This window comes from Marinobacter manganoxydans MnI7-9, assembly GCF_000235625.1.
Classification (GTDB): Bacteria; Pseudomonadota; Gammaproteobacteria; order Pseudomonadales; family Oleiphilaceae; genus Marinobacter; species Marinobacter manganoxydans.
In genome coordinates, this window is sequence record NZ_AGTR01000034.1 from 57,672 (window position 1) to 115,342 (window position 57,671).

Annotated in this window: 49 protein-coding genes (2 of these 49 cut by a window edge); 29 read left to right on the plus strand and 20 right to left on the minus strand. The window is 58.9% G+C overall.

Going from position 1 to position 57,671, the window contains the following annotated elements; genetic code table 11:
• The 4 genes from betB to ahpC form a co-directional block, all read left to right on the plus strand.
• A protein-coding gene (betB, locus tag KYE_RS09170) for a betaine-aldehyde dehydrogenase (protein ID WP_008172627.1) crosses the window boundary here: on the plus strand, positions 1-1,424 show its 3' portion. The gene continues 46 nt to the left of window position 1, outside the view; the window shows 1,424 of its 1,470 coding nt (coding positions 47-1,470); its start codon lies beyond the left edge, outside the window; it ends in the stop codon at positions 1,422-1,424.
• A 25-nt stretch (positions 1,425-1,449) separates the two neighbouring features.
• Positions 1,450-3,135 carry a choline dehydrogenase gene (gene betA, locus KYE_RS09175; RefSeq protein WP_008172628.1) on the plus strand — a complete coding sequence of 562 codons (1,686 nt, stop codon included), beginning with the start codon at positions 1,450-1,452 and terminating at the stop codon, positions 3,133-3,135.
• A gap of 210 nt (positions 3,136-3,345) precedes the next feature.
• On the plus strand, positions 3,346-4,563 hold the full coding sequence (locus KYE_RS09180; RefSeq protein ID WP_008172629.1) for a hypothetical protein: 1,218 nt from the start codon (positions 3,346-3,348) through the stop codon (positions 4,561-4,563).
• A 162-nt stretch (positions 4,564-4,725) separates the two neighbouring features.
• The gene (gene ahpC / locus KYE_RS09185; RefSeq protein ID WP_008172630.1) at positions 4,726-5,289 is read left to right on the plus strand and encodes an alkyl hydroperoxide reductase subunit C; all 564 of its coding nucleotides are present in this window, start codon (positions 4,726-4,728) and stop codon (positions 5,287-5,289) included.
• Positions 5,290-5,366: 77 nt separating this feature from the next.
• Here ahpC and KYE_RS09190 read toward each other — a convergent pair whose 3' ends face one another.
• Complete coding sequence (locus tag KYE_RS09190) at positions 5,367-5,843, minus strand: peroxiredoxin (protein WP_008172631.1); 477 nt, start codon at positions 5,841-5,843, stop codon at positions 5,367-5,369.
• Positions 5,824-6,579 carry a DUF3581 domain-containing protein gene (locus KYE_RS09195; RefSeq protein ID WP_008172632.1) on the minus strand — a complete coding sequence of 252 codons (756 nt, stop codon included), beginning with the start codon at positions 6,577-6,579 and terminating at the stop codon, positions 5,824-5,826. The genes KYE_RS09190 and KYE_RS09195 overlap by 20 nt, the downstream gene beginning before the upstream one ends.
• A 259-nt stretch (positions 6,580-6,838) precedes the next feature.
• Here KYE_RS09195 and ahpF point away from each other — a divergent pair, with 259 nt between their 5' ends.
• The 3 genes from ahpF (at position 6,839) to KYE_RS09210 (ending at position 10,626) form a co-directional block, all read left to right on the plus strand.
• The gene (ahpF, locus tag KYE_RS09200; protein WP_008172633.1) at positions 6,839-8,425 is read left to right on the plus strand and encodes an alkyl hydroperoxide reductase subunit F; all 1,587 of its coding nucleotides are present in this window, start codon (positions 6,839-6,841) and stop codon (positions 8,423-8,425) included.
• Between the two features lie 173 nt (positions 8,426-8,598).
• Entirely contained in the window at positions 8,599-9,369 is a 771-nt protein-coding gene (locus KYE_RS09205; RefSeq protein ID WP_008172634.1) for an ABC transporter substrate-binding protein, read from the plus strand.
• Between the two features lie 102 nt (positions 9,370-9,471).
• The gene (locus KYE_RS09210; RefSeq protein WP_008172635.1) at positions 9,472-10,626 is read left to right on the plus strand and encodes an ABC transporter substrate-binding protein; all 1,155 of its coding nucleotides are present in this window, start codon (positions 9,472-9,474) and stop codon (positions 10,624-10,626) included.
• Between the two features lie 24 nt (positions 10,627-10,650).
• On the opposite strand, the gene KYE_RS09215 is transcribed toward KYE_RS09210, so the two are convergent.
• Together KYE_RS09215 and KYE_RS09220 are read right to left on the minus strand one after the other, a co-directional pair.
• Positions 10,651-11,319 (minus strand): transglutaminase-like domain-containing protein, encoded by a 669-nt coding sequence (locus KYE_RS09215; RefSeq protein ID WP_008172637.1) that lies wholly within the window; start codon positions 11,317-11,319, stop codon positions 10,651-10,653.
• A gap of 116 nt (positions 11,320-11,435) precedes the next feature.
• Positions 11,436-12,164, minus strand: a complete 729-nt coding sequence (locus KYE_RS09220; protein ID WP_008172638.1) for a TrmH family RNA methyltransferase — start codon at positions 12,162-12,164, stop codon at positions 11,436-11,438.
• Positions 12,165-12,320: 156 nt separating this feature from the next.
• Between KYE_RS09220 and rlmE the strand changes: the two genes are divergently transcribed.
• The gene (gene rlmE, locus KYE_RS09225; RefSeq protein WP_008172640.1) at positions 12,321-12,941 is read left to right on the plus strand and encodes a 23S rRNA (uridine(2552)-2'-O)-methyltransferase RlmE; all 621 of its coding nucleotides are present in this window, start codon (positions 12,321-12,323) and stop codon (positions 12,939-12,941) included.
• A 1-nt stretch (position 12,942) separates the two neighbouring features.
• Here the strand turns inward: rlmE and KYE_RS09230 are convergent, their stop codons facing one another.
• Complete coding sequence (locus tag KYE_RS09230) at positions 12,943-13,977, minus strand: histone deacetylase family protein (protein WP_008172642.1); 1,035 nt, start codon at positions 13,975-13,977, stop codon at positions 12,943-12,945.
• A 143-nt stretch (positions 13,978-14,120) separates the two neighbouring features.
• Here KYE_RS09230 and KYE_RS09235 point away from each other — a divergent pair, with 143 nt between their 5' ends.
• Positions 14,121-14,669, plus strand: coding sequence for a YgjV family protein (locus KYE_RS09235; RefSeq protein WP_008172644.1), 549 nt, complete (start codon positions 14,121-14,123; stop codon positions 14,667-14,669).
• 155 nt (positions 14,670-14,824) lie between these two features.
• Positions 14,825-16,351, plus strand: a complete 1,527-nt coding sequence (locus tag KYE_RS09240; protein ID WP_008172647.1) for a flavin-containing monooxygenase — start codon at positions 14,825-14,827, stop codon at positions 16,349-16,351.
• Here the strand turns inward: KYE_RS09240 and mltF are convergent, their stop codons facing one another.
• Positions 16,352-17,728, minus strand: coding sequence for a membrane-bound lytic murein transglycosylase MltF (mltF, locus tag KYE_RS09245; protein ID WP_008172649.1), 1,377 nt, complete (start codon positions 17,726-17,728; stop codon positions 16,352-16,354).
• 194 nt (positions 17,729-17,922) lie between these two features.
• Here mltF and KYE_RS09250 point away from each other — a divergent pair, with 194 nt between their 5' ends.
• Positions 17,923-18,843, plus strand: a complete 921-nt coding sequence (locus tag KYE_RS09250) for a lysophospholipid acyltransferase family protein (RefSeq protein ID WP_008172651.1) — start codon at positions 17,923-17,925, stop codon at positions 18,841-18,843.
• A 69-nt stretch (positions 18,844-18,912) separates the two neighbouring features.
• The gene (locus tag KYE_RS09255; protein ID WP_008172654.1) at positions 18,913-19,368 is read left to right on the plus strand and encodes a DUF302 domain-containing protein; all 456 of its coding nucleotides are present in this window, start codon (positions 18,913-18,915) and stop codon (positions 19,366-19,368) included.
• 37 nt (positions 19,369-19,405) lie between these two features.
• Here the strand turns inward: KYE_RS09255 and KYE_RS09260 are convergent, their stop codons facing one another.
• Positions 19,406-20,221, minus strand: coding sequence for a TlpA disulfide reductase family protein (locus KYE_RS09260; protein WP_008172657.1), 816 nt, complete (start codon positions 20,219-20,221; stop codon positions 19,406-19,408).
• Between the two features lie 320 nt (positions 20,222-20,541).
• Between KYE_RS09260 and KYE_RS09265 the strand changes: the two genes are divergently transcribed.
• Positions 20,542-21,864 carry a DEAD/DEAH box helicase gene (locus KYE_RS09265; RefSeq protein WP_008172658.1) on the plus strand — a complete coding sequence of 441 codons (1,323 nt, stop codon included), beginning with the start codon at positions 20,542-20,544 and terminating at the stop codon, positions 21,862-21,864.
• Between the two features lie 149 nt (positions 21,865-22,013).
• Here the strand turns inward: KYE_RS09265 and KYE_RS09270 are convergent, their stop codons facing one another.
• Positions 22,014-22,730, minus strand: coding sequence for an OmpW/AlkL family protein (locus KYE_RS09270; RefSeq protein WP_008172661.1), 717 nt, complete (start codon positions 22,728-22,730; stop codon positions 22,014-22,016).
• A gap of 145 nt (positions 22,731-22,875) precedes the next feature.
• Positions 22,876-23,358 carry a winged helix-turn-helix transcriptional regulator gene (locus KYE_RS09275; protein ID WP_008172663.1) on the minus strand — a complete coding sequence of 161 codons (483 nt, stop codon included), beginning with the start codon at positions 23,356-23,358 and terminating at the stop codon, positions 22,876-22,878.
• 89 nt (positions 23,359-23,447) lie between these two features.
• On the opposite strand from KYE_RS09275, the gene KYE_RS09280 reads away from it, so the two are divergent.
• Complete coding sequence (locus KYE_RS09280) at positions 23,448-24,560, plus strand: NADH:flavin oxidoreductase (RefSeq protein ID WP_008172665.1); 1,113 nt, start codon at positions 23,448-23,450, stop codon at positions 24,558-24,560.
• A 152-nt stretch (positions 24,561-24,712) separates the two neighbouring features.
• Complete coding sequence (bamE, locus tag KYE_RS09285; protein ID WP_008172667.1) at positions 24,713-25,018, plus strand: outer membrane protein assembly factor BamE; 306 nt, start codon at positions 24,713-24,715, stop codon at positions 25,016-25,018.
• Positions 25,019-25,048: 30 nt separating this feature from the next.
• Here the strand turns inward: bamE and pntB are convergent, their stop codons facing one another.
• The 3 genes from pntB to KYE_RS09300 form a co-directional block, all read right to left on the minus strand.
• Positions 25,049-26,440, minus strand: a complete 1,392-nt coding sequence (gene pntB / locus KYE_RS09290) for a Re/Si-specific NAD(P)(+) transhydrogenase subunit beta (protein ID WP_008172670.1) — start codon at positions 26,438-26,440, stop codon at positions 25,049-25,051.
• A 12-nt stretch (positions 26,441-26,452) separates the two neighbouring features.
• Positions 26,453-28,030, minus strand: coding sequence for a Re/Si-specific NAD(P)(+) transhydrogenase subunit alpha (locus tag KYE_RS09295; protein WP_008172671.1), 1,578 nt, complete (start codon positions 28,028-28,030; stop codon positions 26,453-26,455).
• Between the two features lie 104 nt (positions 28,031-28,134).
• Complete coding sequence (locus KYE_RS09300) at positions 28,135-28,767, minus strand: TetR family transcriptional regulator (RefSeq protein ID WP_039881970.1); 633 nt, start codon at positions 28,765-28,767, stop codon at positions 28,135-28,137.
• 505 nt (positions 28,768-29,272) lie between these two features.
• Between KYE_RS09300 and KYE_RS09305 the strand changes: the two genes are divergently transcribed.
• The 11 genes from KYE_RS09305 (at position 29,273) to KYE_RS09355 (ending at position 45,122) form a co-directional block, all read left to right on the plus strand.
• Positions 29,273-30,856: a flavin-containing monooxygenase gene (locus KYE_RS09305; protein ID WP_008172673.1), complete on the plus strand. Its 1,584-nt coding sequence runs from the start codon at positions 29,273-29,275 to the stop codon at positions 30,854-30,856.
• A gap of 115 nt (positions 30,857-30,971) precedes the next feature.
• Positions 30,972-32,033, plus strand: a complete 1,062-nt coding sequence (locus KYE_RS09310; RefSeq protein ID WP_008172674.1) for a putative zinc-binding metallopeptidase — start codon at positions 30,972-30,974, stop codon at positions 32,031-32,033.
• A gap of 14 nt (positions 32,034-32,047) precedes the next feature.
• Positions 32,048-33,508 carry a circularly permuted type 2 ATP-grasp protein gene (locus KYE_RS09315; protein WP_008172675.1) on the plus strand — a complete coding sequence of 487 codons (1,461 nt, stop codon included), beginning with the start codon at positions 32,048-32,050 and terminating at the stop codon, positions 33,506-33,508.
• Between the two features lies 1 nt (position 33,509).
• On the plus strand, positions 33,510-34,448 hold the full coding sequence (locus KYE_RS09320) for an alpha-E domain-containing protein (protein ID WP_008172676.1): 939 nt from the start codon (positions 33,510-33,512) through the stop codon (positions 34,446-34,448).
• Positions 34,449-34,483: 35 nt separating this feature from the next.
• Positions 34,484-37,786, plus strand: coding sequence for a DUF2126 domain-containing protein (locus KYE_RS09325; RefSeq protein WP_008172677.1), 3,303 nt, complete (start codon positions 34,484-34,486; stop codon positions 37,784-37,786).
• 89 nt (positions 37,787-37,875) lie between these two features.
• Positions 37,876-40,380 carry a circularly permuted type 2 ATP-grasp protein gene (locus KYE_RS09330; RefSeq protein ID WP_008172679.1) on the plus strand — a complete coding sequence of 835 codons (2,505 nt, stop codon included), beginning with the start codon at positions 37,876-37,878 and terminating at the stop codon, positions 40,378-40,380.
• A gap of 10 nt (positions 40,381-40,390) precedes the next feature.
• Positions 40,391-41,344, plus strand: a complete 954-nt coding sequence (locus KYE_RS09335; protein ID WP_008172681.1) for a transglutaminase family protein — start codon at positions 40,391-40,393, stop codon at positions 41,342-41,344.
• Positions 41,345-41,459: 115 nt separating this feature from the next.
• Positions 41,460-42,083: a MarC family protein gene (locus tag KYE_RS09340; RefSeq protein ID WP_008172684.1), complete on the plus strand. Its 624-nt coding sequence runs from the start codon at positions 41,460-41,462 to the stop codon at positions 42,081-42,083.
• A 36-nt stretch (positions 42,084-42,119) separates the two neighbouring features.
• Positions 42,120-42,686 carry a gamma-glutamylcyclotransferase gene (locus tag KYE_RS09345; protein WP_008172686.1) on the plus strand — a complete coding sequence of 189 codons (567 nt, stop codon included), beginning with the start codon at positions 42,120-42,122 and terminating at the stop codon, positions 42,684-42,686.
• A gap of 75 nt (positions 42,687-42,761) precedes the next feature.
• Positions 42,762-44,450: a phosphoethanolamine transferase gene (locus tag KYE_RS09350; RefSeq protein WP_008172688.1), complete on the plus strand. Its 1,689-nt coding sequence runs from the start codon at positions 42,762-42,764 to the stop codon at positions 44,448-44,450.
• Positions 44,451-44,657: 207 nt separating this feature from the next.
• Positions 44,658-45,122, plus strand: coding sequence for a hypothetical protein (locus tag KYE_RS09355; RefSeq protein ID WP_008172690.1), 465 nt, complete (start codon positions 44,658-44,660; stop codon positions 45,120-45,122).
• Here KYE_RS09355 and KYE_RS09360 read toward each other — a convergent pair.
• Positions 45,079-46,029: a DMT family transporter gene (locus tag KYE_RS09360; RefSeq protein WP_008172692.1), complete on the minus strand. Its 951-nt coding sequence runs from the start codon at positions 46,027-46,029 to the stop codon at positions 45,079-45,081. The genes KYE_RS09355 and KYE_RS09360 overlap by 44 nt on opposite strands.
• Positions 46,030-46,254: 225 nt before the next feature.
• Between KYE_RS09360 and KYE_RS09365 the strand changes: the two genes are divergently transcribed.
• Positions 46,255-47,214, plus strand: coding sequence for a LysR family transcriptional regulator (locus KYE_RS09365; protein ID WP_008172694.1), 960 nt, complete (start codon positions 46,255-46,257; stop codon positions 47,212-47,214).
• On the opposite strand, the gene tsaA is transcribed toward KYE_RS09365, so the two are convergent.
• Together tsaA and KYE_RS09375 are read right to left on the minus strand one after the other, a co-directional pair.
• Positions 47,208-47,690, minus strand: coding sequence for a tRNA (N6-threonylcarbamoyladenosine(37)-N6)-methyltransferase TrmO (gene tsaA / locus KYE_RS09370; RefSeq protein ID WP_008172696.1), 483 nt, complete (start codon positions 47,688-47,690; stop codon positions 47,208-47,210). The genes KYE_RS09365 and tsaA overlap by 7 nt on opposite strands.
• A gap of 15 nt (positions 47,691-47,705) precedes the next feature.
• Positions 47,706-50,213: an acyl-CoA dehydrogenase gene (locus tag KYE_RS09375; RefSeq protein WP_008172698.1), complete on the minus strand. Its 2,508-nt coding sequence runs from the start codon at positions 50,211-50,213 to the stop codon at positions 47,706-47,708.
• 222 nt (positions 50,214-50,435) lie between these two features.
• On the opposite strand from KYE_RS09375, the gene KYE_RS09380 reads away from it, so the two are divergent.
• Positions 50,436-52,079 (plus strand): methyl-accepting chemotaxis protein, encoded by a 1,644-nt coding sequence (locus KYE_RS09380; RefSeq protein WP_008172700.1) that lies wholly within the window; start codon positions 50,436-50,438, stop codon positions 52,077-52,079.
• Here the strand turns inward: KYE_RS09380 and KYE_RS09385 are convergent.
• Both KYE_RS09385 and KYE_RS09390 read right to left on the minus strand, forming a co-directional pair.
• Positions 52,069-52,959 (minus strand): prenyltransferase, encoded by an 891-nt coding sequence (locus KYE_RS09385; RefSeq protein WP_008172702.1) that lies wholly within the window; start codon positions 52,957-52,959, stop codon positions 52,069-52,071. The genes KYE_RS09380 and KYE_RS09385 overlap by 11 nt on opposite strands.
• A gap of 43 nt (positions 52,960-53,002) precedes the next feature.
• Positions 53,003-53,890: an AEC family transporter gene (locus tag KYE_RS09390; RefSeq protein ID WP_008172703.1), complete on the minus strand. Its 888-nt coding sequence runs from the start codon at positions 53,888-53,890 to the stop codon at positions 53,003-53,005.
• A gap of 211 nt (positions 53,891-54,101) precedes the next feature.
• Here KYE_RS09390 and KYE_RS09395 point away from each other — a divergent pair, with 211 nt between their 5' ends.
• Positions 54,102-55,286 (plus strand): MalY/PatB family protein, encoded by a 1,185-nt coding sequence (locus KYE_RS09395; protein WP_008172705.1) that lies wholly within the window; start codon positions 54,102-54,104, stop codon positions 55,284-55,286.
• Positions 55,287-55,304: 18 nt separating this feature from the next.
• On the opposite strand, the gene KYE_RS09400 is transcribed toward KYE_RS09395, so the two are convergent.
• The 3 genes in view from KYE_RS09400 to KYE_RS09410 are tightly spaced (at most 45 nt apart) and all read right to left on the minus strand, a layout consistent with a single transcriptional unit that may run on beyond the window.
• A complete protein-coding gene (locus KYE_RS09400) occupies positions 55,305-55,847 on the minus strand; it encodes a carbohydrate-binding protein (protein ID WP_008172708.1) in 543 nt (180 codons plus the stop codon).
• Positions 55,840-56,808, minus strand: coding sequence for a DMT family transporter (locus KYE_RS09405; protein WP_008172711.1), 969 nt, complete (start codon positions 56,806-56,808; stop codon positions 55,840-55,842). Before KYE_RS09405 ends, KYE_RS09400 begins: the two co-directional genes overlap by 8 nt.
• Positions 56,809-56,853: 45 nt before the next feature.
• Positions 56,854-57,671 carry the 3' portion of a succinylglutamate desuccinylase/aspartoacylase family protein gene (locus KYE_RS09410; RefSeq protein WP_008172714.1) on the minus strand. 586 nt of this gene lie beyond the right edge of the window, so the window shows 818 of its 1,404 coding nt (coding positions 587-1,404); its start codon lies beyond the right edge, outside the window; it ends in the stop codon at positions 56,854-56,856.

Sequence of the window (57,671 nt, forward strand, 5' to 3'; positions counted from 1 at the left end):
TCCTGGCCAACAGCACCGGCGAAACCTTCCCTGTGGTGAATCCGGCCACGGGTCAGGTTATCTACGAAGTGGAAGTGGCGGATGAATCCGTGCAGCAGGCCGCCGTTGAAAGTGCCCGCGCCGGTTTTGCCGAGTGGTCTGCCATGACTGCCATTGAGCGCAGCCGGATTCTGCTGCGGGCGGTTGCGCTTCTGAGAGAGCGTAATGATGAATTGGCTGCCGCAGAGGTGCGCGATACTGGCAAGCCCTGGCAGGAAGCAGAAGCCGTGGATGTGGTCACCGGTGCCGATGCGGTTGAGTTCTTTGCCGGCCTGGCACCCTCCATCGAAGGTAACCAACAGGACCTGGGCGGTGATTTTTACTACACCCGCCGGGAGCCCCTGGGCATCTGCGCCGGCATTGGCGCCTGGAACTACCCGATCCAGATCGCCTGCTGGAAATCCGCGCCGGCTCTGGCCTGCGGTAACGCCATGATTTTCAAGCCATCCGAGGAAACCCCCATGGGTGCGGTGAAGCTGGCGGAAATCTTTACCGAAGCGGGTGTGCCGGCGGGCGTATTCAACGTGGTGCAGGGCGCCGCCGAAGTGGGCCAGTGGCTGACCCACCACCCCGAGATTGCCAAGGTCTCCTTCACCGGCGAAGTGGCCACCGGGAAGAAAGTTATGGCCGCGGCATCTTCCACCCTGAAAGACGTCACCATGGAACTCGGCGGAAAATCCCCGCTGATCATCTTTGACGATGCGGATCTTGAGAACGCCATTTCCGCCGCCATGGTCGGCAACTTCTACACCCAGGGTGAGATCTGCACCAACGGCACCCGGGTGTTTGTTCATGAAGATCTGTACCCGCGCTTTATCGAACGTCTGCTGGAACGCACCCGCAACAATATCAAGCCCGGCGACCCGATGAATCCGGACACCAATTTCGGCGCGCTCATCTCCGCAAAACACCGGGATCTGGTGCTCGATTACATCGCCAAAGGTCTGTCCGAAGGCGCGACTCTCAGCCACGGCGGTCGGGCCTTCGAGCCGGAGGATTCCAAAGGCGGCTATTTTGTGGAACCCACCATCTTCACCGACTGCACCGATGATATGACCATCGTAAAGGAAGAGATTTTCGGGCCGGTGATGTCGGTCCTCACTTTCCGCGATGAGGACGAGGTGATTGCCCGCGCGAATAACACGGATACGGGTCTGGCCGCTGGCGTGTTCACCAACGATATCCGTCGGGCCCACCGGGTGATTCACCAGATCCAGGCCGGCATCTGCTGGATCAATAGCTACGGTGCCTCCCCGGCGGAAATGCCGGTGGGTGGTTACAAACTCTCCGGCATCGGCCGGGAAAACGGGCGCGAGACCATTGCGCACTACACCCAGATCAAATCGGTGTATGTGGGCATGGAAGATTTGGACGCACCCTTTTAGTCGCAGGCCACACAGGAGAACGCGTATGACAGAAAATCGATACGACTACATCATTGTGGGTGCGGGTTCCGCCGGTTGTGTACTGGCCAACCGCCTGACCGAGGACGCGCGCCACCGGGTGCTGCTGCTGGAAACCGGCGGCAGCGACAAGAGCATCTTCATCCAGATGCCCACCGCCCTTTCCATTCCCATGAACACCAAGAAATACGCCTGGCAGTTCGAGACCGAGCCGGAGCCGTTCCTGGACAACCGTCGCATGCACTGCCCACGGGGCAAGGTGCTGGGGGGGTCTTCCTCCATCAATGGCATGGTCTATGTCCGTGGCCACGCCCGGGATTTTGACGAATGGGATTCCGAGGGCGCTACTGGCTGGCATTACCGCAACGTCCTGCCCTATTTCAGGAAGGCCGAAACCTGGGCCTTTGGCGGCAACGACTACCGGGGCGATAAGGGCCCGCTCGGTGTCAATAACGGCAATAACATGCAGAATCCGCTCTACAAGGCCTTTATCAGGGCGGGTTCCGATGCCGGTTACTTTGAGACCGATGATTACAACGGTACCCAGCAGGAAGGCTTCGGCGCCATGCACATGACCGTGAAGAACGGTCGTCGCTGGTCCACTGCGAACGCCTATCTGCGTCCGGCCATGGAGCGCGATAACCTGACTGTGGTCACCCATGCCCTGGTGCATAAGGTGTTGCTCGATGGCAAAACCGCCACCGGTGTCCGTTACGAGCAGGGCGGCAAGGTGCACGAGGCGAAAGCCGCCGAGGAAGTCATCCTGTCAGCGGGCTCTATCGGTTCACCCCACCTGCTCCAGCTGTCTGGTATTGGCAAGCGTGAGGTACTGGAAAAGGCTGGTATCGAGGTAAAGCACGAGCTACCGGGCGTTGGTGAGAACCTGCAGGACCACCTGGAGTTTTACTTTCAGTACCGCTGCAAGCAGCCGGTGTCGCTCAACGGCAAGCTGGACTGGTGGAACAAGCTGAAGATCGGTGTTCGCTGGATTCTCCGCAAGGATGGTCTGGGCGCCACCAATCACTTCGAGTCCTGTGGCTTCATCCGGTCCAAGGCCGGCGTCGAGTGGCCCGACCTGCAATATCACTTCTTACCGGCAGCCATGCGCTATGACGGTAAAGAAGCCTTCAACGGAGACGGATTCCAGCTGCACATTGGTCACAACAAGCCGAAAAGTCGGGGCTTTGTGCATGTGCAATCGGCCGACCCGAAACAGGCACCGACCATCCGCTTCAATTATCTGCAGCACGAGGCAGACCGGGAGGGCTTCCGGGACTGTGTGCGCCTGACCCGGGAAATCATCAACCAGCCGGCCATGGACGAGTACCGCGGAGCGGAGATCCAGCCCGGTGCCGAGGTCCAGACCGACGAGGAAATTGATGCGTTTGTCCGCCAGGCGGTGGAGAGCGCCTACCACCCGTCCTGCTCCTGCAAGATGGGCACCGACGAGCTGGCGGTGGTGGACCCGGAGACGCGGGTTCACGGTATCCGGAATCTCAGGGTGGTGGATTCGTCCATCTTCCCGACCATACCCAATGGCAACCTGAATTCGCCCACCATCATGGTGGCCGAGCGGGCAGCCGATCTGATCCGGGGCAGGGAGCCCCTGCAACCTTCTGACGCGCCTGTGGTGATGGACGACCAGTGGCAGACACGTCAGCGACCGGGACAGGCAAAGCGCGCGCTCGCATAGCGCGTCGTCATCCCACCCGGGCGTGCAACGCGCCCGGGGTTTTGCAAGCCCTCAGGATTTCCCTATCAGCGCGACGGTGTTCTGCCGTTTTCGGGCGCCCGATAGGCAAGTCCTGGGTTTGTGTCCGATTCGAAAGAAGCAGCGCTTACAAAGTAGAGGAGGAACACCCATGCTGTTCATTGCAAAGAAACAAAGTAACCGGAGGACCTTATGACACTCTGGTTATCCGCAGGTCTGATCTTCACCTTCGCCGCCATTGTGCTGATCCTGTACAAATGGTGGGACATCCAGTGCATCGGCGTGACGCCCGTCCGCACCTTCACCTTTATCGCCATCCTGTTCACCTCCGGTCTGGATGTGGGGCTGATCATGTTCCCGCTGACCGAGTTCGGTGGCTATGGCGATCTGTCTGCGAACCCTGAGTACGGCTTTGCCAACCCCCTGGCTATCGAGTTCGGGTTCTGGGCGTTCCTGATCTGGGGCTTCTATTTCCTGACCTGTTTTTACTTCGCGATCATTGAGCCGCGGGTGCAGTTCTTTGAGATTCCGTTGGTGAAGGTCGTAAACAACGTGGTGATCATCGGCACCTGTGCGTTTACCGCCTATCTGCTGCTGGTGAATCTGCCCTGGTACCTGCCCATGCTCGGTGATGGCGAATCGGTGGTGCCAGCGTTCTACTTCATTGTATTTGCCTCGATTGCGCTGGCGGTCTATTCCAGCTCCAAGATCAAATATGTGCGCATCCTCAGTCTGGGCTCGAGCCTGTTGTTTATTGCCCTGATCGTGGGCATGTGGTTCCGGGCGTTCGTTATGGGTGCGGGCTCACCGGCAGACTTCTTTGGCACCGCCGGATTGATCGGCGAGTACTTCGCCAACATCCACCAGTTTGCCCTGCCGATCAACGACTACCACGAGTTCTACCTGTTCTGGTGGTTTGCCTGGAGCATCATGATTGGCCAGTTTACCGCGCGTTTTGTGAGCGGTATCCGTACCTGGCAGCTGTTGATTGCCATGCTGGTGGTACCGTCCATCGCCATTGGTGTCTGGTTTACCGTGCTTTACCACTACCACGCGGAAGGCCTGCAGATTGCGGCATTCACCAATCTCGCCATGATTTCGGTGGGTGTGTTGATGGTGGTGAACTCGCTGGATTCATTGATCCGGCTCTATACCGACAACCTCAATCTCACTGCTCAGCGCCTCGGGCGGGTGAACTATGTGGTGTTCAATTTCCTGGCGATGGTTGGTCTGACCATGCTGTTCCAGCTGGATTTCTTGCGGATTCAGTGGGTTGGCGCCCTGGTGATTGCGCTGTATTTTGGCTGCCTCGTCTATATCCTGGCGAACAAGCGAGCAGAAGTGGCTGCCATTAAAGCGTCACCGAAAGAAAATATTCTGGACTTTGGAAAGATTGAACTGGCTGGCTAAGACCCCATAAACGGGGTGGCGGAAAAATTCCCTTCAGAAGCCAGGGATAGGTTTTTTCTATCCCTGGCTTGGGAATTATCAATTTTATCCGCACCGCCGATATCCGTACTGTAGGCGCCACAAAGTCATTAACTCATGAATCCATCAACAAGGAGTTCTTTAATGGGCATCATTAACAGCGAGATCAAACCGTTCAACGCTACCGCCTTCAAAAACGGCGAGTTCGTTGAAATCAGCGAAGCAGACGTGAAAGGCAAGTGGGCGGTATTTTTCTTCTACCCGGCCGACTTTACCTTCGTGTGCCCGACCGAGCTGGGCGACGTGGCTGACAAGTACGAAGAGCTGCAAAAGCTGGGCGTTGAAGTATTCTCCGTGTCTACCGACACGCACTTCACCCACAAGGCATGGCACAGCAGCTCCGAGACCATCGGTAAGATTAACTACTACATGGTTGGCGACCAGAACGGCACCATCACCAACAACTTTGGTGTGATGCGCGAAGGTCAGGGCCTGGCAGACCGCGCTACCTTCCTGATCGATCCGGACGGCGTTATCCAGGCCATGGAAATCACTGCTGAAGGTATCGGCCGTGACGCAGACGACCTGATGCGCAAAGTGAAAGCCGCTCAGTACGTTCGCAAGAACCCTGGCGAAGTATGCCCGGCCAAGTGGAAGGAAGGCGAAGAAACGCTGACTCCGTCACTGGACCTGGTTGGCAAGATCTAAGCTCTCCTGACGGAAAGCTTGGTTACAAAAAACCCCGGAAAATCCGGGGTTTTTTATGTCTGATGAAAAAGTGAGGTTCAAAGAGCCTCTAGGATGGTTTCGGCGCTGGTCTGGTCCAATCCCTGGGCGTCGATATTCAGCAGCTCGACCTTGCCGTCGTTCACGATCATGGCGTAGCGCTGGCTACGAATGCCCATGCCGTTCGCAGTCCGATCCTGGGTCAGATCCAGAGCCTTGGCGAACTCTGCCACGCCATCGGCCAGCATGACGATTTCTTCGGCGTTGTGGGCCTTGCCCCAGGCGTCCATTACAAACGCGTCGTTTACTGACGTGCAAACGATGCTGTCGATGCCCTTGGCCCGCAGTTTGTCCGCATTTACCACAAAACCGGGTAAATGGGCGGCTGAACAGGTGGGGGTAAACGCGCCGGGTACAGCAAACAGAACGGCTTTCTTGCCGGCAAAGAGTTCACTGGTACGGACTTTCTCAGGGCCTTTTTCGCCCATTACCTGAAGTTCGATGTCTGGCAGGGTATCACCCGGCTGAATTGGCATTGCTATGGTCTCCGCTGTTGTCCTTGTTGAAATAGTCGGCACCCCGGGCCTTGAGGCGATAGAACTCTTCAATTACGCCGGCCATCGCCTCGGCACAGTAGGGCCGCAGACCACTTAATACGAGCCGTTTGGTCACTTCGCCCACTGGTTTGTGATCGGCGGTCAGACGGTATTCCAGAAGAACGTTACCCCGTTTACCGGCTGCCTCCAGGGTGGCGTTGTGCAATTCCAGCCCGGGCGAGGGCAGATCCAGATTCTCCAGGGCCAGGCTCATGCTCTCGTACATCACCATGGGGCGATCAGGATTGAACATCACCCCGTTAGACTCCATCAAAGGTTTCAGGGTATGGGGGAAGTTCTTGCCGGAGGCCGCCACATAGGCACGGGTGATGGTCTCGATCAACTCCTCATCCCGGGTTGTCGCGCCGCTGCGGGCCACCTCGATATAGACTTTGCCGGCGTCGTCACAGACGTCAATGGTGTTTTCGGTTTCAACGAACTTGAGCGGCACATTCTCTCCAAGCAGGCTGCGGAACCGGAAGGTCATGTTCTCCGACAGCCCGAACCGGGCGAGCACAATGGCGAAAAGCAGGTCTCCTGGAACGCAGAAACGGCGGGCATCCGGGTCGTGGATGGGATTGAAATCCCCCGCGATTTCCTTGGCGAACTGGCTTGCCTGCAGGGCGGAAATTACGACGTGTCCGTCCTGGACGGAGTGGAAACGGTCTAGAAACATGCTTTGCCTATTCTGGATACCAGAGAATGATGTTGCGACGATATGACAACATCATACTGCGGCAGGCTTTCGGTGGATATGCGCTATTGGTCAAGCCCCGAGCAGCGGTGAATCTGGAGGTATAGCAAAGCCCTATCAAACAGTTTGGGTCAATTAATTTGAGCATTGAGTGGCGGGGCCGTATTGTTGCACCAACTCAACTTAACCACCGTATTTGATTCAAATACTTAGTTCCGAAATTTAAAGGAGAAGTCAGACTATGTTGGATGCCAATATCAAGGAACAGCTCAAGGCCTACATGGACAAGCTGCAGCAGCCGATTGAGCTGGTTGCGGCCTATGACGACAGCAAGAAGTCCCAGGAACTCCGGGAGCTGCTGGAAGAGCTGGAGCCGATGTCTTCCAAGATCAGTCTCCGCACTGAAGAATCGAATGACGTGCGTCGTCCGTCCTTCGCCATCAACCGAGTAGGCACCGATACTGGCGTTCGCTTTGCGGGCATCCCCATGGGCCACGAGTTTACTTCCCTGGTGCTGGCCCTGCTGCAGGTGGGTGGTCATCCCTCCAAGGCGTCCCAGGATGTGATCGAGCAGATCCAGTCTCTGGAAGGCCGGTTCGAGTTTGAAACCTACTTCTCCCTGTCGTGCCAGAACTGCCCGGACGTGGTTCAGGCCCTGAACCTGATGAGCGTGTTGAACCCGAACATCACGAACACCTCGATCGATGGGGCCCTGTTCCAGGATGAAGTGGAGCAGCGCGAAGTCATGGCGGTTCCCAGCGTTTACATGAACGGTGAGCCCTGGGGCCAGGGCCGTATGACCCTGGAAGAAATTGTTGCCAAGCTGGACACCAGCTCCAGCGAGAAAGACGCCGAGAAAATCAATCAGAAAGACGCCTTTGAGGTCCTGATCATTGGTGGCGGCCCGGCTGGCGCTTCTGCTGCTATCTACGCTGCGCGGAAGGGCATTTCCACCGGCATCGCGGCCGAGCGTTTCGGTGGCCAGGTAGCTGACACCATGGGCATTGAGAACCTGATTTCCGTACCCTACACCGAGGGTCCGAAACTGGTGGCGGCCATGGAGCAAAACGTCAAGGAATACGACGTGGATATCATGAACATGCAGCGCGCCGAGAAGCTGATCCCGGCGTCACGCCCTGGCATGCTCCACCAGGTAAGGCTCGAAAACGGTGCCACTCTCAAAGCTCGCAGCCTGGTGCTGTCCACCGGTGCCCGCTGGCGCCAGATGGGCGTTCCGGGAGAGGAAGAGTACCGCAACAAGGGTGTGGCCTACTGCCCGCACTGCGACGGCCCCCTGTTCAAGGGCAAGCGCGTGGCGGTAATCGGTGGCGGTAACTCCGGTGTCGAAGCAGCCATCGATCTGGCCGGTATCGTGGGCCATGTAACCCTGATCGAATTCGGTGCCGAGATGCGCGCTGATGAGGTGTTGCAGAAGAAACTGCGGAGTCTGAAGAACGTGGAGATCATCACGTCCGGACAGACCACCGAGATTACCGGGGAGAATGGCAAGGTCAACGGTCTGAATTACACCGACCGCACCTCTGGTGAGCAGCACCACATCTCCCTGGAAGGTGTGTTTGTACAGATCGGCCTGGTGCCCAACACCGAATGGCTGAAGGGTGACATCGAACTGAGCCAGCACGGCGAGATCATCGTCAACGACCGCAACGAAACCTCCATTCCGGGCGTTTTTGCAGCGGGTGATGCGACGACCGTGCCTTACAAGCAGATCGTGATCTCCATGGGCGAAGGTTCCAAAGCCGCTCTCAGCGCCTTTGACTTCCTGATCCGCAATTCTGTGGACGAGAGCGAAGACGAAGCGGCGTAATCGACTCAATGCCGCCTGATGAGAGAGAAAGGCACCGGAGCAATCCGGTGCCTTTTTTTCAAATCCCCATATTTAACAAGGTTTTTCTGGCGTATAGAAAACGACATTGCCATACTGCGGAACCTGTATGAAAAATAGTCATTTATTTGTCGTCATGGACTGATGCGCGAGTCATGAAACGCTACCTCTCTGGATTTCGGGTACTCCTGTTTGCCGCAGTCATACTGAGTACGCCTGCTGTGGCCGATCCGGTGATCCGGATCGCGGTTCCAGATATCACCAGCCTGCTGACCGAAAACCGGGATGGTGTTTACCAGAGAATCCTGCACAGGGCCCTGGAAGGCCTTGATGTGCCTGTGACCGAGCAGTTCTTTCCCTACAAACGGGCCATGATGGTATTCGAGCAGCATGGCGCAGACTGCATCTATTCCTTCACCGAGGTCCTGGAGCGTCGACTGGGCGACGACGCGGTTATTGCCAGTTTTCCACTCGGCAAATTCACCTATTACCTGTTCACCCCGCAGGACGCAGATCCCATCAGTTCCCTGTCGCAAGTGGAGGGGAAAACCGTGGGTGCGGTTATTGGTCATGAGACCTATCTGGACGGAGTGCTGGAGGGCCACGACGTTAATGTGATCTGGTCGAAGAGCGATGCCCAGAACCTGGCCATGCTCGAGCACCAGAGATTCGGCGCCATGATTGCTGCGGTTCCGGATGTCAGGCCTTTCATGGACGAGCTCAGCTACGATCCGAAGACGCCCCTTCTTGAAAGTTACGATCGGCTTACCTGCCACAACACCGAAGCCAACCGGCAGTTCCTGGGCAAGCTCTCGGCTCGGATGAAGAGCCTCAAAGAAGCCGGGCTCTACGAACAATTGGCCGGTCAGCTCTACGTTGAGTTTGAAGACCCCGCTCCGGCCGCTGAACATTCCCCTCTGAACTGAGACATTGGTTACGGATCTCCGCTTGTGTGTTACACGACAGGTCGGTAGCTTAGGCCCCTTAAAAGCCAACTCTGCCAGGTCGTCCAGAGGGTGATTCGTTCCATGAGGTCTTATCCAGCCCGCTTTCTGATCAGTTTCCTGCTCCTGCTTTCAGTTCCTATGGCGAACGCCGGCCCAAGGCCCAGCGTTGTTTTTCTGTCGCCGGATGATTCCCGTTTCTGGCAACTGGTGGCCGGTTTCATGGAAGCGGTGGCGGAGGATCTCGAGGTTGACCTGGAGGTTCAATACGATCGGGAGAGTCATCGATTCAGCTACCTTCGCATGGCGAAGGACGTGCTGAGCCGTGAAGATAAGCCGGACTACCTGCTGTTCATGTGCAAGGAGCATGTTACCGAATCCATGCTCAGGCTCGCGGATGGGGCCGGTGTAAAGACGTTTACCTTCAATACCGATGTGCCTGACGCTGCTCGAGCCAGCATCGGTATGCCCCGAAGCGTCTTGTCGGGCTGGCTCGGCCATCTTTCGCCGGACAATATTGCCGCCGGCCGTTCTCTGGTAACGCTGCTGGGCAAACAGGCCGAACAATTGGGGCTGGCCTCCGGCCCCAGTATTCCCATGGTCGCCCTCTCGGGAACCCTTGATTCGTCTGCCACCAAGGACAGGAATGGAGGGCTGCTGGCGGCTGCGGTCCAGCAGCGCAGCGAGCTTATGCAACTGGTGTACGCCAACTGGAGCGGCACGCTGGCCCGTGAAAAAACGGAGGTCCTGCTGAAGCGCTATCCGAATACTGTCTCAATCTGGAGCGCGAGTGATGGCATGGCACTGGGCGCGATTGAAGCCGCTCGAAATGCCGGCCGGACGCCGGGCAAAGATCTGTTGGTGGGCGGCGTAGACTGGGAACCTGAGGCCCTGGAAAGTATCCGGCAGGGGGAGTTGCTGGTCAGCCTGGGCCGGCATTTCATGGGTGGTGGGCTTGCCTTGCTCCTGCTGCATGATTATCACCATGGCCGGGATTTCGGGGATATGTCACCGGACTATGTTTTCCGCTACAAGCTGGAACCTGCAACCCGTGACAATGTTGAGCGGGTGCAGCGCATTATGGACTCGAAGAATTGGAGCGCCATTGATTTTAGGCGCTTCAGCCGCGTTGGTGAGACTGATACCGGGAAAACAGTGCCCGATTCTGATGCCGTGCTGGATGCGATAACTGGGGCGCTGGCAGGGCAGAGAGCAGACACGGTAGCGAGGAGAGAATAAGGTCCTCCTGGATTCGAGCAGGCTTTAGGGGCTCGATATGTCCTGCACCAGACTGCCTTTCGGAGCTTCAGGCTCCTCTTCCTCGGCAAAGAGATGACTGTAGGCCGCCCGGACACCAGAGACGATAAACTCATGAGGCACGTCGTCGAACAGGCCATGGTCGTTCACATACTCCATGTGCGCGTGGCCATCCTCGGTGTACTCCTGGAACATGGAATCGTGCACCCCATCGAATTCCAGCGGCTCCACCTTCATCAGCTCGCACAGTTGCCGATTGAACGCCGGCGTCGCCTTGACCCATTGGCCGTTCAGGAACAGCTCGATATACCCGTGCATACGGAAAATGTCCGACCGCAGCCATTCGATCAGTTTCGGGCTTGAGAGATGGTTGCGTACATCGGCCAGGCCGAGGCGGCTGGGAACGCCAATCGAGCGAGCTGCCGCGCCCAGGAGAACCGCCTTGGGAATGCAGTAGGTTTCGCCGCTTTCCAGAGCGTAGCTGGCACTGAACGTGTTGGCATCGGTCCGGAACACGTAGGGGTTGTAGCTGATGCTGTCACGAACAGCGAGATAGAGCGCCTTGATCTGCTCCACCGGCTCATCAGGAACTCCCTCCAGCTCTGACTCGATCCAGGCCTGCAGCCGGGGATGGTCATAGTCAAAAAAGGCGGTGGGCTGGAGATAGCGTTCCATAGTCATCAGTCCGGTCTCGGGATCAGACTCTGATCGTGCTCAATTGGCAAGGCACAGGCAATGGCGGTTTCCGCCAGAACGATTGGGGAAAGTGCTCAGAGCATGGGGTTTGCAGTCTAAAGGTCCCGCATTAATTCGTAGGTGCACATATTCACCGCCGAGGCCAGGTTCAGGGACTCGATCTGCCCCTGGCCTTGAATGCTGTACGGCACCGCCTTCAATTGATCGAGGGCCTCCCGCGGCACACCCCGGGCTTCGTTGCCGAACAGATAACAGTCGTGTTCCCTGAAGCCACGGGATGCCATCGAACCGCCATTGAGGTCGAGGCAGGCAAGGCTCTGGTATCGGTCGACAAGGCTTGTCAGAGCAACGTCGGTTTCGAGAGGGACGTGAAAGAGCGCCCCCATGCTGGCACGCACCACCTTCGGGTTGAAGGGGTCGACACTGCCCGGGCTTAGCAGGCACCGGAAACCGCCGAACCAGGCCAGAGTGCGCAGTATGGTTCCCAGGTTACCGGGGTCCTGAACCTCGTGCAGATAAATCGCTTTCTCGCCGGGCACAGGTTCCGCCGGGCGCTTCGGCATGGGCACCACCGCCAGAATCCCCTGGGGTGTTCGGGTGTCGGCGAGCTGTGCCATCTGGCGATCGCTGATGACATGGGTTCTGAACGGGCTCTGCCAGTGCTCATAGGCCCCGGTGACGTAAAGTTCCGAAGCCTTCAGAGCAGGTTGGCCGTCGGTGGCTTTCTGCAGCTCAAGAACCAGGTGTTCGCCCTCAACCAGATAGTGGCCAAACGACTGCCGGTACTTTTTCTGGTGCAGCTTTTTGATGTCGGCCAGATTCACGAAGGCGGTCTCCCGTCAGGTGGGCGTGGTGGGTTCTGAAAAATCACAGAATTCAGGCAGGATTGTACGTGTGGCCGTCCCGGTTGTCAGGATTTTGCCGCCGCCCGGCGCGGCACGTACAATTGGCGCCTGGCTTTCCCGTTGTGAAGAGACCCCATGGCCCGATCCAAAAGCAGTAACCGCTGGCTTGAAGAGCACGTCAACGACCCCTTCGTGAAACAGGCGCAGGTAGATGGCTACCGCTCCCGCGCCAGTTACAAGCTTCTTGAAATCAACAAGAAGGACCGTTTGATCCATCCCAACATGGTGGTTGTGGATCTGGGCTCGGCGCCCGGTGGCTGGTCCCAGGTGGCGGCCAAACTGGTGGGCCACAAAGGCCGCGTGATTGCCTCCGACATCCTGCCCATGGATGCCATTGCCGGCGTGGATTTCATCCAGGGTGATTTCACCGAAAACGACGTATTCGAGTCGATCATGGCCACCCTGGGTGGTGACCCGGTGGACGTGGTGATTTCCGACATGGCGCCGAACATCAGCGGCGTGACCGTTGCCGACCAGGCCGCCTCCATGTACCTGGTGGAACTGGCCCTGGACATGGCAAGCCAGGTACTCAAGCCCAAAGGCAGCTTCCTGGCCAAGGTTTTTCAGGGCGAAGGGTACGACGAGTACCTGAAATCGGTACGTGCTGTCTTCGACAAGGTTGTGGTGCGCAAGCCGGATTCCTCCCGCTCACGCTCCCGGGAAGTCTACATCCTCGGCAAGGGCTTCAAGGGCTGATTCAGCCCGCAGTCCGGTCGAATCCCTGCATCACATTCACCGCATTGACGCCGATGGCATCGACGTCATACCCGCCCTCCATGGTAAAGACCGTTGGTAGTCCAAGCCGGGCAAGACGTGCGCCCAGTGTCAGATAGTCGCTGGAGATCAGCTTGAAGAACGAGATCGGGTCCTCTTCGAAGGTATCGACACCGAGGGCAACCACCAGAGCGTCCGGTTTGAATGTCTGGATTCGCTCGCAGGCGTTTTCCAGTCCCTGACTCCAGACGCTGTAGGGGGTGTTGGGCGGGTAGACCATATTCAGGTTGTAGCCTTCGCCGGCGCCCTCGCCGGTCTCATCTTCAAAACCGAGAAAATGCGGGAAAACCAGGTCGGGATCGCCATGCAGGCTGATGGTCAGAACGTCGTTGCGATCGTAGAAAATCGCCTGGGTGCCGTTGCCGTGGTGGAAGTCCACATCCAGCACGGCGACCTTGCCATAGCCCTGGTCACGAAAGGCCTGGGCCACGATGGCGGCATTGTTGAAAAAGCAGTAGCCTCCGAACACATCGGCATGGGCGTGATGACCGGGTGGCCGGCACAGGCCGAAGGCGGCGCGCTCGCCTTTGGCCACCAGTTTCTGGGCGGTCAGAGCCACATTGGCGGATGCCCGGGCGGCTTCCCAGGTACCATCCGAGATCGACGTCTCCGCCGCGAAGCTGTAATAGCCCAGCCGGCCGTCGATGTCCCTGGGCAGCCGATGGCGCATGCCGCGACCCGCCCAGACCGCCGGGATGGCTTCACCCGGTTTGCCGGCAGCCAACCATTCCTGCCAGCAGGTTTTCAGGAACGCCACGTAATCGGCGGTGTGTACCCGTTTGACGGGCTCCAGGCCATATTCTTCCGGTTCCAGAATCTCTCCCAGCGCCTGTTCTTTCACTCGTGCCAGGATGGTTTCGGCACGGGAAGGCTTCTCGTGGGGCTCGATCAGCAGTCCGCCGTCCAGTTCGGTTTTGACATCTCGGCGGCTGTGCAGGGGAGAGAATACGGTTTTCATGGTCTTGGGTGGTCCTTGCTGAATGACGTGAGCACTTTGGCACAGGGAGCTTGATGGCTCAAAGGCCCTGATTGTGGCAGGCTGAAACCTTTTGCGGGCAGAGGGGATTACCGATATGGCGACGAGCAACAGGCCGGTAAAGGATGATTGATCTGATCGCAGACATGACCCTCGCCGAGGTTCTGGGCCAGGTGTGCGGTCTTGTAGCCCTGGGTTTCTGCATTGCCGGCTTCGCGAACAAGAATGACGACCGGTTGATGGTGCTGCTGATCTCCGCCAACGTTGCGTTTGCCTTGATGTTCGCGTTCTTCGAGAGCTGGACCGCCTCGGCACTGACCGTTCTGGTGATTGTGCGCATTACTTTGGCGCGCAAGTACCAGGGCAACTGGCCTATTATGCTGGGCATGCTGGCGGTAAACCTGGTCGTTGCCTGGGCGACCTGGAAATCCATCACCGATGTATTCCCCCTCGCCGCCGCCGTTTTCGGCACCGTGGGCATGTTCATGCTCAGGGGTATTCCCCTGCGAATCGTGCTCGGGTTTGCTGCCCTGGCCTGGATGCTCAACAACATCGTTATCGGTTCCGTGGGTGGAACCCTGGCAGAAGGCATGGTGCTGGTCACCAACATCATCACCATCATCCGGCTCTATCGGCTGCAGAAGAAATACCCCGATTTCACGCCCGGAAGTTGAACGGCGTTGCGGGTCGGCGGTTTCGCATCTCGAGACTGACTGAAACAACCAGGGGCAGGGACCACTTTGGCCAATTCCCGACCAGCGCAGCCTGAGCTATCTTGATTGCAGGCCATTGATTATAAAAAGCGGACTGGAATCCGAGAGGACAGGCAATGAGTAACCAGCATTTCGATGTACTGATCATCGGTGCCGGCGTTTCCGGCATTGGCATGGCATGCCATCTTAAGCGTGAATGCCCCGGCAAGTCGTTTGCCATCCTCGAACGTCGGCAGTCCCTGGGTGGCACCTGGGATCTGTTCCGTTACCCGGGAATCCGCTCGGATTCGGACATGTTTACCTTCGGCTACAATTTCCGCCCCTGGACAGGCGGCAAGGTGCTGGCCGACGGCGCATCGATCAAGAATTATGTGGCGGAGACCGCGAGGGAACACGACGTTGAGCGCCACATTCGCTTTGGCCTGGCCGTCAAAACGGCGGACTGGTCGGGCGTCGACAAATGCTGGAAGCTCTCGGCCCTGAACGAAGCCACCGGCGAAACAGAATACTACACCGCCAACTTCATGGTCGGCTGTACCGGCTACTACAATTATGATCAGGGCTACAAGCCGGACTTCCTGGGTGAAAATGATTTCCGCGGCCAGATCGTACACCCGCAGCACTGGCCGGAAGATCTCGACTACGCGGGCAAGAAGGTGGTGGTTATTGGCAGCGGCGCAACTGCCATTACCCTGGTGCCGACGATGGCAGAGCAGGCCGCTCATGTCACCATGCTGCAGCGCTCACCCACCTATCTGATGCCTCTGCCTTCAACCGACAAGGTGTCTCTGGCCCTGCAGAAAATTCTGCCCGAGAGAACCGCCTATCGGCTGACCCGGGCCCGGAATATTTCCATTTCCCGTTTTCTTTACTTGCGCTCCAGAAGGAGCCCGAAGTTCATGCGCCGGCTGTTCCTGGGCATTATCAAACGCAAGGTTGGGGACACCGCCGATATGCGGCACTTCACGCCGGATTACAATCCCTGGGACCAGCGCCTGTGTGTGGTAAAAGACGGGGACCTTTTCCAGGCCATGAAAGCGGGCAAGGCGTCCATTGCCACCGATCATATTGACCGCTTCACGGAAACCGGCATCCGCCTGAAATCGGGCGAGGAACTGGAAGCAGATATCATCATCCCGGCAACAGGTCTGGATATCCAGATGCTGGGTGGAATCCGGCCGACCGTGGACGGCCAGGAAGTCGTGATGAAAGACAAGATTATCTACAAGAACGTGATGGTGGAGGGCGTGCCCAACGCCGGCATGATCTTCGGTTACACCAACATTTCCTGGACCCTGAAGGTGGACATTGCCGCCGAGTACCTGTGCCGGCTGATGAACCTGATGGACAAGCGTGGCTATCGTACCGTGGTGGCCCGGGACACTGAGAACAGTCGCGGCGACGACACCGTCCTGGGGTCCCTCAATGCCGGCTATATCAATCGTGCGGCTGATCGTCTCCCCCGCCAGGGTACCCATGGGCCCTGGAAGTCGTCCCAGAATTACCTGGAAGATGTGAAAATCCTGCGCTTTGAGCCAATTGAGGATGGCTACCTGGAATTCGACGGCAAGCGGACCCACGCCAGTCAGAAAGAATCCGGTGGTTTCCTGCGGCCTTTGCGCTCGGCCCTGTTTGGGACCTGATCATTCAAAGGCCGAACGTATGACGTCCCGGTAGTTGCGGATGCGCTGCACGTAGTGCACGGGCTCGTAGCCACGGGCGTACCCGTAACGGGTGCTGGGGTAGTATCGCTTGTCAGCCTTGAGGGGTAAAACCTCGGTCATTTCCTGCCAGGAGTCCGGATTCTTGTTCAGGGTCCGGGCCAGCGCACGGGCATCCAGCAGATGGCCCCGGCCGATGTTGTAGCTTGCCAGCGCCAGGAAGGTGCGGTCCGGCTCAGGAATAGTCTCTGGCAGGCGGCGGTGCCGGTCGGCCAGGTAACGTGCTCCGCCATCAATGGCAGCCTCCGGGTCCAGCCGGTTGGTCACACCCAGTGATTCGGCGGTTCGTCGGGTCAGCATCATGATGCCCCGGACGCCGGTGGGAGATTTTGCTGCCGGGTCCCAATGGGACTCCTGGTAAGACAGGGCGGCCAGAAGGTCTGCGGGCATCCCGGTTTTGGCCTCGGCTTCCCGGAATTCATCAATGAACTCGGGTAGCCGATCCTCAATCCGACGGTTCAGTGCCCGCAGATCGACAAAATCGAAATCACCGATGTAGGAATAGTAGCGGTTTTCCATCAGGCCGATGGCCTCATCGCCATCCACGCTGTTCATCCACTCGTGGGCATCCGAGCCAAGATCTTCCGAGCCCATGGGCAGGTACCAGCCCAGATTCCGGCCTTCTGTGAGCGTCATTGCCACTTCCAGATGCGGGAAGTGCCGGCGCATTACCTGAACAATGTTGGAATCGGCCACGGTGCAGCCGACGTCCTGTTCCGCGACATCCGAGAGAATCACTTCTGTGGTGCGGTCTGCATCTTCCCGAAACCCGATGCCCGGGTGTTGCTCATTGAGCTTGTTCAGGGTTTCAACGTAGCTGGAGCCGGCGGTTACGACAATATCAGTGCCGGGAATGTCCTCAGGTTTGCGGGGCATGGGCCGAGCGTCGCGATGGCAGACGAGTTGTTCGGTAATCTCGGTGTGAGCCGGGCCTCTTACAAAGCGCTCATCGCGGGAGGCGAGGTGCGTCAGTCCCGCTGCGGCCAGATGGGTGTTGCCAGATTCCAACGCCGCCAGAACGTCGCTGGTGGAATCAAGCATGGTCCATTCTACCTGCCAGCCCCGACTCTCGGCGTAGGCGCTGATCAGCGCATGCTCGGGACCGACAGGATTTTCGTGGCGATCCAGGTAATAGGTGGTGGAGCCATTGCGGGTGGCGACTTTGAGTGTCCCGGTTTCCGACGGTGGTTTGAGCTCTGCTGTCGGCTGTGTTGTCGTCTGTTGGCTGCTATTTTCACTGCAGCCGGCGAATACGAGCGGCAGGATAAGAATGCCGGGGGCGAACTTCCATCGGGACATAGCGAGGAATTTCCTGTCTTTTAGGATGATTTCTACGTATAAACGCGTATCTCCTGTAAACCATACTCCTGAATTCCGGAATTGGATCCCCTTTTGGGCCAACAAGGCCCATGAGGATCTCAAGTATCCCGCCAGCGGAGAATGTGTCAGGCTGAGCGTCCCCTTCCTTACTACAGATCACAGGCGATCGTTGTATGGCCTCCGGTAGAAAAAGTAGAAAACGCGCTCTCTGGCATCCCGCTTTTTGGGGGGCCTGGGCTCTGGTCTTCCTGCTCTGGCTTTTCTCATTTCTTCCCATGGGACTGAAGCAGCGCTTTGGTCGCTGGCTGGGGAGGCTGCTTTCCAGAAAAATGCGATCCCGGGCCAGGGTTGCGGACGCCAATCTCGCCGCCTGCATGCCGGATCTGGATGAAGCAACCCGTCGCCAACTGGTTGAGGATGCCTTTGTGGCCTCGGCGCGTGGCGTTCTGGAAAGCGTTCATGCCTGGTGGCGGGATATGACTCCCTATTGCGAAAGCGCCTCGGTATATGGCACCGAGCACCTCGAAGAAGCGAAACGACGCGGTAAGGGTGTGTTGCTGATCGGTGGTCACTACAGTATTTTTGATTTTGCACTGCCCTTGATTGCCTGCAAGCTCGAGAAGCCGGGTTACATGTATCGCCCCAACAACAACCCGGTGATCGACCGTATGATCGAACGCGGCCGCCGACGCCATTTTGGTATCCGGCCCTTCACCAAGCGTCAGATCAGACCCATGTTGTCGTTTCTTAAGGAAGGGGGGCAGGTCTGGTTCGCCTGTGATCAGGATTTCGGCAACAAGTCGGAGGTGTTTGTGCCCTTTTTCGGGGTCAGTGCCGGCTGTATTACGTCGCCGAGCTACATTGCCCGGGAATCCGGCGCCGCCGTTATCTGTGTGAGTCACCTGCGAATGCCCGATGGCAGTTACCGGGTGGTGTTCTCTCCGATTCAGGAGTCCTTCGGCGAACATCCGGAACAGGACGCCAAAGTCTGGAACCGGTTTATTGAGGCCACCGTTCGTGAGCAGCCCGATCAGTATCTGTGGCTGCACAAGCGCTTCAAGAGCAGGCCAGAAGGTGCGGCAGCGATCTACTGAAGCGTTTGCATGCGTGAGGCCCGCTGCTGTTCTATCCTGAAATCTTCAGCAAAGGCTCAGGAGGATACTATGCGCTGCACTCTCAGACTGGTTCTCGTGGCATCAACCCTGTTGTTCGCCACGCTCACTCATGCCGCAGATGGACTGATCGCGGTGAAAAGCAGTCACGATGTCAAAGCGACGGCGGACAAACTCGAGTCTGTGCTGAAGGAGAAAGGCATGACGGTCATGGCCCGGGTTAATCATCAGCAGGGCGCGGAAAAAGCCGGGCTGGCGTTGCGTCCGACCGAAGTGGTTATTTTCGGCAACCCCAAAGTCGGCACGCCACTGATGCAGTGCGCTCAGAGTGTGGCCATTGACCTGCCCCAGAAAGCCCTGATCTGGGAGGATGCCAACGGTGAGGTATGGCTGGGGTACAACGATCCGCAATACCTGAAGGGCCGCCATGACATCGAAGGATGCGATGAGGTGCTCGATAAAGTGAGTGGCGCATTGGGGAATTTTGCCAAAGCGGCCACTCAATAGATAAAACTCAGGCCACTATCGGGAAATCGAGCCAGGTTCATTCCTCGGGTGTACGGATCTGTTCCAGGCCTCTTGCCAGTGTTGCCCGTGACAGTTCGCCCATGTGGGAATCGATTAATTGGCCCTGGGCATTGTAGAAAAGCGTGGTTGGTAAGCCATTGCTGCCCACCGCCCGGGCCAGCTGAGCCTGATCGTCCCGGTACAGATTGTTCAGGTTCAGACGGTTTTCCTCAAGAAAGGAACGGATGGTTTCCGGCTGTTCCCTCTGGTTGGCAAACACAAAGGCGACATCCTGGTAGATATGCTGGGCCTCCTCCAGCACCGGCATTTCGCGAATACAGGGCGGGCACCAGGTGGCCCAGAGGTTCACGACCAGGGGTTGGCCGGGAGCCAGCCGGGACAGGTTGATCACTTCACCATTGAGCGAGCGCAGGGCCACGTCCGGCATACTGCGGGCCTGCTGTTCGATCAGTGTAATGGTGCCTGCGGTACCGGCCCAGAACAGGGCGCCCGTTAACGCGGCGGTAGCCAGCGGCTTGCGTTGTGCTCTCCTGCGCCACATCAGAAAGCCGGTGAAGATGATGGCGCCTATGACACCCCAGAGCACATCGAAACCGCCGTCACGGATATCAATGATGCCCAGCAGGTCGTTCTGGTAATGCTCGAAATAGCTGATTACGAAACCGATCCGGGCGCTCAGCATCGCGACTACAAAGATATCGGCCACCGATCCGGCTACCGGCACCCGATATTTGCGGCCCAGCACCCCTCCAACCAGCAGAGCCAGGCCGAAGGCGATAACCAGGAGAAGATGGCCGATGGACAGGCTCACTGGGCCGATACTGACGCTCATTCTGACAAATCCCTGTGTGGTTCGGTTTCGTAAAGGCAGTCTGACTCGAAGATGCAATCCAGGTTCCTTCGGATGCTTATTATAATCACCTATGGCTAATTGCCCGGGCCTCTGTTAATGTGCCCGCATCCTGCCTCTAGGGATTCCGCAGTTTAAGGCTTTAAGCCCGTGCGACCTTTCCATACGACCTGTCAGAGGACGTCACCCCGATAACGGCGCGTGACCGTAGTCGTCTTTTATTCCATGAATGTTCATGGCATCTGCCCGCATTCACCGAGAACGGTGGTCGTGGAGGCAGAATAATCAAGAGTTGATCCAATATGAGTTTTTCTTCACTCGGTTTGTCCGAGCAGCTGGTCCGTGCCACGTCTGACCAGGGTTATGAAACCCCGTCTCCCATTCAGGCCCAGGCCATTCCCGCCGTGCTTTCTGGCCGGGACGTTATGGCTGCTGCCCAGACCGGTACCGGCAAAACCGCCGGTTTTACCTTGCCCTTGCTGCAGCGTCTGGGTGAAAACCCGCGCACCGGCAAAGGCCCCCGCGCGCTGATCCTGACGCCCACCCGTGAACTGGCGGCACAGGTTCACGACAGCGTGAATCTTTACAGCAAATACGTTCCTACCAAGGCCGCGGTGGTTTTCGGTGGTGTGAAAATCAATCCGCAGATGATGAAGCTGCGCAAAGGCCTGGACGTGCTGGTGGCAACACCGGGCCGCCTGATGGACCTGTATCAGCAGAACGCTGTGCGCTTCAACGAAGTGGAAATCCTGGTGCTGGACGAAGCCGACCGCATGCTGGATATGGGCTTTATTCGCGACATCCGCAAGATTCTTGCGCTGCTGCCAGCCAAGCGCCAGAACCTGTTGTTCTCCGCCACCTTCTCGAACGAGATCCGGACTCTGGCCGAAGGTCTGCTGGATAACCCGGTTCAGGTTGAAGTGGCGGCTCGAAACACCTCTGCCGAAAACATCAAGCAGTCTGTCTACCCGGTGGATCAGAGCCAGAAAACCGCCCTGCTGAGCAAGCTGGTGCGTGACAACAGCTGGGACCAGGTGCTGGTGTTTACCCGCACCAAGCACGGTGCCAACCGTCTGACCCAGAAACTGGAGAAGGACGGTATTACCGCTGCTGCCATTCACGGCAACAAGTCGCAGGGTGCCCGCACCCGCGCGCTGGCGGACTTCAAGGCTGGCGAAGTGCGTGTGCTGGTGGCAACGGATATCGCTGCTCGTGGTCTGGACATCAAGCAGCTGCCCCAGGTGGTGAACTTCGAACTGCCCAACGTGCCGGAAGACTATGTGCATCGTATTGGTCGCACCGGCCGTGCCGGTGAAAGTGGTCACGCCCTGTCACTGGTCAGTGCCGATGAAGGCAAAATGCTCGCCGGTATCGAAAGACTGATTAAGAAGCAGCTGCCGCGCACGGAAGTGGAAGGCTTTGAGCCTACCAACAACCTGCCGCTGAAACCGAAAGCCAAGGCCGATCCCAGCCGCGCCCGTACCCGCAGTAGTAACGGTGGTGGCAATGGCCGGCCCGGAGGCAAGCCGAAAAGCTTTGGGGACAAGCCAGGTGGCCGCAGTGGTGGCCGGAGCCAGAATGGCGGTGGTCAGCGAAGCCGCTCAGCCCAGCGCCAGAGTGCCTGAGGCAGGTCAGGACAGTTCAGGAAGGCGGGGCAGGTGCTCCGCCTTCCTGTTTCTGGCGGACAAAAAAAAGGCGGGGCCGGAGGGCCCCGCACAGGAGAACGCACCTTCCGCCAGCCAACAGACCGTGGCGACTGACGGAGGCACGGGGATCAAAACTTGTAGGACAGGCCTACCATGTAGACCCAGGGGTCGATATCAACGTCAATGGTGCTGGTGTCTGCTTTAGTGTTGCCAGCGTAGGCGTTGATGGTGGCCTCGGTATCGATGTCTGCGTACCAGATAGCGGCGTTTACACCGATGTTGTCTGTGACCATGTAATCCAGGCCAATCTCAGCTGCCAAGCCAAAGCTGTCATCCAGTTCGATGTCGGTGCGGTCCACGCCTGAGGCGAGTGTTGCATAGGTATCGGTCAGAGTCTGGGTGGTTTTCTCTTCAAAGAAGTTGGTGTAGTTCACGCCAACGCCAACATAAGGCTGGAACTTGCTGCCACTTGGCATCGGGAAGTATTGCAGCGTGATGGTTGGCGGCAGTTGCTTGGTTTCGGCCAGTTTGCCGGCGCCACCCAGAATGGATCCATCACCTTCAATGTTGTGCTTGAACGGCGTCGCGCCCAGAATACCCAGAGCAATCTGATCAGTGAACATATAGCTCACGGTCAGGCCCAACTGAGTGTTGGAATCAACGCTAACCTTGGCGCCGTCAAGCTCACCAAGAGCATTGGAGTTCAAATTGCTGCTGGAGGAATCCGGATCAACAGTCACCACGCCAACGCGGCCAATAAAATCACCAGCTTCGTACGCTTGAACAGCCGGCGCCGCAGCCATAACCGCTGCAGCCAGAACACCAAGTTTAAATGTGCGGGACATATCCATCTCCTTAACCTGAATCGTTGATGGCTTCAGATTAGTGGCAGCGGAGAAAGGAAACTTGATTTAGCGCAAGATTGGCCGGGCAGGGGGGCTGGTTTGATCGCAAGATTGACGTAGCTCAAGAAATCGGGCGGTGCCGCGATTACTGCGGAGAGTCAGGCGGAGGTCTTTTGCCTTCGGGCAGACTCTCGTCCGGTACGAACACATCCCGGATGCTCAGGGGGTTGCCATCGGCATTCTGGACTTCCACCGTGTGAATAGGGCGGCCGGTGGCACGGTCGCGCAGGTCCAGGGGTGTCTGGTCCGGGGCGGGATTCCACTTGTCGCCCCACTGGCGCAGGGCAATCACCACCGGGAACAGATCCCGGCCTTTCTCAGTCAAGCGGTATTCAAAGCGGGAGCCGTGTTCGCCCACATCCACCTTGCGCAACACCTCGTTATCCACCAGCCGGGCCAGACGATCGCAGAGGATATTCTTGGCAATGCCCAGTTCCTGCTGGAAGTCCACGAACCGGCGGGTGCCATACATGGCGTGTAGTACGATCAGCAGGGACCACCAGTCACCCACTTCATTGAGGGCACGGGCGACGGAGCAACTGGAGTCATCAAAACGTTTTCTGGCCATGGTGGGAGTGTACTGAATAGGGTTGCATTTTAAAACCAGATTCAATATGGTTGCTTAACGAAACCAAACTAGTAAGGTTGCACATTACCATGAGCATGAATCTTGGCCCGCTTTTCGAACCGTTTGAACTTCACAACCTCAAGCTGCGTAACCGGGTGGCGATGGCACCGATGACCCGCAACTTCTCGCCTGATGGTGTGCCGGGTGAGGATGTTGTGGCCTATTATCAGCGCCGCGCCGAAGCCGGCGTTGGTCTGATCATTACCGAAGGCACTACAGTAAATCACCCCGCCGCCAGTGGTTATCCCAATGTGCCGGCATTTCATGGTTCCGACGCCCTTCAAGGCTGGAAAAACGTTGTTGATGCCGTGCACGAAGCCGGTGGAGCCATTTTCCCGCAACTCTGGCACGTTGGCGCCGTACGCAAGGAAGGCACACCTCCGGATCCTTCGGTGCCCGGTTACAGCCCATCCGGTCTGTTTGGCCCTGGCAAGCCCAACGGCAAAGCCATGACCAAAGAGGATATTGAGGACGTGGTCACCGCCTTTGCCGATGCCGCCCAGGATGCCAAAGCCCTCGGTTTTGATGGTGTCGAGATCCACGGTGCCCATGGCTACCTGCTGGACCAGTTCCTGTGGGAAGGCACCAACCAGCGGGACGATGAATACGGCGGCTCTATGGAAAACCGCCTGCGCTTTGTGGTCGAAATCGTTGAGGCGGTGCGCCATCGCGTCGGGCCTGATTTCCCGATCATGCTGCGGTTCTCCCAGTGGAAGCAGCAGGATTACGAAGCCAAACTGGTGAACAGCCCTGAGGAACTCGAACGGTTCCTGAAGCCACTGGTGGAAGCCGGTGTGGACATTTTCCACGCATCTACCCGCCGGTTCTGGGAGCCGGAGTTTGAAGGCTCGGATCTGAACCTCGCAGGCTGGACCCAGAAGCTTTCCGGCAAGCCGACCATGTCCGTGGGCAGTGTCGGGCTGACCGAAGATTTCATCAGCGGCACCTTTGCCAGCAAGCAGGAAGCGGTTGAGAAAGCCGGGATCGATGAGCTGGTGGAGCGGATGAATAACCACGAGTTCGAGCTGATTGCCGTTGGTCGGGCACTTCTGCAGGATCCCGAATGGCTGATCAAGGTGAAAGAAGGCCGGTTGAACGAAGTCGAATCCTTCGCCAAGAAGTCCCTCGCCAAACTGTATTGATTATCCCCTTCGATCGGACGATCGACCTGCCGCAGCGCCTCCCGGCCTGCGGCTTTTTTGTTCCCGGAAACCTGTCGTCTTGGTAATCGCGTCTGAACAGAGACACGTTATGATGGGTGAAACTCACCCGAAAATGAGGGATTGGTATGTCGATGATTGGTTCGGTTAAAACGCTGTGTGTGGCTCTGGTGATGGTAGCCATGGTGGGCTGTGCGACTGTCGGCAAAGACTTCGCCACCCACAATGTGGACCAGATCCAGATTGGTGAAACCACGCGGGCCGATATCCAGGAGATGTTCGGCGAGCCGTGGCGCACCGGGATCGAAGACGGCAAACGCACCTGGACCTATGGCAAGTACAAGTGGTCTGCCTTCGGTGATGCAGAAACCACCGACCTGGTTGTTCGATTCAACCAGGACGGCACAGTCTCGTCTTACGTCTACAACACCACGGAATAAACTGGCAACAGATCAGGCGCGGGGCTGCCTTCAGCCCCGCAAACCTCCTACCAGCTTGTCGATGCTGTCCTTGGCATCGCCGAACAACATGCGCGTGTTGTCCTTGAAGAACAGCGGGTTCTCTACGCCGGAATAGCCGGTGGCCATGCCTCGCTTGAGCACGACAACCTGTCCAGCCTTCCAGACCTCCAGCACCGGCATGCCGGCAATCGGACTGCCCGGGTCTTCGGCGGCGGCCGGGTTCACGGTGTCGTTGGCGCCGATGACCAGCACCACGTCGGTATCCGGGAAGTCATCGTTGATTTCGTCCATTTCCAGCACGATGTCATAAGGGACATGGGCTTCCGCCAATAGTACGTTCATGTGTCCTGGCAGACGACCAGCCACCGGATGGATGCCAAAGCGCACGTTTACGCCACGGTCCCGAAGGATCTTGGTCATTTCGCTGACGCCGTTCTGGGCCTGGGCCACCGCCATGCCGTAACCGGGCACAATGATCACCGACTGGGCGTTGCGCAACTCCTCGCAGACATCATCGGCACTGGATTCGTGCACCGTTTGATCGGCATCCGCGGCCGCCGAACTGCTGCTGGTCTGGCCGAAGCCACCGAGGATCACGCTGATGAACGAGCGGTTCATGGCCTTGCACATGATGTAGCTGAGGATGGCACCGCTGCTGCCCACCAGGGCACCAACGACAATCAGCAGATCATTGCCCAACATGAAACCGATGGAAGCGGCGGCCCACCCGGAGTAACTGTTAAGCATCGAAACCACCACCGGCATGTCGGCGCCGCCAATAGCCATGATCAGGTGAATGCCGAGGACCGAGGCAATGGCGGTCATCAGGATCAGGGCAACGATCCCCAGTGCCATGCTCTCGGTGCCCAGGAACCAGGCCCCGAGCAAGACGCAGACAATGATCGCTGTCAGGTTCATCAGGTGCCGTCCGGGCAGGGTCAGCGCCTTGCTGTCGATTCGGCCGTCCAGTTTGCCGCAGGCCACCAGTGAACCGGTGAAGGTAATGGCACCTATAAAAATGCCGACAAACACCTCCACCAGTTTGATGGTGTGCTCGGTACCGGAGGTGGCAATCAACGGCTCGATATAACCGGAAAAACCTACCAATACCGCCGCCAGACCCACGAAACTGTGGAGCAGGGCGACCAGTTGTGGCATCTGGGTCATTTCCACCTTGTTGGCGATAGCAATGCCGATGCCGGCACCCAGCAACACGGCCACCAGGATCGAGACGATGCCGCCGTCAACGCTGGCCAGAGTTGCTCCCACGGCGATGATAATACCGGCGACGCCGTAGAGATTGCCCCGTCGTGCCGATGTCTGGTGGCTAAGGCCACCAAGGCTGAGAATAAACAAGATACTTGCGACCACGTAGGCCACGCTCACCAGTCCTGTGCTCATATCGGGCGTCTCCTACTTGCGGAACATTTTGAGCATGCGATGGGTGACCCGGAAGCCACCGCCCACGTTGATGCTGGCAATCAGCACCGCCACAAACGCCATGATGCCAACGGCAATATTCTCCGCCTGGGCCAGATGCAGAATGGCGCCGATAACGATGATGCCGCTGATGGCGTTGGTAACGCTCATCAGGGGGGTATGCAGGGAAGGGGTTACGTTCCAGATCACCTGCCAGCCAATAAAGCAGGCCAGTACGAACACAGTGAAGTGTTGCAGGAAGCTTTCCGGCGCGTGGGCGCCCACTCCGTAGAGCGCCAGGGCCGTCACCACCAGAAGAACGCCTTTGCCGATCAGGCTGCGACGGTCCGCGTCCTTCTTGGCGGCCGCTTTTGCTTCGGCTGAAGGCTCCTCGGTGCCCGGTGCGGGCTTGGGGCTGACCGGCGATTCCGGTTGTGGCGGCGGCCAGGTTATTTCGTCCTCGTGAACCACCGTCAGGCCGCGGATGACTTCGTCTTCCATGTTCACCAGCGGCGTGCCGTCTTTCTCGGGTGTCAGCTCGGTGAGCAGATGCACCAGGTTGGTGGCGTACAGATCACTGGCCACCTTGGCCATCCGGCTGGGCAGGTCGGTGTAGCCGATCAGGGTAACGCCGTGTTGATGGGCGACTTTGCCCGGTTCGGTCAGTTCGCAGTTACCCCCTCGCTCTGAGGCCAGATCCACGATCACGCTGCCGGGCTTCATGGATTTTACCATGTCGGCGGTGATCAGTTTCGGTGCCGGTTTGCCGGGAATCAGGGCGGTGGTGATGATGATATCCACCTCTTCCGCCTGCTCTGCAAACAGCGCCATCTCCGCCTTGATGAACTCGTCACTCATCTGCTTGGCGTAACCACCGCTGCCGCTGCCTTCCTCGTCACCGAAATCCAGTTCCAGGAACTCGGCGCCCATGCTCTCGACCTGTTCCTTTACTTCCAGCCGGGTATCAAAGGCCCGCACGATAGCGCCCATGCTGTTGGCCGCGCCAATGGCTGCCAGGCCAGCCACCCCGGCACCGATGACCATGATTTTCGCGGGTGGCACCTTGCCAGCAGCGGTAACCTGCCCGGTAAAGAAACGCCCGAAGTGGTTCGCCGCCTCGATCACCGCCCGATAGCCGGCGATGTTGGCCATGGCGCTGAGTGCGTCCATCTTCTGGGCGCGGCTGATGCGGGGCAGGCTGTCGATGGCGAAAGACGTGATCTTTCTGGCGGCCAGCTTTTCCAGCAATTCCGGGTTCTGGGCTGGCCAGATGTAGCTGACCAGAAACGCGCCCTCCTTCATCAGATCCGCTTCGTGTTTGCCCAGTGCCGGATTTTCCATGGGCGCGCGGACCTTGAGGATAAAGTCGGCTTCTTTCCACAGTGAGCTGGTATCGGCTGCGATGGCTGCGCCCACTTTTTCATAGGCGGCATCGGAGTAGTTCGCCGCCTCGCCGGCGCCGCCTTCCACGATCACGTCATAACCAAGTCCGATTAACTTGTGAACAGAAGGTGGCGTGGCGGCCACTCGCCGCTCGTCCTCAAAGATTTCCTTGGGGATACCGATTTTCATTATTGGTTTGCCTCCGGATTTCCCGATTGATCACTTGTTCTGGTTATCTACATACTAGTGCAGGTTGCCAGATCTGCCCGGAAAGCGGATTTATCGGAGGTATATCAGCCCTGCCTCAGGGCGAGGCGTTCGACTTCCGTTTGCGACAGGTGATCAAGCATCGCACCCCGGAACTGCCGGTTGATGAAATGTTCGGTTTCGGTCTGGATGGTTTCGCGCTGGGCGGGTTTCTCGATGTAATCCATGGCCCGGAACAGGATGTAGCGGATGGTCATGCGGGAGACTTCATGAATGGTCTCGGACGGCACGGCGCTCACCAGTTGCCGCTCGATAATGTCTTCGGCCATTTCCCGGGCGCTGGCTTCAAGCTGTGATTCAAGGGCCCGTCGCAGTATCGGGGAGGGGCCGTGGAGTTCCCGCACGGCCACCGTAGTTGCCGCCGGATTGGCCAGGAAGTAGTGGTACACAAACGCCACCGTATCCCGCGACGCCTGTTCGGAAGAATCCGCCATCTGCCGCAGATCCCGGACCCCGGCTTTCATCTCCTCGGCAATGTAACCCAGTACCTGCAGGCCGAATTCATCCAGGCTCTTGAAGTGTCGGTAAAAGGTATTCGGATTCAGCCCCGCCTCCCGGGCAAGCTCCCGCAGTCCCAGCGACGTCAGGCTCCGGGTTTCGGTAATCAGCCGAAGCGCAGCCTGGATGAGTTTCAGCTTTCCGCCGGTTAATCCGTTCATCTTTTCCTCTGCTTTGGAGGTTGGCCGCGTTGGCAGGTATTCCGAAAACCGCTGCAAGTACGTCCATGTACGCTTGCTCTCCGCCATCCCTGGCTCCGAGCATTTTCGGAATACCTGCCAACACGGCCCCCGAACAATGGAAGTGGGCTGCCAGACTTGAGGCGACTGTATGAGGGCGGGCCACTGTGAGTCTGACGGTCGTTTGTGGGAAGGGCTTCCAAAACTGTCTCTCGCCATGGATGGCGAGAGCCAAGCGTCACAGGGATGTGCCGCAAGGAGCGCGTTTTGGAAGCCCTTCCCACAAATGACCAGCCCCCCCAGCCAGAGCCCGCCGCAGAGGCCAATGATCAGTCACCTGAGGCCAATCACCGAACCAGGAGTATACGGTTGTATACCAAGCTGTGTATACATGTGTCTACCGGCCATGATGACCCGCCGGATAACAACAGACAAGGTCTAGTGTCCCGTTTAGCTGGGGCACTGGGGCCAACGCAGGAGTGCAGCAATGACACAGAACACACAGATCGCCATCATCGGCACCGGCTTCTCCGGCCTGGGCATGGCCATCAAACTCAAGGAAGCCGGTTACAACGACTTCGTGATCTTTGAACAGAGCGACGACATCGGCGGCACCTGGCACCAGAATCATTACCCGGGGTGTGCCTGTGACGTGCAGTCTGCACTCTACTCCTTCTCCTTCGAGCAGAACCCGAACTGGAGCCGGATGTATGCCCAGCAGCACGAGATCAAGGCGTATCTGAAACATTGCGCCGAGAAATACGGGCTGATGAAGCACATCCGGCTGAACACCCACGTGGCGGGAGCGCGATTTGATGAGACCCACCAACGGTGGGTTGTTGAAACCTGTGATAGTCCGACGCTTTGGGCGTACATGCAGGAAAGAGGCGTGAAGCCGGGAGACCGGTTGGATCGAACCGATAAGGGGCTGCCGGAATTCACTACCTTGAGGGCCGATATCCTCGTTTCCGGAATGGGGGGATTGAGCACGCCGGCGTATCCGGAGATCAAGGGGATCGAATCCTTCACGGGCAAGCGTTTCCACTCCCAGGACTGGGATCACGACTACGATTTGCGCGGCAAGCGGGTGGCGGTGATCGGGACCGGTGCCTCGGCCATCCAGTTTGTTCCGGAGGTGGCGAAGCAGGCGGCAAAGGTAGACCTGTACCAGCGCACACCACCGTGGATCATGCCCAAGCCGGACCGTGCCATCCGGCCAGTGGAGAAGCGGCTTTTCCGGATGTTCCCACAAACACTCAATGCGTTCAGGCAGAGTATCTACTGGTCGCTTGAGGCGCGGGTACTGGGCTTTGTGGGCAATCCGCGTATTCTGAAGTTGGGTGAACTGCAGGCCCGCCGGCATATCCGCAACCAGATTCCGGACAAGGCCTTGCGCAGAAAGGTTACCCCGGATTTTCATTTCGGCTGCAAACGGGTGCTGATTTCCAATAACTACTATCCGGCGCTGGCCCAGGACCATGTGGATGTGGTGACCGAGGGTATCCGTGAGGTGCAGGGCAACACCGTGATCGATGGTCAGGGCAACAAGCGGCAAGTGGATTGCATCATCTACGGCACCGGTTTCCGAGCCCAGGACCCGATTCCCGCGAGCATGATCTTTGGCCGTAATGGTCAGGATCTGCTGGATGCCTGGAAGGATGGCGCCGAAGCATACAAAGGCACCACCATCAGCGGTTTCCCGAATTTCTTCATGCTGATGGGGCCGAATACCGGCCTCGGCCACAGCTCCATGGTGTATATGATCGAAAGTCAGATCCAGTACGTGCTGGATGCCCTCCAAAAGATGCGCCGGCAGCAATGGAGCAGCATGGAAGTGAAGCCGGACGCCCAGAGCCGTTACAACGCTTCCATTCACGCAAAGCTTGGTGATTCAGTCTGGCAGACCGGCTGCAAGAGCTGGTACGTGAACGAAAACGGCAAGAACACCACATTATGGCCAGGCTTCACCTGGCAGTTCCGTCAGCAGACACGACGCTTTGATGCGGCTCAATATCTGGTTCGTGCACCAGAATCCGGGGTTAGCGAGCGCGAATCGGCTCTGGCCGTTTAACGGTTGGCAGCGGGGGACTTTCGGGCAGCTTTCGGGCGTGTCCAGGTTGCGTTTTGGCCCTTTTGGCCAATACTGAAAGGATGGTCTTGCCGCTCTCGGCCAAGGATGTCCCCTGATGAAGCTGTTTCACTGTGGCCGATGCGCCAACCTGCTGTATTTTGAAAACAGTCGTTGTACCAGTTGTGGGTCTGGACTGGGCTTTGCCCCGGATGTCATGGACTTGCTGGCTATCGAGCCAAACGATGATGGCACCTGGGCGGCCGTCGCCCGGGGCGACCTCTACAGGCTTTGTGGCAACTATCAGAACCAGGGTGCCTGCAACTGGCTGATCCCTTCTCCGGACGCCCACACCTTCTGTGTCGCCTGCCGACTGAACCGCACCATCCCCGATCTCAGCATTCTGAAGAACAACGATCTCTGGCGGCGTCTGGAGAAGGAAAAGCGGCGTCTGGTGTATTCGGTGTTGCGCCTTGAGCTGCCCTGCGAACCCCGTAATGAGGACCAGTACGGGCTGGCGTTTGATTTTCTGGCTGACCAGCCGGCGATGTTCGACGAACGCGCGAAAGTAAAAACCGGCCACGCAAATGGCGTGATCACCATGAATATTGCCGAGGCAGATCCTGTGGAACGGGAGCGGATGCGCAGCCAGATGGCTGAGCCTTATCGCACTGTTTTGGGGCATTTCCGTCACGAATCCGGTCATTACTACTGGGACATCCTGGTCCGGTCCGGGCCGTGGCTTGGGCCGGTTCGGGAGATGTTCGGTGATGACGCCAGAGACTACAAACAGGCGCTGGACCAGTATTACCAGTACGGCCCGCCGGGTGACTGGCAGAGCTGGTACATCAGCTCCTACGCCAGCAGCCATGCCTGGGAAGACTGGGCCGAGACCTGGGCACACTACCTGCATATGGTGGATACATTAGAGACTGCCTGGCAGTTCGGGATGCGGGTGAATGCCCGCCAGCGCCCGGTAATGAACAGCGAACCAGACCCTGCGTTTGACCCCTACCAGGCCGACGATTTCGATGCACTGATCAAGCACTGGTTACCCCTGACGCTTGCGCTCAACAGCCTGAATCGAAGCATGGGGCATGAGGACGCCTACCCCTTCGTGCTTGCGGCTCCGGTGGTGGAGAAGCTCCGTCTGGTACACCGAATAGCTCACGGTGGTTAACGAAAGGACCCCAAATGAAAAAGAACAAATCGATAGACTGGAAAAACTACGATCCCAACGACTTCTTCGATGAGCTGATTGCGGCCAAGGGCAAGCCCCGGCCGGCGGCCACGGCGATTACCGACTACCTGGGCAACCTTGGTTCCGAGGAAATCCAGGCGCGCCAGCAGGCTGCCGAACTGGCGATACTGGAGATGGGGATCAGCTTTACCATTTACAGCGAGGGCGAGAACATCGACCGGGCCTGGCCCTTCGACATCATTCCGAGGGTGATCTCGCTCCGGGAGTGGGAAACCATCGAGCAGGGCCTGGCGCAGCGCCTGACGGCGCTCAACATGTTCATCAACGACATCTATAACGACCAGAACATCGTCAAGGACAAGGTGATTCCCAAGTACGTGTTCGCCAACTCCAAGAACTTCCGCGAGCAGTGTCGCGGATTCACGCCGCCACTGGGAGTTTGGGCGCACATCTGCGGATCGGATCTGGTGCGTGACAAGGACGGCAAGGTTTATGTTCTCGAGGACAACCTGCGGGTCCCCTCGGGTGTTTCCTACATGCTGGAGAACCGTCAGTTGACCAAACGGGTGTTCCCGGAGCTGTTCGACAAAACCAGCATTCTGCCGGTCGATGACTACACCAACCAGCTGTTCGACATGCTGGCGTCGATTTCGCCCCGGCCTCAGGACCACCCGAAAATTGCGGTGCTCACGCCAGGTATTTTCAACTCCGCCTATTTTGAACATTCCTTCCTGGCTCAGCGCATGGGCGCCGAGCTGGTAGAAGGGGCCGACCTGGTGGTTGGCGAAGATGATTGTGTCTACATGCGTACTGTCGAGGGCCTGGAGCGCGTGGATGTGATTTATCGCCGCATTGACGACGATTTCCTGGACCCGGAGGTATTCCGTTCCGATTCCACTCTGGGCGTGCCCGGTCTGATGCGAGCCTGGCGCAATGGCAAGGTTGGCCTCGCCAATGCACCGGGTGCCGGCGTGGCCGACGACAAGGTGATCTACGCCTTCGTGCCGGACATGATCCGTTACTACCTGGATGAGGAGCCGATCATCCCGAACGTGCCCACCTACATGTGTGTGAACAAGCAGGATCAGGAGTATGTCCTTGAGCATCTCGACGAGTTGGTGGTCAAGCCCGCGAACGAGTCCGGGGGCTATGGCATGCTGGTGGGGCCCCATTCCACCAAGAAGCAGCGCACCGAGTTCGCGCGCCTGATCAAGAAGAACCCGCGCAACTACATCGCCCAACCCACATTGAGTCTCTCTGTGGCCCCAACTTTGTGCGACGAGGGCCTGGCGCCCCGACACCTGGATCTTCGGCCTTTTGTGCTGCAGGGCGTGAGAACCTACGTTACGGCTGGCGGGCTTACGCGGGTGGCGATGCGAAAAGGCTCCCTGGTGGTGAATTCGTCCCAGGGCGGTGGAAGCAAGGATACCTGGATCGTGGACGAGGAGAATTGATGTGCTGTCACGTGTAGCGGAACGACTGTACTGGATGGCCAGATACCTTGAGCGGGCCGAGAACAACGCCCGGATGATCATGGCCTTTAATTCACTGGCGTTGGACATGCCCCGGGAAACCCAGCTTTCCTGGAAGGGACTGGTGGCCGTGACGGGCATGGGGGCGCTGTTTGACCAGCATCATCAGAAGGCCGATGAGCGCAACTGTGTGAAGTTTCTGATGGCGGATGGCTACAACCCGAGCTCCATTGCCTCCTGCATCAAGGCCGCCCGGGAGAACGTGCGCACCACCCGGGACCAGATTCCAACCGACGCCTGGGAGGTGATCAACGAGCTGTACCGGTACATCCTGGAGAACATAGATCAGGGGGTTGGTAAGCGGGCGAGGTACGAATTCCTCAACGAAATCGTGGGTCGCTGCCAGATGCTCAATGGTTTGCTGGCCGGTTGCATGAGTCACGATGAGGGGTATGACTTCATCCGGGTAGGCCGCAACCTGGAGCGGGCGGACATGGCCACCCGGCAGATTGAAGTGGGCGCCCTGCAGTTCCTCGACGGCTGGGATGGCACCGAAACCTATGGCGGGCTGCTGTGGACCAGTGTCCTGCGTTATCAGAGTGCCTTCCAGATGTACCGTCACAATGTGCGGCGGAAGGTCAGCGGGCCTCTGGTCATTCGTTTCCTGTTGCAGAATGAGCCGTTCCCGCGATCGGTGCTGCACAGCCTCAGCGAAGTCGCGGGCGCTCTCGACCGTCTGCCAAGGAACGAGATTCCGCTCCGCACCGCGTTGCAGGCGGTACGTCACACCCGGGATGGGGACGTGGATGCACTGATCCGCAAGGAGGACGTGATCCTGTTCCTGGAAAAACTGCAGTTAGAAATCGGTGAGCTTCACGACGATATTGCAGAGACGTGGTTTCCTGTCTACGAGACAGCCTGAAACTCCCAATTTTATTCGCCTGTGAGATAGGTTCCATGTCGATTCACGTTGCCCTGAGCCATACCACCCACTATCGCTATGAGCGCCCGATCAGCCTGGGCCCGCAAATAGTTCGATTGCGTCCGTGTCCGCACGGGCGGACGCGCATCCTCAGCTACTCGCTGAAGGTGGAACCAGAGGGTTATTTCCTGAACTGGCAACAGGACCCCCAGGCCAATTATCTGGCCCGCCTGGTGTTTCCGGAGAAAACCGAAGAACTGAAGATCACTGTGGATCTGGTTGCCGAGATGGCCGTGATCAACCCGTTCGATTTCTTTCTGGAACCCCGGGCAGAGACCATTCCGTTTGAATACGAGGAGTGGCAGACGGCAGAGCTGGCGCCTTATTTACAGAAACTACCGGAAACACCGGAATTCCGTAAGTGGATGGCCACCATAGACCGCAAGGAAACTCCCAGCGTGGATTTCCTGGTGGGTGTGAACCAGAGCCTTGCTGACCGTATTGATTACCTGATCCGGATGGAGCCGGGCGTCCAGACCCCGGAGGAAACCCTGAAAAAGGGCTCCGGCTCCTGTCGGGATTCGACCTGGTTGCTGGTGCAGACGCTCCGGCATCTGGGGCTGGCGGCGCGCTTTGTGTCCGGCTACCTGATTCAGCTCAAGGCAGACCAGAAAGCACTGGATGGCCCTTCGGGCGCTGAGGAAGACTTCACCGATTTGCACGCCTGGTGCGAAGTCTTCCTGCCGGGCGCCGGTTGGGTGGGGCTGGATCCGACGTCCGGCCTGTTTGCCGGAGAAGGGCATATCCCGCTGGCCTGCAGCCCGGATCCGTCCTCGGCGGCGCCAATTACCGGCATGGTTGAGGAGTGCGGGGTCGAGTTCGAGCACCAGATGAGCGTTCAGCGCATCTGGGAAGCACCTCGGGTGACCAAACCCTATACCGAGGCCCAGTGGCAACGCATCGTTGGGCTGGGCCATGACGTGGACCAGCGTCTGACAGAACTGGATGTGCGTCTGACCCAGGGCGGTGAACCCACCTTCGTGGCGAATCACGACCGGGACGAGCCGGAGTGGAACACCGAGGCCATGGGCCCCACCAAGCGCAAGAAGGCCATCGAGCTCTATCACCGGATGCGGGATCGCTATGGCGCTGGCGGGTTGGTTCATTTCGGCCAGGGAAAGTGGTATCCGGGGGAGCCGCTGCCCCGATGGTCCCTGAACTGTTACTGGCGCAAGGATGGCGAGCCGATCTGGCGGGACGAGCGCTGGCTGGCGGATGAGCGCATCGAAGGCAACGCAAGCCCGGAAGATGCCCACAGGTTTTTGTCGGCCCTGGCGAAAGAGCTTGGTGTTGATGAAAAACAGCTGTTCCCGGGGTTCGAGGATGCCTTTTATTACTTGTGGCGGGAACGACGTCTACCGGTCAACGTCGATCCTTTCGATGCGAAACTCGAGAATGCCTTGGAGCGCAAGCAGCTTCAGCAGATTTTCAGCCGGGGACTGGATGAGCCCGTCGGCTACGTGCTGCCACTGCGTGTGTCGGAAAAGGAACAGGCCTGGGAAACCGGCCCGTGGTTCCTTCGCAGTGAACGCTGTTACCTGATTCCGGGCGGCTCCCCCATGGGGCACCGGCTGCCTCTGGATGGCCAGCCCTGGGTGGAAGAAGCCGATTACCCCTGGATACACGAGCAGGACCCCTTTGCGCCCCGTGGCTCGTTGCCTGCCAGCGAGGAGATCCGGCAATGGAACAGCCGTGGCCAGGTCGGCCAGTCGTCGCCGGAGCGGGAGCCTCCCGCAAAAGGCAAGTCGGCACCGGAGATTGTCCGAACGGCCCTGTGTGTGGAGCCCCGGGATGGCATTCTCCGTATTTTCATGCCGCCGCTGGAGGAGCTTGAGCCCTATCTGGCATTGGTGTCAGCCATCGAGAAAACCGCTGCAACTCTCCAACAACCGGTATTGCTGGAGGGCTACGAGCCACCCTCGGACCACCGGATCACCCATTTCCGGATCACCCCGGACCCGGGGGTGATCGAAGTGAATGTGCAGCCGGTCCGGACCTGGGACGAAATGGTGGAGCAGACCGAATCCCTGTACGCCGACGCCTACGAATGCCGGCTCACCTCCGAGAAGTTTATGATGGACGGCCGTCATACCGGCACCGGTGGCGGCAACCATTTTGTGCTGGGCGCCCAGAAGGCAGAGGATTCGCCCTTCCTGCGACGTCCGGACCTGTTACGCAGCCTCATCAGTTACTGGCATAACCACCCCAGCCTGTCCTACCTGTTCTCCGGCCTGTTTATCGGTCCCAGCTCCCAGGCGCCGAGAATCGACGAAGCCCGCAACGATCACGTGTTCGAAATGGAACTGGCGTTCCGGGAGATGGAGCGGTTATGCCCTGTGGGCAAAAAAGTCGCGCCCTGGGTGGTGGACCGCTTGCTCCGGGACCTGCTTACGGACGTCACCGGCAATACCCACAGGGCCGAGTTCTGTATCGACAAGCTCTATTCCCCGGACGGCCCGGGTGGGCGTCATGGTCTGCTCGAGTTGCGGGCCTTCGAGATGCCACCCCATGCCCGCATGAGCCTGACCCAGCAATTGCTGCTGCGGGCGCTGGTGGCCCGATTCTGGGAGCAGCCCTACAAACCCAGCGGGCTGGTTCGCTGGGGAACCGAGCTGCACGACCGGTTCCTACTACCTCACTATGTCTGGCAGGACTTCGAGGACGTCATCGACGATATGAAGGCCCAGGGTTACCCGCTCGAGAGCGAGTGGTTCGCGCCCCATTTCGAGTTCCGGTTCCCCCGGATCGGCGATTACAAGGTCAAGGGCATAACCCTTGAGCTGCGTTCGGCTCTGGAGCCCTGGCATGTGACCGGGGAACACGGCGCTATCGGCGGCACCGCCCGCTACGTGGATTCTTCCCTGGAGCGTTTGCAGGTGAAGGTACGCGGCGCTGCCCCGGATCGTTACCAGATCACCTGCAATCAGGTGCCGTTGCCGCTTCAGCCAACAGGGATGGTGGGTGAATCGGTCGCCGGCGTCCGGTACCGGGCCTGGCAGCCATCCCAGTGCATGCACCCGACCATTGGTGTGGATGGGCCTTTGGTGTTTGATATCGTGGACACCTGGAATGAACGCAGCCTGGGCGGCTGTGAATATCACGTGACCCATCCCGGTGGCCGGAATTTCGAGACTTTGCCGGTGAACTCGTTCGAAGCGGAAGGCCGCCGCATGGCGCGCTTCTTCCGGATGGGACACAGCTCGGGGCAACAGCCCCTGCGGCCGGTTCCGGAGCATCGGGAGTTTCCGTTTACCCTGGATCTGCGATATCACAAATAAGATGCCTGGACATGTGGTTTGATGCTGGCTCCGGAGAGTAGAAAGCGGCTATGCTTCCAGCTCACTGACTAACGGAGCCTGAATTCAAGGTGGCGAAGCAGCAAGCAGTTACTGACATCCTCCGCCAGTACCATCCGGTGCCGGACCGGTTTGATGAGCTTGGCACCGGGGGTTCCGGGCCCAAGTCGCACTGGCGTCCGTTGTTGCAGCAGCTGAACCTTGAGTCTGTCGCTGGTCTCAACCTCAGGGCTCAGGCGGTTTCCAATGCCATCGCCGAAGATGGCGTAACCTACAACGTCTATGAAGACCCCCGCGGCGATACCCGACCCTGGGAGGTGGATCTGCTGCCGCTGGTGTTGGGCGCCGATGAATGGCAATGGCTCTCGAAAGCCGTCGCCCAGCGTGCAGAGCTCCTGGACAGCGTTCTGGCCGATCTATACGGCGAGCAGTCGCTGTTAAAAGAAGGTCTTATGCCTCCGGCCCTGGTCTACGGGCAGGCGGGTTTCCAGTGGCCCTGCCAGGGGATTCAGCCTGCCGGGGGCCGGTTCCTGCACCTGTATGCCGTGGATCTGGCGCGCGCACCAGACGGCGGTTGGTGGGTAATGGCAGACCGTACCCAGGCGCCCTCCGGCGCCGGTTACGCCCTTCAGAACCGGCTGGTGATTTCCCGGGCGTTCCCGGCGCCATTCCACAACCTGCCGGTAACCAACCTTTCGGAATTCTTCCAGGGTTTCCAGAACAGTCTGGCGGGCATGTCGCCAGCCGGAACCGAGTCACCGCTTTGCGTTCTGCTGACCCCGGGCCGTTTCAACGAAACTTATTTCGAACATGTGTTCCTGGCCCGTTACCTGGGTTTGCCGCTGGTCGAGGGCCAGGATCTTACCGTGCGAGATGACACGGTGTACCTGAAAACGCTTCAGGGCCTGCGGCGGGTACACGCCATTTATCGCCGGCTGGACGATGGCTTCTGTGATCCGCTGGAGCTTCGCGCCGATTCCGTGCTGGGGATTCCCGGGCTTCTGGGAGCGGTGCGGGCAGGCAAGGTGCTGATGGCAAATGCCCTGGGTTCCGGGGTGCTTGAGAGTGCGGCGTTATTCGGGTTTTTGCCGGAGATTTCGAAGAAATTACTGGGCTCGCCTCTGGCTATGCCGTCGGTGGCGTCCTGGTGGTGTGGTGAGAAACCGGCTCTGGATTATGTCATTGAGCACCTGGACGAGCTGGTCATTAAACCGGCCTTCGCGAGCATGCGAATGGAGCCGGTGTTCGGTTACCAGGTGAAAGGTGCAGAGCGGGACGCCCTGATCAAGAAGATGCATGCCCATCCCCATGCCTTTGTCGGCCAGGAGCTCGTCCATCTTTCCCAGGCGCCGGTCTGGAAGGGGGATCCGGAGCAGCCGCTGGCCACCCGGTCCATCGGCCTGCGGCTGTTTGCGGCGGCCACGCCTTCCGGCTGGCGGGTCATGCCCGGTGGGCTGACCCGGGTCGCCATGGATGCGGGTGTGGAAGTCATCTCCATGCAACGGGGAGGGCTGTCGAAGGACACCTGGGTACAGGCTCGCTACACGGCTCCCTCCAAGTCACTGATCAAGAGACGGCTGCAGGTGTCTGACCTGCTCGACGGCGAGCGGGACACGCCCTCCCGGGTGGGGGAAAACCTGTTCTGGATGGGCCGGCACTCGGAGCGGGCGGAGGGAACTGCCCGTTTATTGCGGGCGGCGTTCAACCGTCTGTCGGGCCACGACCAGGCCAGCGAAGAAGCCCTGCTCGGGCTGCAACAGGCAGCCGAACAATTCGGGACCCTTCCGGAGCCTGAAGAAGATGCGGTCCCCGAGCCGCTTCCCGACGCCTTGTTGAGAGCGGTGAGTGACCTGCAATTTCCGGGTTCAATCGCGTCGATTCTTGATGCCCTGCTGTTCAACGCCAGCCAGGTCCGGGACCGTCTGTCTTCCGACAACTGGCACACGCTCAATCGGGTGGGCAAGCCCCTGAGCCCGGCGCCAACCACGCCAGACCGGTCGATTCGGGCACTGAACCTGGTGTTGCTTGATTGCATCTCCCTGGCGGGCTTTGCGATGGATGACATTACGCGGGATGCCAGCTGGGTTTTCCTGGTGATCGGCCGGCGCCTGGAGCGACTGGCCAATCTCTGTACGCTGATTTGCGTGCCCCTGTTCAGCGACCGGTTCAGCCGCCATGCCATGCTCGAGTGGCTGCTGGAAGTGGCCAACTCGGAAGTCACCTACCGCACCCGGTACCGTCGGACACCAGAGCTTCTGGGGGTACTCCATACCCTGGTGATAGACGCAAGCAACCCTCATTCGGTGATGTTCCAGCTGCGCCAGCTGCAGAAGGACCTGCCGGAAATGGGGCGTAAAACCGGCCAGCTGTTTCCGCCGGATCTGAACGAATCGCTGCAGCGGCTGCGAGCGCTTGATTTGCATCCGTTTGAGCGCAAGCGCCCGGACAAAGCCTGTGAAGCCCTGGCGGAGCTATTGTGTGACATCCGGTCGGAGGCCTATCGTGTGTCTGATGAAATTCAGCGGCAGTGTTTTATTCACACCCGGTATTCCGACCGGTCTGTGAACCCGGATTGAGGCACCTGTCATGACATTTGTCCGTTACCATGTGCGTCATGAGACCCTCTACCAGTACGATCAGGTGGTGGGGGAGTCCCACCATTTGCTGAGACTGACACCGCGGGCCCTGCCCTGGCAGCGGAATCTGGAACATCATCTGGCGATTGCACCGGAACCCCCGGTGCGAAGCTCGTTCCTGGACAGTTTCGGCAATCGGATTACCAAGATTGATTTTACCGCGGAACATGAGTACTTACGGATCATCAGCGAATTCTGGGTGGAGCTTCGTGAGCGTCCGAAACCCTCGGCAGCCGCGGCAAAAGTTCCCTGGGAAACCGTCCGCGATAGCCTGCGGTACCGTGCCGACAGGAAGTTCCCGGCGGACCATCTTCAGGCTACGGCGTTCCGGTTTGTCTCCACCAATGTGCCCATTGATTCCCAGTACGCCGCCTATGCCCGGGAGGCGTTCCTTCCGGGGCGCGCGCTGGTAGAGGCGGCTGATGCCCTGATGCGGATGATTCATCGCGACTTTCGCTTCGATGCGACTGCAACGGAAACCTTCACCCCGGTTGAGCAGGCGTTCAAGGCCCGTCGCGGGGTCTGCCAGGATTTCTCCCACATCATGATTGCCTGCCTGCGTTCGGTTGGGCTGGCGGCCCGTTACATGAGCGGGTATATCCTGACCCATCCGCCCGAGGGCAAGGAGCGCCTTGTTGGAGCCGATGCTACCCATGCGTGGGTGGCTGTGTTCGTGCCGGATTTCGGCTGGCTGGAGCTGGATCCTACCAATGCCCTGAGGCCGGACCTGGAACACATTACCCTCGGCTGGGGCAGGGACTTTTCCGATATCACCCCGATGCGGGGCGTCCTGCTGGGGGGTGGTGGACATGAACCGGAGATTGCCGTGACCGTGGTGCCCGAGGAGGAGTTCGCCTCCCTGTACGGCGACGGCGAAACCTATCTGGAAGAACTATCGACTTAACCGAATCCACCCGTCCGGTTGTGGTTGAGCTTATCCATACGTTCACTTCCTTACGGCGGAGTGCCGCATAGCAAGCTATGCTTGCGGGCTTTCGATGGCACCCGGACGACACGGAATGATTGAAACGTTTTTCTCGACTTACATCAGCAGCACCATTCGCTTCCTGTTCCTGCTGGCGCCTTTTTTCGTAGTGACCATGTTCCTGGCGCTGACCAGGGGCCTGCCAGCAACCGAGAAAACATCGATCATCCGCCGTGCCTGCGTTTCGGCCTTTCTGATGGGCGTGATTCTGTTCTTTGCCGGCCCGCTGTTGTTCAGCGCCATCGGCATTACCCTGAATTCGTTCCGGATCGGTGCCGGTTGCCTGCTGTTTCTGACCGCCATCAGCCTGGTGACCAGTGGTACCCGGAATCACGCCACCGGGCTGCCTGATGAGGACCGTGATGACATTGCCGTTGTGCCACTGGCTATTCCGGTGATGATTGGCCCGGCCACCATTGGTGCAATCATGGTGTATGGCGCCGAGCTTAACCGGGTATCCGAAGTGGCAGGCGGACTCCTGGGATTGGTATCCAGCCTGCTGATCCTCGCGGTGCTGCTGCACCTGTCCGGCTACCTGGAGAAGGTGCTGGGCAAGACCGGCCTGAACATCATGTCCAAGATCAGCGGTCTGATCCTCTCTGCTATGGCGGCTGAAATCGTGTTGACGGGCATTGCGGGTTTCATTGCCTCCACCTAGAGTATCGCGGGACAGGTTTTCGCTGCAGGGTGTCTGATGTCTGCCAATACCATTGAGCACAATCGCAAACGATACGATTTCTCCGGCGTGGAGTCGGTGTGGCTGTTTGGTTACGGCTCGCTGATCTACAAGGTGGATTTCCCCTTTCTGGAGCAGCGCCCGGCGTCGATTCGAGGGTGGGAAAGGCGGTTCTGGCAGGGTTCCCACGATCATCGGGGCACGCCGGAGGCCCCCGGCCGCGTGGTTACCCTGGTAGAAAAGCCAAATGCTGTCTGCAAGGGCATGGCGTTCAGGGTGTCACCCAAAGTGTTCGAGCACCTGGATGTCCGTGAAAAGAACGGCTATCTGCGCCTGAGCATCACGCTCACCTTCGACGATGGCAGCCATGCCGACGGCCTGGTTTACATTGCCACCGAAGACAACGAAGCCTTCCTGGGCCACGCGCCGGACGCGGATATTGCCCGCCAGATCGCCTCTGCCTCAGGCCCCAGTGGCCCGAATGCCGATTATCTCTTGCGCCTTGCAGAGTCCCTGAGGGCAATGGGTGCGGATTGCCAGCACACCTTTGCCATCGAATCCCACCTGCGTGATGAGTTGAGCTAAGTCCGTTTAAGTTTGCTTTAAGGTTCGGGGAGCACACTCACCAGACCTTGAATCACACTTATCCCGGAAAATCCCATGGGCTTGTCCTCAAAACCCACTCTTCACGCGCAGCCGTTTGTGCATAGCGGAACCGGTCGGTTTCAATGGCCTGCAATCAAACCGCATTGGCTGGTGTTGATCAGCGCCTTTGCACTTACCGCTCTGTATAACGTTCCTTTCTACACCGCCCTTGATCGATACGTCGGCTTTGATCAGCCGATGCTGATGTTCAAACTCGCGTTTTTGTTGCTGCTGGTCAACCATCTCCTGATCAGCCTGTTTTCGGCACGATTTATCCTGAAGCCGGTACTGGTGTTTCTGTTTTTAAGTGCAGCGCTCAGTGGGTATTTCATGAACGCGTATGGCGTGCTGATCGACAAGCACATGCTGCAGAACGTGTTCGAAACCGATGTGCAGGAGGCTCGCGGCCTGCTGAGCCTCGGACTGCTTGTGCACATGGCGCTCTTCTTTGTGATTCCGGTTGTGCTGCTCTTCCTGGCACGCGTGAGCTGGCCGGCGGGCCTGAAAAGGGTCACTCACTGGTTGGCCCCGATCATTGTTGATATCGCTCTGATTCTGGTACTGGCGTTGACCAGCTATCAGGAGATGGCTTCAACGTTCCGTAATCACCGCGACATCAAGGATCTTGTGGTGCCGGTGAACAGTGTTGCTGCCCTGGCATCGCTGGGTAGCAAGGTGGCTGCGGCGCAGTTTCCCCAGGAATACCAGCAGGTGGGGCTGGATGCGACGGTTTCTCTCCCGGTTTCCGATCGCGCCAAACCCAATCTGGTGGTTTTCGTTCTTGGTGAAACTGCGCGCGCAGACCATTTTGGTCTGAATGGCTATCAGCGCGATACCACCCCGGAGCTCAGTAAACTGGCCCGGCAATCGGGCGGAACACTGGTCAATTTTCCCCGCGTATCCTCCTGCGGGACCGCAACGGCCTTGTCGGTGCCCTGTATGTTCTCGTGGCTGGGCAGATCGGATTACGATGAAGCCGTGGCCAAGAACAGTGATAACTTCCTGGATGTCATGACCCGCGCCGGCATCGTCAGTACCTGGCTGGATAATAACTCCGGCTGCAAGGGCATGTGTGACCGGATTCCGACCGTCCGTCCGGAGGATACCGACCTTTGCCAGGGCGAGTACTGTGATGATCTGGTGCTGCTGAAGGGTGCCCATCAGCAGCTCGATGTTGCAGAAAACAACGACCATTTCATGGTGTTGCATCAGCTTGGCAGTCACGGTCCCGAGTACTACAAGCGCAGCAAACCGGACCAGAAAAAGTTCCTGCCCGAGTGTCAGAGCAATGAACTGCAGAGTTGTGACCAACAGGCCATCATCAACGCCTACGATGACAGTATTCTGGTAACCGATCGCTTGCTCGGAGAAACCGTGCGCATGCTGAAATCCATGCAGGCGGATTACAACACTGCTCTCGTGTATGTCTCTGACCATGGCGAGTCACTGGGCGAGGGTGGCATCTACCTGCACGGTATTCCTTACATGCTGGCGCCGGAGGCCCAGACCCATGTGCCCATGGTTGTGTGGTTGTCAGACGGTTTCCGGATGGATAACCGGATTGATGCCGAGTGCGTCAACCGGATCGCATCGCAACCGTTGAGCCACGACAACCTGTTCTCCTCCATGCTGGGACTGATGAACGTGAAGACCGGGGCGATCAAGCCGTCGCTCAATATTTTCGAGGACTGCAGAACCACCTGAGGCGCTGAACGTTTTCTTCACCTTCTGACAGAAAATTCGACACTACCGGCCATTCAAACGTCAAGCTGACGGGGCCTTGCGTAAAGATCCTGCAAAGCCGGCCCCAAGGCACTGACATTCGCTCCCGCTTCGATAATCTGGGTTCAGAGGCATCCGGCACTGGGTCCGGATGCGAGATCTGTCTCTGAGCAGAACGGGAGAATCATCATGAAGCGACTGTTGATCGGAAGCCTGGTAACGGCATTCCTGATGGCATCGGCTCCGGTGATGGCCAACGACGATGACCGCCGTGGTCACGGCTGGCAAAAGCACCATGAGCGGGGCAATGCCCTGCCGCCTGGCCAACAGAAAAAGTTCCTGCAGGCCCACTACCGCGACGACCGTTATGATCGGCACCATCACAAGCCCCGGCACTACAAACAGCATAAGTGGGACCGCAAGCACCACAATCGTTACGATCGCCACGGCTACCATGGTGACAAGCGCCATTGGGGCAAGAAGCACAAGCGCGATGTCTATCGCGACAGGCATGACCGCCGGCGTGACTGGCATCGCAACCATTCAGGCCATTACCTCCTCAAACTGGGCTACGGTGACGGATTGCCGCCGGAGGCCCGGATTGGTCGGATCATTCACGACACTCACGCGCTAATTGAATCGTCCCGGCACTGAATGAAGCTTCCTGGCTCCGGAGCTGCTGTTGCTCCGGGGCTGGATTAAATCCTCTTGCAGGCTCCTTGCGCCGGTGCTGCAGGCCAATGAGCAGCAGGGGCACCACGATCATCAGGCTGCCGGCCAGGAACCACAGGTCGGGCACCTCTCCGAACCAGATCCAGCCAATCCCCACGGCCCAGATCAGACCGGTGTACTCGGCGCTGGTGACCTGGTTGGCGTCTACCTGGCGGTAGGCCAGCAATACGGTGATGTTGTAGCCCAGAATGAACAGGGCCGAGCCCATGGCGCCGATCAGGATGCCTGAATCCCACTGTGCGCCTTCCCACCAGGCCAGGGCGCCAGCCGCTGGCAGAATCAGCAGGTAGTTCAGGAATAGTTTGTGGACAGTGCTCTGCTGTTTCGGCAGTTTCCGGACCAGCACGGCGTTGATGGCCAGGGCAAACGCCGAGCCAAGGGCTGCCACGGCCGCCCAGTTGAATTCCACCGGCCGTAGAATGAGCACAATGCCGGCAAAGCCGCTGAACACGGCGGTTACGCTTAGGGGTGTCAGCTTTTCCCGGAACAGGAATACCGAGAGCACCATCACCAGGATGGGCGCGGCATAGAAGACGGCGTTGGCGGTTGCCAGCGGCAGGTTGCCCAGGGCGATCACCATGCACAGGAGGCCGGCCAGGTGGATGTGGGCCCGGAAGGTGTGGATCTTCAGTCCGGCGAACAGGTTTTTCCGGTCCAGTTGCCCGGCCATTGGCAGCAGAAGGCCCAGGGTGATCAGGCAGCGCAGAAACGCAAACTGAAATACGGGCGCGCCGGGCTCCAGGAGTTTGATGAACACGTCAGAGATCAATGCCATGGCGTTGCCGATCACCAGCAGCAGGATGGCGCTGTTTACGGTTTTTCCTGACATGTTTTTCTCCTTTGGTCTTCAAGCTCTGGTGCAAGAGCAAATCGTGTGGCTCCCTCCGAAAACCGCTGTGAATACGTCCCTGTACGCTTGCTCTCCGCCATCCATGGCTCCGAGCATTTTCGGAGGGAGCCACCCGATCTGCTCCCGTAACATGGAGGGCAGTCTAAGGGGGTGTTAATATCCGATAAAATGATCTTTATTCGATAGCCATTAGAAAATTAGATAATGAAACTGCCACCCCTGAAAGCTCTGCCTGTCTTCGAAGCCGTTGCCCGTCTCAACAGCTTTTCCCTCGCTGCCGATGAGTTGGCGGTGAGCCAGAGTGCGGTGAGTCACCAGATCAAACAGCTGGAAAAATACCTGGGGGAGCCGCTTTTTTCGCGCGGCGGCCGGTCGCTGTCGTTGACTGATCAGGGACGCCAGTATCTGGATGCGGTCAGTTCTGCGCTGTTGCAGATCGAGCGTGCCAGTGAGCAATTAGTGGGGCATGAGGAGGCCAGGATCCGGTTGTCGGTGTTCAGTTCGTTTGCCGTGCGCTGGCTGGTGCCAAGGTTGCCGGATCTGAAGCGGTTGCATCCTCAGCTGGATCTGGCGCTGGAGATGAGTAGTGGTAATCCGGTGTTGTCGGATCGGGTGGCGGATTGTTTTATTACCGTTAAGCCCACCTCGCCCGCATTCAGCTATGAGCTGCTTTACGAGGAGCGTCTGTTCCCCGTATGCAGCCAGGATTACTGGCAGAAGATACGCCGGGAGCTGTCGCTGGAGGAGGTTTCCGGCGACCCGGCGTCGATGTCATTAACACCGGCAATGGTGGCGGAGTATCCGTTGCTGTCGACATACAGTATCTATGACCGTCAGGGTGGGGACTGGGAAGCCTGGTATCGTGAAGCGGGCCTGGACCTGCCCCGATCGAGCCGTTTGTTGCATTCAAGCCATATGCTGCTTTCGCTGGAAGCTGCGCGCTTCCACCAGGGAATTGCGCTGACCAACGACTACATGCTCAGTACCCGCAAGGATTCCGGTGACTTTGTGCGCTTGCCCTGCCACTCCGTTATGACGGGCGACATTTTTTACTTTGCATGGAAAACCAGCCGTCGTCGTGAACGAGGGATTCAGCTTCTGCGGCGTTGGCTGGTTTCAGAAGCGATCAATTCAGGATTACGTCCGGAGGAGGTCTCTCAGTAAACATTCGCTTTATCGGGTGCTTTTGGGGTGAAAGCGCAGCGGTCTGGCTTGATGTCCAGCAGCGGGGTGCCGTCCAGACAGTCCAGGCCGCGCACGATCAGCGTTCCTTTTTCTATACGAACCAGTTTGACCATGGACGTGCCAATCGGGTTGGGTCGCACCGGGGAGCGCAGGGCGAAGGTGCCGAAGGTCTGGCCGTCGCTTCTGGGGCTTTGCCGGATCAGGTCCCGGCGGCTCTGGTCGAGCCAGTAAAGCACCTCAATGGTGTCGTAGTCTTCGAGCCCCGCCAGCGCGTTGTGCCAGACGGGGTCCAGAACCAGCTGGCACTCCGGGCCGTCAAGGCGGCCCTGGCGCGGGCAATCCTTGCGATCGCGCCAGGGGGTCCGGATGGCACCGATGAATCGCAACGTGGCGTCAGAGGCCGGTTCCAGTTCCACGGCCTCCTCATTGGGACGCAAATCTGCAAGATCGCTCATCGACCAGCCCGTACCTTATTTCTCGTCTCTGGGTGGGCGCTCGACCACCTTGCGTTTGCCCTTGGCACAGCGCGAAAGCGCTTTCAGGCCGTCGGCATCGAAAGCATCGACGCGGATCACATCATAGAGCGCTTCCAGTGCTTCCAGCAGTTTGTCGCACTCGTCTGCCTTGACCACGCCCTGGGCACAGGCCCAGTCAACCAGTTCCTTGCGCTGATGCCCCATCAACAGGTCAATGCCGCCCAGTTCGTCTTCATCGCGGTTGCGCATGGCGTCATGCAGCCGGCTGCGCATGTCCGCGGTCTCGTTGGCCAGCTTGTAGGCATTGAGCACCCGCCCGAGCGGATCTTCCGGGTCCATGGTGGTGTAGGTACCGCGACTGATGCGCTGGCGTACCGGGGTGTCCTTGACGATGGATTCCGCGACCTGTGCGCCCAGCTTGTCGTCCGGGCCGTTCAGGCCAGTGGCACCCAGCGGGAACACCAGCAGTCGCAGGGGCCAGCGCAGGGCCGGAACCGGGAAGTTGATGATGGCTTCGCGCATGGAGCCCTGTAGATCCCTGAGGCAGGTCTGTAGGCACCACTCTACCAGCGGCCGCTGGTCATCCGGGTAACCCTCCTCATGCCATTGTTTGATGACGGCGGTGGCGTAATAGAGTTGCACCAGGCAGTCGGCCATGCGCCCTGAGAGGCGTTGCCGGGCCTTGAGGCCTCCACCAACGGTCAGCAGAGTGACGTCAGTCATCAGGGCGAAGGCTGCTGAGAACCGCGCCAGCTGTCGGTAGCTGGACTTGATGTTGCCTTGCCGTGGCACCGATTCGGCCCATCCCCTGGTCAGTCCCAGCAGCAGGGCCCGAAGGGCGTTGCGGGTGGTATGGGCCAGATGCCGGTAGAAGATACCGTCGAATTTCTTCGCTGCCTTGTCCTCGTCTTCCATGCCTGCTGCTTCGATTTCCTCAACAATGAACGGATGGCAGCGGATGGAACCCTGGCCGAAGATCATCAGGCTCCGGGTAAGGATATTGGCGCCTTCCACGGTGATCCCGATGGGGACCGCCTGGTAGGCCCGGGCCAGGAAGTTGCGGGGGCCGGTGATGACACCGCGGCCTGCCACCACGTCCATGGCATGGTTGATGACTTCCCGCATCAGGTCGGTATTGCGGTATTTCAGCACGGCGGACGGCACCGAGGGCCGCACGCCACGGTCCAGCATGCCGGAGGTCAGCAGCCGGGCAGCGTCCATCATGTAGGTGTAGCCTGCGATGGGCTCCAGGGCTTCCTGCACGCCTTCAAACTGGCTGATGGTCCGGCCGAACTGTTCCCGGGTGTAGGCGTAGGAGCCGGTGGCCAGGCTGGCCACCTTGCCGGCACCGGTGCCGAGGGCGGGCAGGGAGATGGAGCGGCCGATAGACAGACACTCCAGCAGCATGGTCCAGCCCTTGCCGAGCATATCCTGGCCGCCGATGACCTGTTCCATGGGAATGAACACGTCGTTGCCCCAGGTGGGACCATTCATGAATACGGTGTTCATGGGCAGGTGGCGGGCACCGGCGTTGACGCCGTCCGTGTCTTTGGGCACCAGTACACAGGTCACACCGATTTCATCGGAATCGCCCAGCAGCTTGTCCGGATCATAGACCTTGATGGCCAGGCCGATCAGTGTCGCCACCGGGGCCAGGGTGATGTAGCGCTTGTTCCAGGTGACTTTCAGGCCCAGCACTTCCTTGCCGTTCCATTTGCCCTTGCAGACGATGCCTTTGTCCGGAATGGCGCCGGCGTCGGAGCCGGCCACCGGGGAGGTGAGGGCGAAACAGGGAATCTCGTCGCCGCCGGCGAGTCTGGGCAGATAATGCTGTTTCTGCTCATCGGTGCCGTAGTGCATCAGCAACTCGCCCGGGCCGAGGGAGTTGGGCACCATCACGGTAACGGCAGCCGATACGCTCCGGGTGGAAATCTTCATCACGATTTCCGAGTGGGCGGTGTTGGAGAACCCCAGGCCGCCGTCTTCTTTGGGAATCACCAGGCCGAAAAAGCCGTTCTCACGGATGAACTTCCAGACCTTGTCCGGCAGGTCGTATTGCTCGTGGGTGATTTTCCAGTCGTCGAGCATGGCGCACAGCTTTTCCACCGGGCCGTCCAGGAAGGCCTGTTCCTCGCTGGTGAGGTGCGCCGGCTTGGCGTCCAGCAACTTGTTCCATTTGGGCTTGCCGGAGAAAAGTTCGCCGTCCCAGTCCACCGAGCCGGATTTCAGGGCTTCCGCCTCGGTATCCGAGAGTTTCGGCAGCCGGCTGCGCACCCAGCCAAGCAGGGGGCGGCTGAGCTTGTCGAGGCGCAAGTCGCCGGGAATAACAAGGATTAACGCCAGCGCCAGCAGTACACCGCCACAAAGAATGCTGATCAGGTGCCATTCATCCTGGAACAGACCCACAACGGTCGCAATGGACATGACGGCAGCGGCTGTGGTGCCGCCTATACCCAGGTAGATCAGCACCAGGGCACTGATCAGCAGAAGTAGAACACTCATGTGAAGACCTCCGTATCGTGAATGCAATCAGCGAGAAACTGACCTTTACCATCGGTCAAAGCCTGACCAGTTGCAAGAGGCGTGGGGGCGGGATGTAAAGATTGATTGCAGTAATGAAAAGCATTGTCAAAAACCCGCAAGTTTCTCTCCATTGATTGATCCAGACTGCAACTTTCGGAGAACACATAGCCTCATTCAATAAAAAGTACCCGGAGCCTAATGATGTTTAGCCAGCTCACCGTTGCGAAACGCCTTGCCCTTGGCTTTGGTCTGATTCTGTCGCTGATGATTGCCATAAGTCTGGTTGGTAATCATCGGGTCGGTTTTATCGACAGGACCCTGACCGACGTGGGTGATGGCGCCGCCGTGAAGCAGCGCTACGCCATTAACTTTCGGGGCAGTGTCCATGACCGGGCAATAGCCATTCGCGATGCAGTACTGGTTGAGAACGACCGGGAGCTACAACGGCACCTCGCGGACATTGAGCGTCTTAAGGGGTTCTATCGGGATTCCGCCGGCCCGATGGATAGGATGTTCCGGGAAGAAGGCGCTAACAGCCGGGAAAGGGAGCTCCTGGCAGCGATCAAAGAGATCCAGCGCAGGGCCCTGACGCTGACCGACGACCTCCTCGAGCTTCGCCTGGCGGGAGAGATCGACCAGGCCCGGGCATTTCTGCTCAGCGATGTCTCTGGCGCTTACTCGGAGTGGTTGAAACGGGTAAATGCCTTTATTGATTACCAGGAAGAGGTGGTTACAGGTGGCGTGGATGAGGTTCGCGAGGCAGCGAGTACATTCAATGCGTTGAACCTGGCCGTCACCGGTCTCGCGGTGGTTCTGGGTGCCCTGGTGGCACTGGTGATCATTCGCCGATTGAAGAAGATTCTTGGCGGTGAGCCCGAAGACGTTGCCCGGGCCATTCGTCAGCTGGCCGATGGTGAGTTGGACCAGGAGCTCCGGACACGATACCCGGATAGCGTGATGGGCGCGCTGCAGGACACTGTGGAGCGATTGGGCGGCATTATCCGGGAAGTAGGGTCTGCCGCTGAAGAGCTCTCCACTTCCTCCTCTGAACTTGAAAGCACTTCGGATAACAACAGCCGACAGATACGTCTCCAGGCGACCGAGGCGGAACAGATGGCCACGGCGGTGAACCAGATGGCCGCCACGGTGAACGAAGTGGCGGGTTTTGCCGCCAGCGCGGCAACCGCCACCCAGAAAGCCGACATCGAAGTGGAGAGCGGTAATCGCGTGGTGCAGGAAACCGCGGCCTCCATCGGAGAGCTGGCGGAAACCCTGGAGCAGGCAACACAGACTGTGCAGCGCGTGTCCCAGGACAGCGCCAATATCGAAAAGATCATCGAGGTGATCAACGCCATCGCCGAACAGACCAACCTGCTGGCGCTGAATGCTGCGATCGAGGCGGCACGCGCCGGCACCCATGGACGAGGATTCGCTGTCGTGGCCGACGAAGTACGGTCGCTGGCATCGCGGACCCAGGATTCCACCCGGGAAATTCAGGAGATGATTGGAAACCTGCAGGCGGGCGCCGGCCAGGCGACCGAGGTTATGGAAAGCAGTCGGGAGCTTGCCCGCACCACGGTGGACAAGACCAGCGAGGCGGAAGCTGCTCTGGCCCGGATTCGTCATGAGGTGGGTGCCATCAACGACATGAATGCCCAGATCGCCAGTGCCTCGGAAGAGCAGAGTTCCGTTGCAGAAGAAGTTAACCGCAATATCAGCCGCATCCATGATGCCACGGTGGAGACCTCAGCCGGTTCCGAGCAGGTGGCCGGGGCAAGCCGTGATCTGGCCGTACTTGCCGGCCAGCTGCGTTCCAGGGTCAGTGTGTTCCGGTTTAAAGGCTGAGTCCGCAGATCAGCAGCGCCAGGGTTGCCAGCAGCACCCCGACGTTGATGCCGAGGAGTGTGTTGAATTGTTCGGGGCGGTTGAGCGCGCCTGGCAGCTTGACGCTTATCCAGATGGCTGCCGGCAGAGGCGCAAACGCGAGAGCGGTCCACAGCGGCAACCAGCCGATCCAGATTGCCGAGCCCAGAATCCCAAAGCTGCCCAGCAGCAAAAGCGCAACCAGGCGGGTGGCGGCTTTCTTTCCAAGAGTAATCACCAGATGTCGGCGCCCGACTTTCCGGTCCGCGTCGGCATCCGGTATCTGATTGATCAGCAGCAACTCACTGACGAGCAGCAGGCCGATGGTGGAAACGGTAAGGGCCGTTGCGTCCAGCCGGGCCCCAAGGGCAATCAGACTGCCCAGAATCATCACCGGTCCGAACCCCAGCCCCGGAGCCAGCAGGCAAATCAGCGGCGAACGGGTAATCCAGCGGGTATACGTGAGCACCAGCACCACGCCGGCCGCGCCGAGCACCAGCATTGGCAGGCCCCGGAGCCAGAGAAAATACAACCCGATTGCGACAACCAGTCCCAGTGTGCCAAAGGCGGCCAGCAGGACTTGCCGGGCGGCGGTGGGAACCTCCGGCAAGGCACCACTGCCGCCGGAGAATGGCGTGCGACGGGTAATCAGATCCAGCCCGGAGGCAAAGTCTTCGTACTCATTGAGCAGATTGACGGCGGCATGGGCCAGCAGGGCGCCAATCAGGACGAGCAGGGTATTGAGCAGGGCCGGAGGCTCGCCCTGGTGCCAGGCTACCGCCACGCCAAGGCCGGCACACAGCGGTGCGAGTACCAGGAAATTGGGTCGGGAGGCGCGCACCACCGCAACGGTTTCAGACATCGGGTCCTTCCTCGGCTAACAGAGCGGTTAGTGGGGCAGATGCTCAGACGTAGCCGGCGGCAAACACCAGACCGAGCACAACCGGCATAACCACAAGACTGCCCAGATTGCTCAATAATACCAGCGAGGCGACCTTGTGTGGCTCCTGCCGATACTGTTCCGCCACCATGTAATTGAGTACGGCCGGAGGCAAGGCTGCAAATACCCACAGCGCCGCCACCTGCATCCCGGGAAGATCCAGAACCGCAATCATCGGCCATGCAAGGATCAGACCGCTGGCGGGACAGGCGATGGCGCCCAGCATACCCAGTTTCCAGTCACTGAAATCGATATCAAGCATGCGCACGCCAAGGGCAAAGAGCATCAGCGGTATGCTCACACCACCGAGCATGTTCAGGGTTTCCAGCAGCCATTCCGGCAGGGTCACGCCCCCGAGATTGACCGAGAGCCCGGCAATACTGGCAAATACGATGGGCAGCTTCAGGCGTTTTACGATGGAGGTATGGGGGGCGAGCATGTACAGCCCCACCGAAAAGTGCAGCAGCATTTCCACGATGAATAGCACAATGGCCGCCGGCAGGGCCTCATCGCCGAAGGCCAGTACCAGCAGCGGAAGACCCATATTGCCGGAATTGTTAAACATCATCGGTGGCAGAAAGGTCTTCAGGTTCAGCTTCAGAACCCTGGCCAGCGGATACAGAACAATTCCTGATCCGAGCACAACCACCGTGGCGGCCAGTGCAAGCTGGGCGTAGTTCTGCAGCGGAGCCTGCTGGTCAGCAAGAACAGCGAAGACCAGCATGGGCACAAACAGTTCCATGTTGAGAACGTTCAGTCCCTGGATGTCGGGCGTCCGGTAGCGGCCATAGAGTGCGCCGCAACCGGCGATCAGAAACACCGGCAACATGGTGGACAGAATCTGGCCAATCATTGAACAGGCTCCGGGGAATGTTTGGAAGTTTTTATTGGATAAACCGTTAGGTTCGCAAGTATCGCCCTGCTTGGGCAAGTGTTTATCGACGATGTTCGACCAAAGCCGGATATGGACACGGTGGCGACATCGGCAGCCGACGGTTGCGATGGCCGTTCGGGCCCACCACAATACCGTTTTCCAATGTTGTTATCTGCCCTGGAGAGTCCCTGTGTCCAGCCCGTTTGATCAGCCGGTTTCCCGGGAACACACCTGTTCCGTCAAGTTTGATGCCCGCAAGGCGGTTTTTGGCACCGAGGATGTTATCCCGGTCTGGGTGGCCGATATGGATTTCGCGGCACCGGAGGCTGTCACCCGTGCGTTGAGGGAGCGGGCGGAACATCCGGTTTATGGCTACACCCTGTTTCCGGACAGTCTTTACCAGTCGATGATCGACTGGTTTGCCAGTCGCCATGACTGGGAGATCCGGCGCGAGTGGATACTGATGGCGCCCGGCGTGGTGCCATCGATCAACGCCGCGTGCATGGCCTACGCGGGACCCGGTGAGGGCGTCATCATCCAGCCGCCGGTTTATCCGCCGTTTTTCAGTTCGGTGCGGCACAGTGGCCGGGTGGTGATCGAAAACCCCTTGGTGCCGGAGGATCCGGACACCGGAGACCCGGGCCACTACCGCATGGATCTTGATCACTTGGAGCAGTGCGCAGCCCGCCCCGATGCCCGGATCCTGCTGCTGTGCTCGCCCCATAACCCGGTTGGCCGGGTTTGGTCGGAGGAAGAACTGACGGCGGTGCTGGATATTGCTCGCCGGCACCGGCTGGTGGTGGTCTCCGACGAGATTCATTGTGACCTGACCTTCACGGATAAACCCCGCCACACCATGCTGGCGAAGCTGGCCGGTCCTGAAGATGCACTGGTAACGGCGGTCGCACCGAGCAAGAGTTTCAACATGCCCGGCCTCGGCCTGTCGGCTCTGGTTATTCCCGATGCGGACCGGCGCAAGGCAATGAAGGACGTGTTTGAATCCATGCATCTGCCCCAGTGCAATCCGTTCAGTATTGCCGGGTTTGAGGCCGGCTACCGCCATGGTGCCCCCTGGCTGGACGATCTGATGGCCTATCTGCAGGCCAGCCGGGACTATGTGGTGGAGGCTGTTGGCCAGCGCCTCCCCGGCGTTCGGGTGTCTGCTCCGGAGGGCACGTATCTTATGTGGCTGGATTGCCGAGAACTGGGTCTGGACGATGCGGGTCTGAAACGCTTTTTTGTTCGGAAGGCCGGTGTGGGCATGAATCCCGGACTCTCCTTCGGAGACCCGGGCAGCGGCTTTATGCGCCTGAACATCGGCTGCGCCAGATCGGTTCTGGAAGAGGTCATCGGCCGCATTGAAGCGGCTCTCTAGTCAGTTGCCCGTTCCTCGTTACTGTTGGCCTTCCAGGGAACAATGATCCTCCACCAGTTGCCAGCGAGGAGGCTTGTTCATGCCGGGCATGTCACCATTGGTTGCCCGGATAGCCTCCCAGATCTGACCGCCGTGGGTGACCAGGCTGCCAACCGTGTAGCTTCTGGAAAATAGCCACGGGTCCGGTCTTACGCACATGCCGGAAGACGTCTCGCCCCGTTTGCTCTTGCCGACGGATTGGCCGGCCTCGGTGCCTTTCTGGCCGTCTCCGGTCCGGGTTTGGTCAACCGGTTGCTTACGGCCCTCGCAGTCCGGCACAGAATCCAGTTCTTTCCAGTCGAACGTAATGCCGGGCTCCAGGCCCTCGTGCAGTTCGCGGGACTCATACCAACTGCCTTTGTGAAAGACCGCTGCACCGGCTGGATAATAGCGGGTAGGCACCCACTTTGACTCTTCGGGATCACAGGGTTCCGCTGCAGCCGGCGCCGACAGGCCAGCGGCCAACAGGACCAGAACCAGGCAAAAGAAGCGGTGAGAGTTTCCTGGCACAGGTTTAATCATGGGGGTCTCCTTTTGCTGAGCGTTCCGGGGTTGGGTAGTGGGTGTGTTTCCGGGTCTGCGTGGCCAGCACCAGCCCGGCCAGGATCAGTGCCCCGCCGATAACATGAAACAGCCCGAGGGATTCGGCCAGGAAAATGCCGGCCAGAACCGAGGCAAACACAGGGGTCAGGTACATAAAGATGGCCGCCCTGGCCGGACCAATTTTATGCACACCGTGGTTCCAGAATCCATAGGCCAGGATCCCCGGGAAGATGGCGAAGTACAGCAACGGCATGGCGGTGCTTTGCGACAGCTCAAAGCCACCAGAGAAGAACAGCAGATCCGTCAGATAGAAGGGCAGGACGACCAGTGTGCCGAGGAGAATCTGGGTGGTCAGAAACGTTAGTGCAGGCAGTGGTACGGCCTGCCGTCTCAGTAGCACCGAGAACAGGCCCCAGCTGAACACCGCCGCCACCATGATCAGATCGCCGGGTTGGGCCTGGAGATTGGTCAACACCGAGAGGTCGCCGCGGGCAATCACGGTAACGATGCCAGTAATCGCCAGCGCGATTCCCAACGCCTGAATCGGCCGGGTCCGGTCGCCGAGCAGGATCCAGGCAAGCAGAGCGACAAAAATGGGAATGGTGGCGTTGATCAGGGCAATGTTGGTCGCGGTGGTTGTGGTGGCCGCCAGATACAGCAGGGTATTGAAGGCTCCCACACTGAAGGTCGCCAGTGCCAGCATGGAACCGAAGCGCTGGCGGATAACCTGGCGGTGGCGCCAGATACCCGGCAGGCCGAAAGGCAGCAGGATGGCCAGGGCGATTACCCAGCGCCAGAACGACATGGAGAGCGGCGGAATGTTCTCTACCGTGCCCCGGGCGACAACGGCGTTGCCGGCCCAGAACAGAGGTGTAAGAACCAGCCCGATGTAGGCCAGGCCGGGAATTCGTGACAAGACTCCGGCGTTCTCGGAAGACACAAAGGCTCCTGTGGGGTTGGTGAGGCCCGAAAAAAGCCTAGCATACTACTCTCCGGGAACTTCTGCCTCCGTACCAATGTGGTAGGCGGCAAAACCGGCCATCACTACCTGGTCCACGGCCATACCGATAACCCGGCCATCGGTGGTGGACCGGATGGGGTGCTGGGCATTGGTGATCGGATCGGACACGTAACCGAGAATCTCCCCTTCCGATACGCTGGCCCCCAACTCAATTTCGCTGAACAGAATCCCGCCGTGGTCCGCGCGGATCCAGTCGGAATCGTAGTAGACAGGCTCCGGATCGCCCCACACGAACATCCGGGAGATCATGCCCTGACGCTCCATCAGGCTGGTTAGGCTGTTCACGCCGGCACCGATCTGATGCTGCTGTATACGGTGGGATTCGCCGGCTTCCAGGGTGACGGTGCGAATACCGGCTTCCACAGCAGCGGTGCGCAACATGCCCGCAGAACCGGAGCTGTGAACCACCGCCATGCGGTCAAAGCCCCGGGTGAATTCCGCCACGTCCGGGTTGTTCATGTCGGCGCGAAGCTGCGGCAGGTTGGTGCGCTTCAGTGAGCCGGTGTGGATGTCCACCAGCATGTCGCACTTGCGAATCACGTTCTCGAACAGTGAATGGGCAATCCGGTCGGCCAGGCTGCCATCGGGGCTGCCCGGGAAATGCCGGTTGAGGTCCCGGCGATCGGGCAGGTAACGACTGCCCTGCTGGAATCCCGGCAGGTTCACAATCGGCACACCCACGACCGTGCCCGACAGCTTCTCCGGGTTCAGGTCATACATGGTCTGGCGGATGATCTCGATGCCATTCAACTCATCCCCGTGAACTGCCCCGGTGAGGCACA

Excerpts from the sequence above, each read along its gene's own strand:
- KYE_RS09300 (WP_039881970.1), bottom strand. The coding sequence starts at position 28,767 with ATGAACGGATTAACCGGCGGAAAGCTGAAACTCATCCAGGCTGCGCTT.
- KYE_RS09190 (WP_008172631.1), bottom strand. The coding sequence starts at position 5,843 with ATGCCAATTCAGCCGGGTGATACCCTGCCAGACATCGAACTTCAGGTA.
- betA (WP_008172628.1), top strand. The coding sequence starts at position 1,450 with ATGACAGAAAATCGATACGACTACATCATTGTGGGTGCGGGTTCCGCC.
- KYE_RS09355 (WP_008172690.1), top strand. The coding sequence starts at position 44,658 with ATGAAGCGACTGTTGATCGGAAGCCTGGTAACGGCATTCCTGATGGCA.
- KYE_RS09400 (WP_008172708.1), bottom strand. The coding sequence starts at position 55,847 with ATGATTAAACCTGTGCCAGGAAACTCTCACCGCTTCTTTTGCCTGGTT.
- ahpC (WP_008172630.1), top strand. The coding sequence starts at position 4,726 with ATGGGCATCATTAACAGCGAGATCAAACCGTTCAACGCTACCGCCTTC.
- KYE_RS09385 (WP_008172702.1), bottom strand. The coding sequence starts at position 52,959 with ATGTCTGAAACCGTTGCGGTGGTGCGCGCCTCCCGACCCAATTTCCTG.
- pntB (WP_008172670.1), bottom strand. The coding sequence starts at position 26,440 with ATGAGCACAGGACTGGTGAGCGTGGCCTACGTGGTCGCAAGTATCTTG.
- KYE_RS09255 (WP_008172654.1), top strand. The coding sequence starts at position 18,913 with ATGCGCTGCACTCTCAGACTGGTTCTCGTGGCATCAACCCTGTTGTTC.
- KYE_RS09340 (WP_008172684.1), top strand. The coding sequence starts at position 41,460 with ATGATTGAAACGTTTTTCTCGACTTACATCAGCAGCACCATTCGCTTC.
- KYE_RS09240 (WP_008172647.1), top strand. The coding sequence starts at position 14,825 with ATGAGTAACCAGCATTTCGATGTACTGATCATCGGTGCCGGCGTTTCC.
- ahpF (WP_008172633.1), top strand. The coding sequence starts at position 6,839 with ATGTTGGATGCCAATATCAAGGAACAGCTCAAGGCCTACATGGACAAG.
- KYE_RS09360 (WP_008172692.1), bottom strand. The coding sequence starts at position 46,029 with ATGTCAGGAAAAACCGTAAACAGCGCCATCCTGCTGCTGGTGATCGGC.
- KYE_RS09325 (WP_008172677.1), top strand. The coding sequence starts at position 34,484 with ATGTCGATTCACGTTGCCCTGAGCCATACCACCCACTATCGCTATGAG.
- KYE_RS09375 (WP_008172698.1), bottom strand. The coding sequence starts at position 50,213 with ATGAGTGTTCTACTTCTGCTGATCAGTGCCCTGGTGCTGATCTACCTG.
- bamE (WP_008172667.1), top strand. The coding sequence starts at position 24,713 with ATGATTGGTTCGGTTAAAACGCTGTGTGTGGCTCTGGTGATGGTAGCC.
- KYE_RS09180 (WP_008172629.1), top strand. The coding sequence starts at position 3,346 with ATGACACTCTGGTTATCCGCAGGTCTGATCTTCACCTTCGCCGCCATT.
- KYE_RS09270 (WP_008172661.1), bottom strand. The coding sequence starts at position 22,730 with ATGTCCCGCACATTTAAACTTGGTGTTCTGGCTGCAGCGGTTATGGCT.
- KYE_RS09310 (WP_008172674.1), top strand. The coding sequence starts at position 30,972 with ATGAAGCTGTTTCACTGTGGCCGATGCGCCAACCTGCTGTATTTTGAA.
- KYE_RS09280 (WP_008172665.1), top strand. The coding sequence starts at position 23,448 with ATGAGCATGAATCTTGGCCCGCTTTTCGAACCGTTTGAACTTCACAAC.
- KYE_RS09265 (WP_008172658.1), top strand. The coding sequence starts at position 20,542 with ATGAGTTTTTCTTCACTCGGTTTGTCCGAGCAGCTGGTCCGTGCCACG.
- KYE_RS09345 (WP_008172686.1), top strand. The coding sequence starts at position 42,120 with ATGTCTGCCAATACCATTGAGCACAATCGCAAACGATACGATTTCTCC.
- KYE_RS09230 (WP_008172642.1), bottom strand. The coding sequence starts at position 13,977 with ATGAAAACCGTATTCTCTCCCCTGCACAGCCGCCGAGATGTCAAAACC.
- KYE_RS09295 (WP_008172671.1), bottom strand. The coding sequence starts at position 28,030 with ATGAAAATCGGTATCCCCAAGGAAATCTTTGAGGACGAGCGGCGAGTG.
- KYE_RS09205 (WP_008172634.1), top strand. The coding sequence starts at position 8,599 with ATGAAACGCTACCTCTCTGGATTTCGGGTACTCCTGTTTGCCGCAGTC.
- KYE_RS09380 (WP_008172700.1), top strand. The coding sequence starts at position 50,436 with ATGTTTAGCCAGCTCACCGTTGCGAAACGCCTTGCCCTTGGCTTTGGT.
- mltF (WP_008172649.1), bottom strand. The coding sequence starts at position 17,728 with ATGTCCCGATGGAAGTTCGCCCCCGGCATTCTTATCCTGCCGCTCGTA.
- KYE_RS09315 (WP_008172675.1), top strand. The coding sequence starts at position 32,048 with ATGAAAAAGAACAAATCGATAGACTGGAAAAACTACGATCCCAACGAC.
- KYE_RS09260 (WP_008172657.1), bottom strand. The coding sequence starts at position 20,221 with ATGAGCGTCAGTATCGGCCCAGTGAGCCTGTCCATCGGCCATCTTCTC.
- KYE_RS09195 (WP_008172632.1), bottom strand. The coding sequence starts at position 6,579 with ATGTTTCTAGACCGTTTCCACTCCGTCCAGGACGGACACGTCGTAATT.
- KYE_RS09350 (WP_008172688.1), top strand. The coding sequence starts at position 42,762 with ATGGGCTTGTCCTCAAAACCCACTCTTCACGCGCAGCCGTTTGTGCAT.
- KYE_RS09390 (WP_008172703.1), bottom strand. The coding sequence starts at position 53,890 with ATGATTGGCCAGATTCTGTCCACCATGTTGCCGGTGTTTCTGATCGCC.
- KYE_RS09250 (WP_008172651.1), top strand. The coding sequence starts at position 17,923 with ATGGCCTCCGGTAGAAAAAGTAGAAAACGCGCTCTCTGGCATCCCGCT.
- KYE_RS09210 (WP_008172635.1), top strand. The coding sequence starts at position 9,472 with ATGAGGTCTTATCCAGCCCGCTTTCTGATCAGTTTCCTGCTCCTGCTT.
- rlmE (WP_008172640.1), top strand. The coding sequence starts at position 12,321 with ATGGCCCGATCCAAAAGCAGTAACCGCTGGCTTGAAGAGCACGTCAAC.
- KYE_RS09235 (WP_008172644.1), top strand. The coding sequence starts at position 14,121 with ATGATTGATCTGATCGCAGACATGACCCTCGCCGAGGTTCTGGGCCAG.
- tsaA (WP_008172696.1), bottom strand. The coding sequence starts at position 47,690 with ATGAGCGATCTTGCAGATTTGCGTCCCAATGAGGAGGCCGTGGAACTG.
- KYE_RS09275 (WP_008172663.1), bottom strand. The coding sequence starts at position 23,358 with ATGGCCAGAAAACGTTTTGATGACTCCAGTTGCTCCGTCGCCCGTGCC.
- KYE_RS09335 (WP_008172681.1), top strand. The coding sequence starts at position 40,391 with ATGACATTTGTCCGTTACCATGTGCGTCATGAGACCCTCTACCAGTAC.
- KYE_RS09365 (WP_008172694.1), top strand. The coding sequence starts at position 46,255 with ATGAAACTGCCACCCCTGAAAGCTCTGCCTGTCTTCGAAGCCGTTGCC.
- KYE_RS09215 (WP_008172637.1), bottom strand. The coding sequence starts at position 11,319 with ATGGAACGCTATCTCCAGCCCACCGCCTTTTTTGACTATGACCATCCC.
- KYE_RS09305 (WP_008172673.1), top strand. The coding sequence starts at position 29,273 with ATGACACAGAACACACAGATCGCCATCATCGGCACCGGCTTCTCCGGC.